Annotated in this window: 52 protein-coding genes and 1 tRNA gene (2 of these 53 running past the window's edge); 24 read left to right on the forward strand and 29 right to left on the reverse strand. The window is 69.0% G+C overall.

Annotated elements, in window-relative coordinates; translation table 11 throughout:
- A protein-coding gene (locus ABZ348_RS12060) for an ATP-dependent DNA ligase (protein ID WP_358931935.1) crosses the window boundary here: on the forward strand, positions 1-154 show its 3' end. Its footprint begins 1412 nt before the window's first position; 154 of the gene's 1566 nt are visible here — the last part of the coding sequence; its start codon lies beyond the left edge, outside the window; it ends in the stop codon at positions 152-154.
- A 122-nt stretch (positions 155-276) separates the two neighbouring features.
- On the opposite strand, the gene ABZ348_RS12065 is transcribed toward ABZ348_RS12060, so the two are convergent.
- Positions 277-1128, reverse strand: a complete 852-nt coding sequence (locus ABZ348_RS12065) for an NAD(P)H-binding protein (protein ID WP_358931937.1) — start codon at positions 1126-1128, stop codon at positions 277-279.
- A gap of 80 nt (positions 1129-1208) precedes the next feature.
- Between ABZ348_RS12065 and ABZ348_RS12070 the strand changes: the two genes are divergently transcribed.
- On the forward strand, positions 1209-2201 hold the full coding sequence (locus ABZ348_RS12070; RefSeq protein ID WP_358931939.1) for an AraC family transcriptional regulator: 993 nt from the start codon (positions 1209-1211) through the stop codon (positions 2199-2201).
- Between the two features lie 96 nt (positions 2202-2297).
- Here the strand turns inward: ABZ348_RS12070 and ABZ348_RS12075 are convergent, their stop codons facing one another.
- From ABZ348_RS12075 to ABZ348_RS12095, 5 genes are all read right to left on the reverse strand, one after another.
- The gene (locus ABZ348_RS12075) at positions 2298-2753 is read right to left on the reverse strand and encodes an RICIN domain-containing protein (RefSeq protein WP_358931941.1); all 456 of its coding nucleotides are present in this window, start codon (positions 2751-2753) and stop codon (positions 2298-2300) included.
- Positions 2754-2879: 126 nt separating this feature from the next.
- Entirely contained in the window at positions 2880-3713 is an 834-nt protein-coding gene (locus ABZ348_RS12080; protein ID WP_358931942.1) for an aldo/keto reductase, read from the reverse strand.
- Positions 3714-3977: 264 nt separating this feature from the next.
- The gene (locus tag ABZ348_RS12085; RefSeq protein WP_358931944.1) at positions 3978-4256 is read right to left on the reverse strand and encodes a hypothetical protein; all 279 of its coding nucleotides are present in this window, start codon (positions 4254-4256) and stop codon (positions 3978-3980) included.
- A 247-nt stretch (positions 4257-4503) separates the two neighbouring features.
- Positions 4504-5223 (reverse strand): phosphotransferase, encoded by a 720-nt coding sequence (locus ABZ348_RS12090; protein WP_358931946.1) that lies wholly within the window; start codon positions 5221-5223, stop codon positions 4504-4506.
- Positions 5224-5355: 132 nt separating this feature from the next.
- Positions 5356-7179, reverse strand: coding sequence for a long-chain fatty acid--CoA ligase (locus tag ABZ348_RS12095; protein WP_358931947.1), 1824 nt, complete (start codon positions 7177-7179; stop codon positions 5356-5358).
- 622 nt (positions 7180-7801) lie between these two features.
- Here ABZ348_RS12095 and ABZ348_RS12100 point away from each other — a divergent pair.
- From ABZ348_RS12100 to ABZ348_RS12135, 8 genes are all read left to right on the forward strand, one after another.
- Positions 7802-10051 (forward strand): hypothetical protein, encoded by a 2250-nt coding sequence (locus ABZ348_RS12100; protein ID WP_358931949.1) that lies wholly within the window; start codon positions 7802-7804, stop codon positions 10049-10051.
- A 1-nt stretch (position 10052) separates the two neighbouring features.
- Positions 10053-11282 carry a hypothetical protein gene (locus ABZ348_RS12105; protein WP_358931951.1) on the forward strand — a complete coding sequence of 410 codons (1230 nt, stop codon included), beginning with the start codon at positions 10053-10055 and terminating at the stop codon, positions 11280-11282.
- Positions 11279-13750: a GTPase-associated protein 1-related protein gene (locus ABZ348_RS12110; protein WP_358931954.1), complete on the forward strand. Its 2472-nt coding sequence runs from the start codon at positions 11279-11281 to the stop codon at positions 13748-13750. Before ABZ348_RS12105 ends, ABZ348_RS12110 begins: the two co-directional genes overlap by 4 nt.
- Entirely contained in the window at positions 13747-15348 is a 1602-nt protein-coding gene (locus ABZ348_RS12115; protein WP_358931956.1) for a hypothetical protein, read from the forward strand. Before ABZ348_RS12110 ends, ABZ348_RS12115 begins: the two co-directional genes overlap by 4 nt.
- 87 nt (positions 15349-15435) lie before the next feature.
- Entirely contained in the window at positions 15436-15570 is a 135-nt protein-coding gene (locus ABZ348_RS12120) for a hypothetical protein (RefSeq protein WP_358931958.1), read from the forward strand.
- Positions 15571-15633: 63 nt separating this feature from the next.
- A complete protein-coding gene (locus ABZ348_RS12125) occupies positions 15634-16302 on the forward strand; it encodes a VWA domain-containing protein (protein WP_358932223.1) in 669 nt (222 codons plus the stop codon).
- Between the two features lie 2 nt (positions 16303-16304).
- A complete protein-coding gene (locus tag ABZ348_RS12130; RefSeq protein WP_358931960.1) occupies positions 16305-17162 on the forward strand; it encodes a PP2C family serine/threonine-protein phosphatase in 858 nt (285 codons plus the stop codon).
- Positions 17162-18499 (forward strand): protein kinase, encoded by a 1338-nt coding sequence (locus ABZ348_RS12135; RefSeq protein WP_358931962.1) that lies wholly within the window; start codon positions 17162-17164, stop codon positions 18497-18499. The genes ABZ348_RS12130 and ABZ348_RS12135 overlap by 1 nt, the downstream gene beginning before the upstream one ends.
- 142 nt (positions 18500-18641) lie before the next feature.
- On the opposite strand, the gene ABZ348_RS12140 is transcribed toward ABZ348_RS12135, so the two are convergent.
- The 4 genes from ABZ348_RS12140 to fdhD form a co-directional block, all read right to left on the reverse strand.
- Complete coding sequence (locus ABZ348_RS12140; RefSeq protein ID WP_358931964.1) at positions 18642-18986, reverse strand: hypothetical protein; 345 nt, start codon at positions 18984-18986, stop codon at positions 18642-18644.
- A 90-nt stretch (positions 18987-19076) separates the two neighbouring features.
- Positions 19077-20588, reverse strand: coding sequence for a hypothetical protein (locus ABZ348_RS12145; RefSeq protein ID WP_358931965.1), 1512 nt, complete (start codon positions 20586-20588; stop codon positions 19077-19079).
- 176 nt (positions 20589-20764) lie between these two features.
- A complete protein-coding gene (locus ABZ348_RS12150; protein ID WP_358931967.1) occupies positions 20765-21121 on the reverse strand; it encodes a hypothetical protein in 357 nt (118 codons plus the stop codon).
- A gap of 339 nt (positions 21122-21460) precedes the next feature.
- Positions 21461-22300, reverse strand: a complete 840-nt coding sequence (fdhD, locus tag ABZ348_RS12155) for a formate dehydrogenase accessory sulfurtransferase FdhD (RefSeq protein WP_358931969.1) — start codon at positions 22298-22300, stop codon at positions 21461-21463.
- A 426-nt stretch (positions 22301-22726) separates the two neighbouring features.
- Here fdhD and ABZ348_RS12160 point away from each other — a divergent pair, with 426 nt between their 5' ends.
- Positions 22727-23701, forward strand: a complete 975-nt coding sequence (locus ABZ348_RS12160; protein ID WP_358931971.1) for a beta-ketoacyl-ACP synthase III — start codon at positions 22727-22729, stop codon at positions 23699-23701.
- 37 nt (positions 23702-23738) lie between these two features.
- Positions 23739-24227, forward strand: a complete 489-nt coding sequence (locus ABZ348_RS12165; RefSeq protein WP_358931973.1) for an NUDIX domain-containing protein — start codon at positions 23739-23741, stop codon at positions 24225-24227.
- Between the two features lie 38 nt (positions 24228-24265).
- Here ABZ348_RS12165 and ABZ348_RS12170 read toward each other — a convergent pair whose 3' ends face one another.
- The gene (locus tag ABZ348_RS12170; RefSeq protein WP_358931975.1) at positions 24266-25615 is read right to left on the reverse strand and encodes a DUF2254 domain-containing protein; all 1350 of its coding nucleotides are present in this window, start codon (positions 25613-25615) and stop codon (positions 24266-24268) included.
- 324 nt (positions 25616-25939) lie between these two features.
- Here ABZ348_RS12170 and ABZ348_RS12175 point away from each other — a divergent pair.
- Positions 25940-26027, forward strand: a tRNA-Leu gene (locus tag ABZ348_RS12175).
- Positions 26028-26177: 150 nt separating this feature from the next.
- Here the strand turns inward: ABZ348_RS12175 and ABZ348_RS12180 are convergent.
- Entirely contained in the window at positions 26178-28148 is a 1971-nt protein-coding gene (locus ABZ348_RS12180) for an amino acid transporter (RefSeq protein WP_358931977.1), read from the reverse strand.
- Positions 28149-28739: 591 nt separating this feature from the next.
- Between ABZ348_RS12180 and kdpF the strand changes: the two genes are divergently transcribed.
- Genes kdpF through ABZ348_RS12200 form a run of 4 tightly spaced genes read left to right on the forward strand, consistent with a single transcriptional unit; the run spans position 28740 to position 33292 of the window.
- Positions 28740-28829, forward strand: a complete 90-nt coding sequence (kdpF, locus tag ABZ348_RS12185; protein WP_329024935.1) for a K(+)-transporting ATPase subunit F — start codon at positions 28740-28742, stop codon at positions 28827-28829.
- A gap of 7 nt (positions 28830-28836) precedes the next feature.
- Entirely contained in the window at positions 28837-30501 is a 1665-nt protein-coding gene (kdpA, locus tag ABZ348_RS12190; protein ID WP_358931978.1) for a potassium-transporting ATPase subunit KdpA, read from the forward strand.
- Positions 30498-32603 (forward strand): potassium-transporting ATPase subunit KdpB, encoded by a 2106-nt coding sequence (gene kdpB / locus ABZ348_RS12195; RefSeq protein WP_358931979.1) that lies wholly within the window; start codon positions 30498-30500, stop codon positions 32601-32603. The genes kdpA and kdpB overlap by 4 nt, the downstream gene beginning before the upstream one ends.
- Before the next feature lie 5 nt (positions 32604-32608).
- The gene (locus ABZ348_RS12200) at positions 32609-33292 is read left to right on the forward strand and encodes a potassium-transporting ATPase subunit C (RefSeq protein WP_358931980.1); all 684 of its coding nucleotides are present in this window, start codon (positions 32609-32611) and stop codon (positions 33290-33292) included.
- A gap of 80 nt (positions 33293-33372) precedes the next feature.
- On the opposite strand, the gene ABZ348_RS12205 is transcribed toward ABZ348_RS12200, so the two are convergent.
- From ABZ348_RS12205 to ABZ348_RS12230, 6 genes are all read right to left on the reverse strand, one after another.
- A complete protein-coding gene (locus ABZ348_RS12205; RefSeq protein WP_358931981.1) occupies positions 33373-34188 on the reverse strand; it encodes an N-formylglutamate amidohydrolase in 816 nt (271 codons plus the stop codon).
- A gap of 83 nt (positions 34189-34271) precedes the next feature.
- A complete protein-coding gene (locus ABZ348_RS12210; protein ID WP_358931982.1) occupies positions 34272-35573 on the reverse strand; it encodes a cation:proton antiporter in 1302 nt (433 codons plus the stop codon).
- A gap of 2 nt (positions 35574-35575) precedes the next feature.
- Positions 35576-36046 (reverse strand): TrkA C-terminal domain-containing protein, encoded by a 471-nt coding sequence (locus ABZ348_RS12215; RefSeq protein ID WP_358931984.1) that lies wholly within the window; start codon positions 36044-36046, stop codon positions 35576-35578.
- 238 nt (positions 36047-36284) lie between these two features.
- Positions 36285-37556 carry an ROK family protein gene (locus tag ABZ348_RS12220; RefSeq protein ID WP_358931985.1) on the reverse strand — a complete coding sequence of 424 codons (1272 nt, stop codon included), beginning with the start codon at positions 37554-37556 and terminating at the stop codon, positions 36285-36287.
- Positions 37556-38086: a toxin-antitoxin system, toxin component gene (locus tag ABZ348_RS12225; protein WP_358932225.1), complete on the reverse strand. Its 531-nt coding sequence runs from the start codon at positions 38084-38086 to the stop codon at positions 37556-37558. The genes ABZ348_RS12220 and ABZ348_RS12225 overlap by 1 nt, the downstream gene beginning before the upstream one ends.
- Before the next feature lie 110 nt (positions 38087-38196).
- Positions 38197-38856 (reverse strand): helix-turn-helix transcriptional regulator, encoded by a 660-nt coding sequence (locus tag ABZ348_RS12230; RefSeq protein ID WP_358931987.1) that lies wholly within the window; start codon positions 38854-38856, stop codon positions 38197-38199.
- Positions 38857-39098: 242 nt separating this feature from the next.
- Between ABZ348_RS12230 and ABZ348_RS12235 the strand changes: the two genes are divergently transcribed.
- The gene (locus ABZ348_RS12235; RefSeq protein ID WP_358931989.1) at positions 39099-40163 is read left to right on the forward strand and encodes a helix-turn-helix domain-containing protein; all 1065 of its coding nucleotides are present in this window, start codon (positions 39099-39101) and stop codon (positions 40161-40163) included.
- Positions 40164-40938: 775 nt separating this feature from the next.
- Here the strand turns inward: ABZ348_RS12235 and ABZ348_RS12240 are convergent.
- The 3 genes from ABZ348_RS12240 to ABZ348_RS12250 form a co-directional block, all read right to left on the reverse strand.
- Positions 40939-41232 carry a hypothetical protein gene (locus ABZ348_RS12240; protein WP_358931991.1) on the reverse strand — a complete coding sequence of 98 codons (294 nt, stop codon included), beginning with the start codon at positions 41230-41232 and terminating at the stop codon, positions 40939-40941.
- A gap of 209 nt (positions 41233-41441) precedes the next feature.
- Positions 41442-41861 (reverse strand): hypothetical protein, encoded by a 420-nt coding sequence (locus tag ABZ348_RS12245; RefSeq protein ID WP_358932227.1) that lies wholly within the window; start codon positions 41859-41861, stop codon positions 41442-41444.
- A gap of 5 nt (positions 41862-41866) precedes the next feature.
- A complete protein-coding gene (locus ABZ348_RS12250; RefSeq protein ID WP_358931993.1) occupies positions 41867-42358 on the reverse strand; it encodes an ATP-binding protein in 492 nt (163 codons plus the stop codon).
- A 127-nt stretch (positions 42359-42485) separates the two neighbouring features.
- Between ABZ348_RS12250 and ABZ348_RS12255 the strand changes: the two genes are divergently transcribed.
- The 3 genes from ABZ348_RS12255 to ABZ348_RS12265 all read left to right on the forward strand — a co-directional run bounded on the left by ABZ348_RS12255 (position 42486) and on the right by ABZ348_RS12265 (position 44303).
- Positions 42486-43346 (forward strand): helix-turn-helix transcriptional regulator, encoded by an 861-nt coding sequence (locus ABZ348_RS12255; RefSeq protein ID WP_358931995.1) that lies wholly within the window; start codon positions 42486-42488, stop codon positions 43344-43346.
- Positions 43347-43583 carry a DUF397 domain-containing protein gene (locus ABZ348_RS12260; RefSeq protein WP_329024957.1) on the forward strand — a complete coding sequence of 79 codons (237 nt, stop codon included), beginning with the start codon at positions 43347-43349 and terminating at the stop codon, positions 43581-43583.
- A gap of 285 nt (positions 43584-43868) precedes the next feature.
- Positions 43869-44303: a YchJ family protein gene (locus ABZ348_RS12265; protein WP_358931997.1), complete on the forward strand. Its 435-nt coding sequence runs from the start codon at positions 43869-43871 to the stop codon at positions 44301-44303.
- Here ABZ348_RS12265 and ABZ348_RS12270 read toward each other — a convergent pair.
- The 3 genes from ABZ348_RS12270 to ABZ348_RS12280 form a co-directional block, all read right to left on the reverse strand.
- Positions 44293-46362, reverse strand: a complete 2070-nt coding sequence (locus ABZ348_RS12270) for an MDR family MFS transporter (RefSeq protein ID WP_358931999.1) — start codon at positions 46360-46362, stop codon at positions 44293-44295. The genes ABZ348_RS12265 and ABZ348_RS12270 overlap by 11 nt on opposite strands.
- Positions 46363-46492: 130 nt before the next feature.
- Complete coding sequence (locus ABZ348_RS12275; protein WP_358932001.1) at positions 46493-46753, reverse strand: hypothetical protein; 261 nt, start codon at positions 46751-46753, stop codon at positions 46493-46495.
- A 581-nt stretch (positions 46754-47334) separates the two neighbouring features.
- The gene (locus tag ABZ348_RS12280; protein ID WP_358932003.1) at positions 47335-48405 is read right to left on the reverse strand and encodes an ATP-dependent DNA ligase; all 1071 of its coding nucleotides are present in this window, start codon (positions 48403-48405) and stop codon (positions 47335-47337) included.
- Positions 48406-48457: 52 nt separating this feature from the next.
- Here ABZ348_RS12280 and ligD point away from each other — a divergent pair, with 52 nt between their 5' ends.
- The 3 genes from ligD (at position 48458) to ABZ348_RS12295 (ending at position 50851) form a co-directional block, all read left to right on the forward strand.
- On the forward strand, positions 48458-49471 hold the full coding sequence (ligD, locus tag ABZ348_RS12285; RefSeq protein ID WP_358932005.1) for a non-homologous end-joining DNA ligase: 1014 nt from the start codon (positions 48458-48460) through the stop codon (positions 49469-49471).
- Positions 49472-49729: 258 nt separating this feature from the next.
- Positions 49730-50521, forward strand: coding sequence for a VOC family protein (locus tag ABZ348_RS12290; protein ID WP_358932007.1), 792 nt, complete (start codon positions 49730-49732; stop codon positions 50519-50521).
- Between the two features lie 72 nt (positions 50522-50593).
- Positions 50594-50851, forward strand: a complete 258-nt coding sequence (locus ABZ348_RS12295) for a WhiB family transcriptional regulator (RefSeq protein WP_358932009.1) — start codon at positions 50594-50596, stop codon at positions 50849-50851.
- A gap of 279 nt (positions 50852-51130) precedes the next feature.
- Here ABZ348_RS12295 and ABZ348_RS12300 read toward each other — a convergent pair whose 3' ends face one another.
- The 5 genes from ABZ348_RS12300 to ABZ348_RS12320 all read right to left on the reverse strand — a co-directional run.
- Complete coding sequence (locus ABZ348_RS12300) at positions 51131-52693, reverse strand: N,N-dimethylformamidase beta subunit family domain-containing protein (RefSeq protein WP_358932011.1); 1563 nt, start codon at positions 52691-52693, stop codon at positions 51131-51133.
- A 324-nt stretch (positions 52694-53017) separates the two neighbouring features.
- Positions 53018-53992 (reverse strand): acyl-ACP desaturase, encoded by a 975-nt coding sequence (locus tag ABZ348_RS12305; RefSeq protein ID WP_358932013.1) that lies wholly within the window; start codon positions 53990-53992, stop codon positions 53018-53020.
- Positions 53993-54130: 138 nt separating this feature from the next.
- Positions 54131-54907, reverse strand: coding sequence for a dimethylargininase (ddaH, locus tag ABZ348_RS12310; protein WP_358932015.1), 777 nt, complete (start codon positions 54905-54907; stop codon positions 54131-54133).
- A gap of 271 nt (positions 54908-55178) precedes the next feature.
- Positions 55179-57440, reverse strand: a complete 2262-nt coding sequence (locus tag ABZ348_RS12315; RefSeq protein WP_358932017.1) for an excinuclease ABC subunit UvrA — start codon at positions 57438-57440, stop codon at positions 55179-55181.
- 109 nt (positions 57441-57549) lie between these two features.
- On the reverse strand, positions 57550-57671 hold the 3' portion of the coding sequence (locus ABZ348_RS12320; RefSeq protein ID WP_358932019.1) for an ATP-binding cassette domain-containing protein. The gene runs 1525 nt beyond the window's last position; 122 of the gene's 1647 nt are visible here — the last part of the coding sequence; its start codon lies off the right edge, out of view; its stop codon occupies positions 57550-57552.

The following is a 57671-nucleotide window of genomic DNA, read 5'->3' on the forward strand; positions in this document are numbered from 1 at the left end:
GGTGCAGCGCTCCACGCGCTATCCGGCCGGGGTCACGCTGCGGTTCGCCCGGGTGCTGCGACACCGTCCCGACAAGTCCGCCGACGAGGCGGACACCGTGGAGCGGGTGCTCGAAGCCGGTCCGACGATCGCACCTCCGGGAGCCGACATCTGACGCCAGCGCGGCGCCGCCGTCCCCCGACGACCCCGCCCCACGCCCCGTTGGAACGGGCGCCCCCGCCGAGTGGAGCCGCTGCGGTCCCGAAGGCTCCGATCAGCGGCCCCGACCCGACCGGATCACTCCTTCCAGGCGCCCTCCACCACTGCGTCCCGGGCGAAGTCCACGAAGTCCTTCGCCTCACGACCCAGCACCTCGCGCACGGTGTCGGTGGTCGATGCGTTGTGGCCGTCCATCAGCATGGTGCACAGCGCCGCCAGCCATATGGCGTCCGGCTCCGGGAAGCCCACCTGTTGCAGCAACGCCGAGAACTCGGCCTGCGACACCGGCAGGTACTGGACCTCGCGGCCGAGCGCGGCCCCCAACTCCGTGGCCGCCTGCCCGAAGGTGAGCAGTCGCGGTCCGGTGACCTCGTACGTCCTGCCCTCGTGACCGTCCTCGGTCAGTGTGGCGACCACGATGTCGGCGAGGTCGTCCACATCGATGAACGGCTCGGGCGTCTGTGCACCGGGAAAGGCGATCGCCCCCTGGGCCACACTGTCCGCCAACACGCCCTCGGAGAAGTTCTGGGCGAAGAACGCCGCTCGCACCACCGTCAACGGCAGCCCCGACTCGCGCAGTGCGTCCTCCGCCACCACCGCATCCTGCTCGCCGCGGCCCGAGAGCAGCACCAGCCGCCGTACCCCGCCCGCCGCTGCCACCTGCCCGAACTCCCTCATCGCCGCGGTCGCCCCCGGCGCCGCGAGATCCGGGTAGAACGCCACGTACACCGAGTCCACCCCTGAAACCGCCGGGGCCCAGGTCGCCGGGGACTCCCAGTCGAAGACGACCTCGCCCGCGGTGTTGCCAGGGGTGCGCGAGCCCGCCCGCACCGGGATCCCCCGGGTGCGCAGACGTTCCGCCACCCGACGGCCCGTCTTGCCCGTCGCCGCCGTCACCAACACCGTTTTCTGCTCTGCATTCGCTGTCATGACACCAGGTTCGACCACCAAACGTGGACGATCCATGCTCCAGAGGCTCAATCCCATACGTCTACGTCTAGGCTGCTCTCATGGATGCACTTGCCGGACTGTTGGACGGGCCGCGTGCCCGTGAAGCCTTTCTGCTCCGCATGGTGGTGACGCCGCCCTGGTCCGTACGGGTCGAGGACGAAGCTCCCCTCTCCTTGATGTGTCTGACCGAGGGATCCGCCTGGATCGTCCCCGAGGGCGGGGACCCGGTCCGGCTCCGCCCGGGTGATCTGGCCATTGCGCGCGGCCCGGCCCCCTACACCATCGCGGACCACCCCGACACCCCGCCCCAGGTGTTGGCCGGCCCCGGCGGGACCTGCCACACCCTGCGGGGGGAGCCGCTCGATCAGGCCATGCGCATGGGCGTACGGACCTGGGGCAACGACCCCAACGGCACCACTGTCCTGCACATCGGTACCTATCAGGTGCAGAGTGAAGTCAGCGGCAGACTGCTCGACGCCCTGCCCCCACTGGTCCACATTCCCGCCGGCACCTGGACGTGCCCGCTGCTGCCCTTCCTCGCCGAAGAGATGGAGCGGGAGGAGCCGGGGCAGAGCGTGATGCTCGACCGGACGTTGGACCTGTTGCTGGTCGCCGCCCTGCGCTCCTGGTTCGCTCGGCCCGAAGCCCATGCCCCCGCGTGGTACCGCGCCCTCGGTGATCCCGTCGTGGGACGGGCCCTGCGGCTGATGCAGGACGCTCCCGCCCATCCCTGGACGGTGGCGTCCCTCGCCGAGGCCTGCGGGGTCTCCCGGGCCCAACTCGCCCGGCGGTTCAACGAGCTCGCCGGCGAACCGCCGATGACCCACCTCACGCGCTGGCGCATCGACCTCGCAGCCGATCTGCTGCGCACCACGGACGTCACGATCGACACCGTGGCCCGCAAGGTCGGCTACAGCGGCTCGTTCGCACTGAGCGCCGCCTTCAAGCGCGTCCGCGGGGTCAGCCCGCAGGAACACCGGACGGGAACCGCACCTCCGCGACGGCAACGCCCCTCGGTCTCGCGTCGACCCGAGGTGATGGCGGCACCGTGAGGCATCGACCGCGATCGTGCGGCCACGTGGACCGGTGGGTCACACTGCCGGCACGGCAGGGCCCGTTCCACCGCGGGAACGGAACCGGTGGGTGATTCAGTGGCAGGGCTCAAGTCGCCACTGTTGGCCGGGGGAGTCACTGTCCTCCCACTGCTGCACCCGGGCGCCTTCCTCCCGGCTGCCGTCGGCGACCTCCAACAGGAGCCCACTGACGAAACTGACGATGGATACGGTGCCCGGGGCGTCGAGCCGGTGCTCAACGATCCATTCCTGGGCGCCGAAGTTGTTGGGGCGCCATTGTTGGATGCGGGCGCCGTTCTCGGTGGACGCATCGGCCACGTCGAGCCGCTTGCCACTGGCGACGCTCACGAAGTGATAGAGACCGCCGCCGTTCGGTACGGGGTCGATCTGCCACTGCTGGGCCGTGGAACCGTTCTCGGTGCCCTGCTGCACCACGGCACCACTGCCCTTCACTCCGCCGTACACCTCCAGGAGCAGCCCACTGCCGGTATTGCGCACCAGATACCGGCCGGCGGTCAGGGCCCCGTTCACGTCATGCACTCCTCGCTCGATCCCACGACTCACCACACCCGCATCGAACAATTGTACGAGAAATGGGGGCGGGGTTGCGACCCGTGACCGCGTGGACGCGGGTCGCCGAGGTGAATGCCGTACGTCTCAGGCGACGTCGAACGTCGCCGGGTCCGGGCCCAGCCGCCTGTCCTCGTTGAGCGCCCGCAGCGCCGCCAGATCGTCCGCGTCGAGTTCGAATCCGAACACATCGAGGTTCTCCCGGATGCGGGAGGGCGTCACCGACTTGGGGATCACCACATGGCCCAACTGAAGGTGCCAGCGCAGCACCACCTGGGCCGGGGTGCGGTCGTGCTTGTGCGCCACGGCCACGACCGTCGGGACCTCCAGCAGGCCCTTGCCCTGGCCCAGCGGCGACCACGCCTCGGTCGCGATCCCGTGCTTGGCGTGGAACTCGCGGGCCGCGTCCTGCTGGAGGTGGGGGTGCAACTCGATCTGGTTGACGGCCGGCACCACGGAGGTCTTGTCGAGCAGCCGCTCCAGGTGCTCCGGCAGGAAGTTCGACACGCCGATCGCCTTGACCCTGCCGTCCGACAGGATCTTCTCGAAGGCTCGGTAGGTGTCCTCGGCGGTGTTCCGCGCAGGCAGGGGCCAGTGGATCAGATACAGATCGACGTAGTCCAGACCCAGCCGGTCCAAGGACGCGTCGAACGCGCGCAGGGTGGAGTCGTAGCCCTGGTCGCTGTTCCACAGCTTGGTGGTGATGAAGAGTTCCTCGCGGGGCAGTCCGGAGGCTGCGACGGCCCGGCCCGTACCGGTTTCGTTCTTGTAGACGGCCGCCGTGTCGATGCTGCGGTATCCGGCCTCCAGCGCCGTGGCAACCGTCCGCTCCGCCTCGTCGTCCGGCACCTGCCAGACTCCGAAGCCGAGCTGGGGCATCGCGACACCGTTGTTGAGGGTGATGGAGGGGACCTGGCTCACGAGGGGGGAATCCTTACGTCGTCGATGGGTGCTCACCCATTCTCACCCGAAGAACGATCATTTCCGGGAGGTCATTCCCCCGGACCCGCCCCCTTCGGCCAAGGGGCGGCATCGCGTCCGCCTGACCTCGTGCCCACGGAGGTTCGAGCGTTCCAGCCGTACGGGGCGCCGACGGGCTTCGTACCGTCAGAGCGCGGCCCGCGGCGCCCCGCCCTTGGTGCCGCGCCTTCCGTACCGCGTCTTTGGTTGGGGCCGAGCCTCGGTTCAGGGCGCGTGCGGTGCCCGCTCCACGGTGAGGGTGACCTCGAAGCACGGCTCGTCGCTCACGGTCCCCGTCGTCGGCGTCAGCCCGAAGCTGACCTCCAGGCCGGAGATCTGCCAGCCGTCCTCTTCCGGTGTCTGCTCCAACGACCGCTGGGCGATCCGTGAAGCCTGGACGATGACCTTCTCCACCTCCGCCGAGCGCTCGCCCGGTGCAGGGGCGGGCCTCGTACCGTCGACGGTCCGGCCGCGTGCCACGGTCTCGACCTTGACCTCGGTCATCCGGTGACTTCCCCCGTCAAGCCTGGTCTCCTGTGCGTCGTACTGGGCCGACGTGCCCGGACGGGCGGCACGCAGGGTACGCCCGTCGGTCCTGCTGCGAGGGGCGCAGCCCAGCCTAGCCATGCGGTCCACCGGGCGTGGATGCTTCCGGACACAAGATCCAAGGAGACGTCGGAGGTTGCCGGTACCCACCGGCTCTGTGGAGCGGGCAGGGCACGCCAGGCAGACGGGACCTCGACGACACGACCTATTCCCGGAGGTCGGTCTCCAACTCGCGCACCAGTGCCACGGCGTCGTCGAGGACCCGTACCTCCAGGGCGTCCATGTTCGGGTCGGCCGCCCTGCGCTCACGGGCCTCGGCCAGGCAGGCCGCATGGGCCCCGCCCAGTTGGATCGAGGTGTCGTGCCGCTGGAGCAGGGAGACGAGTACGGCCCGACCGTGGGCCGCCTCGGTGGTGGCACCCACGGCGATCTGCGCCAGGATCAGCGCCGTCATGGCCCAGTCGAGCGCGGGGTGCCCCTCCTCGGTGTTGCGCCAGTCGATCACCATCGGCCCGTTCGGGGTGAGCATCACATTGTCCGGATGCAGATCCAGGTGCAGCACCCGGTGTTCGGGGTCGCTGGAGACGCGGGCGGGAATCGCATGCAGGCGGCGCAGGAGATCGGCGAGCATGGCGCCCGTCTGGTCGGCGGAGACGGCGGCCTGCCGCATCGCCTTCCGCAGGGTCGGTCCGGTCAGCCGCTGGAGGACCAGTTCGCCGCGGGTGGGGTGCGAGGCCCCGCAGGCGTCGGGACCTTCGGACCGCCGCACGCCGGGCACCGGGTAGCCGTGCTCGGCGACGTGCTCCATGACGAGTGCTTCGCCGGAAGCGTCGCCCCCGTCCCGGTAACGACGCAAAACCCATCGGTCGTCGATCGCGAACACATCCGCTGAACGGCCGAACCCGACCAGTTCCCCCAAGCTCATGACGAGAACATTAGTTCAACGGATGGGCCGTCAGTCAGCGCATCCCCCAAGAGGGTCGGGCCCGACTTCCCCGCCGTCGGTGCGGTGTCGGAGCGGACCGCGCCGCCACCTCAGCGGTGGAGCTCTGCCGTGTCAACGGTAGAGCGCCGCCACCTCCGCGGTGTACGCCTCCTCGATCGCCTTGCGCTTGAGCTTGAGCGAGGGTGTGAGCAACCCCTGCTCCTCGCTGAAGGGTTGGGCCAGTATCCGGAAGGTCCGGATCGCCTCCGCCTGCGACACCAGGGTGTTGGCGGCGACGACTGCCCTGCGGATCTCCCGCTCCAACTCCGGGTCCCGCACCAGTTCGGCCGGGCCCAGGGGGCTGCGGCGTTGCATCCCCAACCAGTGCTCCACGGCCTCCGGGTCCAAGGTCACCAGTGCCGCGATGTACGGACGGTCGTTGCCGACGAGGAGGCACTGGGCCACCAGCGGATGGCTCCGCACCCGTTCCTCCAGCACCACCGGCGACACGCTCTTGCCGCTGGAGGTCACCAGGACCTCCTTCTTCCGCCCGGTGATGGTCAGATAGCCGTCGTCGTCGAGCGAGCCGAGGTCGCCCGTCGCCAACCAGCCGTCGCGCAGCACGGAATCGGTGGCCTTGCGGTCGTTGAGGTAGCCGGCGAAGACATGGGGGCCGTGGAGCCACACCTCGCCGTCCGTGGCGATGTGGACGGTGGTGCCCGGGACCGGTTGCCCCACCGTGCCGTAGCGGGGGCGCTCCGGCGGGTTCGCCGTGGCTGCCGCCGTGCACTCGGTGAGCCCGTAGCCCTCGTAGACCCGTACGCCCGCACCGGCGAAGAAGAGTCCCAGCCGTCGCTCCATGGCGGAACCTCCGGACATGGCGTAGCGGATCCGGCCGCCCATCACCTCGCGCAGCCGGGTGTACACGGCCCTGTCGAAGAACTGGTGTTGCATCCGCAGGGCGGCGGACGGTCCCGGGCCGAGTCCGAAGGCACGGTGTTCCACGGCCTCGGCGTAGCGCACCGCCACGTCGACGGCCCGTTCGAACGGGGCGATCCGCCCTTCGGTCTCCGCCCTGCGCCGCGCGGTCTGGAAGATCTTCTCGAAGACGTACGGCACGGCCAGGAGGAACGTCGGCCGAAAGGCACGCAGGTCCGGGAGCAACTCGGCTTCGTGTAGGGCTGGTTGGTGGCCGAACCGCACACCGCTACGGATCGCGGCGACTTCGATCATCCGACCGAAGACGTGGGCCAGGGGCAGAAAGAGGAGGGTGGCCGGCGAACTGCCCTGGCGGGCGTGGAACAGCGGTGCCCAGCGGGTGGCAAGGGTGTCCGCCTCGAACATCAGATTGGCATGGGTGATGACACAGCCGCGGGGTCTGCCGGTGGTGCCCGACGTGTAGATCACGGTGGCTGTGGAGTCGGGGGTCACCGCACGTCGGTGCCGGTGCACCACCTCGTCGTCGATGTGGGCGCCCGCCGCGACCAGTCGGCCGACCACGCCGGCGTCGAGTTGCCACAACCGCTTCAGCATCGGCAGCCGTCCGATGACCGAACCGACGGTCATCGCATGGTCCTCGTGCTCGACCAGACACGCCGAGACCTCGGCGTGGTGGAGTATCCACAGAACCTGTTCGGGCGACGAGGTGGGGTAGACGGGGACCGACTGGGCCCCGACCGTCCAGATCGCGAAGTCGAACAGGGTCCACTCGTACCGGGTGCGGGACATCAGTGCCACGCGATCGCCGAAGCGCACGCCCTGGGAGATGAGCCCCTTGGCCAGTGCGAGCACTTCGTCGCGGAACTGACCGGAACTGACGTCACGCCAGATACCGTCCGTGTCCTTGCGGCCCAGTGCGATGCGGCCGGGATCGTCCCGAGCACGGTCGAAAACGGCATCGGCCACTCCACCGACCAGGGGCGATGTGTCCAATGGCGGGACAGTGAACTCGCGCAAGGGCCTGCTCCTTGTGGTGCTCCGCACAGCGCCGCGACGGTACCTCACCTTCCGGTCGGGTTGGACGCTGCTGCGGATTCGTGCGCAAAATCCATCAGTGCAGGTCAGAGCCGAAGAAACGATCACATGCGGATGATCGGGTGGGTAATTCTGACCCTTCAGTAAGGGGAGGTATCCGAAAACTCCACAGAATCTGTACCGCGCCGTGACCGCGACTTTGCTGATCCGTGGAGGCCGCTTTACGAACTTTGACGGAGAACGCGGTGGACGCGAGCCCACAACGGGCCGTCAGATACGCCCGCTTCCTCGCGCCCGATGTCCTGCACCGGTAGCAGTCGTGTCGCACCCTTCCCGTACGTCCCGGTCAACTCCACAGCAACACAAGCCCTGAACCTCCTGCCTCGTACCAGGGCACAACATGCGCAACCCGCCAACAACGCTGCGCCCCGGCTCCGCGGGCAAACCCGGAGCGCGTCGCTCCACGGCCTGGTGCACTTCCGTTCCCCGACCACGGCTCCGTCGACGGCTGAAACCATCCGTGAATGCTTGGACAAACGGCTACCGCCGTTGATCGCGATCTGGTGAGATAAGTGCACGGATCGTGACGTGGGGGACGGGACTGATGCCGCAGCACTTCGGGCACCTGCTGGGCTTGCCCGCAGCCGTCCCACCGCTGCCCGCAGCCCCCCTCGTCCCCCGGGCCGACGAACTCTTCGCCCATCAGAGCCGGCTGAAACTCCGTCATGCAGCGGACGCACTCTTTCCCGACACGCCCGTCAATTCCCGGCGCTTCCGCGTCCTCGACGGCCTCCACCGGTCCGAACGGGGTCGGCACTGGCGCGCCGTGAACCGACGCACCCTCACCGAGACCAAGGACATCTGGCTCGCACTGCCCGGCATCGACCGGTCCGCGGTCACCGCACTGTTCACCCGCTATGACCAGGCACTGGCCGCGGATCCCATGGCGCTGCGACGCATCGTCCTCTACGAGTTGACCGCCCTCATTCAGCAACACCCCCGGGGCTGCGCTCCGGAAGCGGCCCGCGAGTTCGGAGTCGACCCGGACGAGTGCGAGGCCCTCGCGTTCGCCGTCCGCCGGCGTCCGCGACTCACCCCGGAAGGGCGTGCCGCAGCCGAAGGCATCGTCGATGCCTGGCAGGGCGGACGGTTGCGCCGAGCCGGCGCCCACGCGACCCGAATCGGCGACACCGGTGGCGACCAGCGGCTGGACGCGCTCGTGCGGAAGATCACCCAACGCAGGGCCGCCGTCCTCGCCTCCCTCGCCGAGGCCGACCGGCTGGAGCGCGCCGGGCAACGTGCGGAGGCCGGAGCGCTGAGGGTGCGCGCCGCCCGCACCGCCGTCGACGAGAACGCCCCCCTCGCCGCGTTGTTACGCACCCCGCACGACGGTCCGCGGATCACGACGCGGATCCGCCCCGACGCCATCGACCTGGAGTGGTCGGGCGACACCGCAGGCCCCTACCGCCTGGTGCGCGCCAGTTCACGGCGCTGGACCGTACTGGCCCCGGCACTGGACGCGACCGCGTTCACCGACACCAGCGCACCCCTCGGCGAACGGGTCCACTACGCCGTACTGCCGCTCGAAGGCCCGCAGGACCCCCGCATCCGGGAACTTCCCCTGCACAGCGCACCCGTGGTCTTCGCCCCGGACATCGGCGAGCCGCGCACCACCGACGCCCGCGCCCGCATCACCGCCGCTTGGGAGCCGCCGCCCGGCGCCGACGGCGTCAGCGTGACGCGTGACCCCGGAGGACATGAGGTGACCGCCGCGCTCGACGGGTTCACCGACACCGACCTCGCCCCCGGCGACTACCGCTACACGATCCGCTGCCGCTACCGCACGGCGACCGGCGACGAGGGACTGTCGACCGGTACCACCCTCTCGGCGACCGTCCACCCCTGGCCGGAGCCCATCACCTCGCTCGACATCAGGCCGGCAGGGGACACCGGCGCCGTCCATGCGGTCTGGAGCGGCGGGTGGGGGAGCGAGCTCCTGCTGCTGAACCTGCCGTCCCACGCCCCCGCCGAAGGGTCCGACCTCCTTCTCGACGAACTGCCGGCGTACCGCACCGTCGCCTCGGTCAGGTCCGCCCGCGGCAGCACCGAACTCCGCCCGCCCCGCGGCACCCGCACCCGGCTGACGGCCGTGAGCGTTGTCGACGGCAGGGCGCGCATCGGCCCCTCGATCCAACTGGAGCTGCCCGCTCCCGTCGAACGGCTGACCGTACGGCGCGAAGCACCGGACCAGGCCCATCTCGCCTTCGACTGGCCGGGGGACGCCGCCCGGGTGCAGGTCAGCTGGGAACAGTACGGGGACCACCACCAGCAGACCATCACGAAGTCGGCCTATCTGACCCGGGGCGGGCTCCGACTGGAGGTCGGCACCGCGGCGGTCCGCTTCCGCGCCGAAGCCGTCGTGCTCGCCGACGCCGACGTGGTGATCCCCGCGGGTGCCGGCGCCACCGTGGAACTCCCTCCCTATCGCGCCATCTCCTACGACCTGGTCAAACCAGCGTGGCGCGCCGGCAGCCGACGCCGGGTAGTCCTCCGCGCCGAGTACCCCAACCGGACCGATCCGACCGAAGGCGACCTACCCGAATTCGTGCTGGTCGCGCGCTCCGGGGGGACGAAGAAGCTGCCCCCGCCCCGCCCCCGCAACCCCGAAGACGGCGTCACCGTGCTGCGGCTCAGCGGAGCGGAGATCGGCGACGGCGACCCCGTACAGCGGGAGATCGACCTCGCCACCACGGGCGAGAGCGCCCCGTACACCCTCCGCGCGTTCCTCCTGGGGCCGCACGCGGACTGCACACGATTGAAAGAACCCCCGCACGAACGCTTGGTGGTGCGCTGACGTGACAACGGTCATCTGTCCCTACTGCTTCGCCCGAGGGGCGGCCTCCCGACTCCGCTACCGCTGTCTGATGACACGGACGGGCGTGCGCGGCGGACGGCAGCCCTGCACTCCCCAACGGGACGACACCTGGGCGGAGTTCAAGGGCAATGCGATCGGCCCGCAGGCCCGGATGCGAGGTCCCGTCTTCGACAGCCGGCGTGCCCTCGGACCCGTTCGCAGCAGGGCCGCCTGTCCCGACTGCGGAGTCCTCACCCCCGTACGGGTGTGCACGTCGTGTCACAGCGACCTGCCGAGCGACTACTGCGACCAGGACAGTCGGATCATCGCCCTGGTGGGAGCCAAGGCCACCGGCAAGTCCACCTACGTCGCCGTCCTCGTCAACGAACTGCGCCACCGCGTCGGCCGGGTCTACCAAGGGGCTCTCGCCGCCATGGGCAGCGACACCCAACGGCGGGACAAGGAGATGTCCGCCGATCTCTACGACCGACTGCACCTGCCCGGGGCGACCCGTCCCGCAGCACTCGGCTTCAACGACCCCCTGCTCTACCGGCTCAGCCTGCCCAGCACCTCACGGTTCGGCGACGGCAGCAGACACACCGCCCTCGTCTTCTTCGACGCCGCCGGAGAGGACCTCGGGGACGCCGAGGCCATGGACCGCTACACCGAGTACCTCGCCGCCGCCGACGGCATCATCCTGCTCGTCGACCCGCTGCAACTCCCGTCCGTACGACAGGAACTACCGCCAGGCGAAGGGCCACCCCTCCCGCCGATCGAAACGTCCCCCCAGCAGATAGCCGCCGACATCGCCGGCCAGTTGCGCGGACACGGCAGACGGGGCACCCGGGGCAAGGTGAACACACCGCTCGCCGTCGCCGTCACCAAGACGGACATGCTCCGGCCGCTCCTCCAATCGCAGTCGCCCCTGCTCCACAACGCCCGCCACGACGGAGGCGTCTTCGACGACACGGGAAGGGTCGCCGTGCACGAGGAGGTGCGTTCCCTCCTCGACGATTGGGACGGCGGCGAACTGCACCGCAGGCTCGACCGCGACTTCGCGGACGTCTCCTACTTCGGGCTCTCCTCGCTCGGTGCCCCGCCGCCCGCCACCGCGCCCGCGGACGTCCCCACCTCCGGCCCCCAGCCCGTCCGCGTCGAAGACCCCCTGCTGTGGCTGCTCGCCCGGCGCGGGCTGCTCACCGTGCGCAAGTCCAAGGGAGGCGGCGCATGAACCGACCCGGCATCCTGCCCCAACTGCACTACACATCGGCCGCACCCGGCCCCGACGGCTCCGGCTTTCGCTTCACCGCAGTGAGCGACTCCGTGCCCGCCAATCTGCTCCGCGAGATCGAACAGCTCGTCGGCTACGAACCGCCGCCCGATGCCCCCAGTCGACCCACCGCCGGCGAACTGGCCGCATTCCCGACGGCGTTCACCCACAGCACCCTGTCCGACGGCAGTCGACTGCTGTGCCACAGCGTCTACACCGGGGCCGACTACAGCGGTCGCTACGGAAACTTCCACGCCCACGCGGTGTGGCTCCCAAGCGGTGCCCCCGTCCCCGGCGGTCGGCTCCCCGTGGAACTGTGGCACTCGCCGTCCTGGACCGCGGCCACCCCCGCGAGCGGTCGCCCCGATCCGCTGCCCGAACTGCTGCCGGGGCGCCACCTCGACCGCACGAGCCTCACCGAGTTCGCCGTGTCCCGCGCCGACCGACTGGCCGCCTTCCTCGCCGACGTACGCACCCTGCTCACCGCCCCAGACGCGCCTCAACTCATCATGGCCGAACCCGAACCGCACGACGTCATGCAGTGGGTCGCCCTGGCCAGCGCGGTGCTCCCACGGGAACTGGTGACCACCCTCACCTTCACCTCGTACACCCGTCGTCCCCTCCAAGCCACCCAGCAGATCATCGGCATCCGCCCGGAACCCGGTTCCGGGCAGCCGATCGGCAGCGACCACCGCTACCGGGTGTACGACGCCTCCTCCCCACGGACACAGCCCGCCGGCGACGACCGCTGGGCCGCGGTCGCCGCGCGCATCTGGCGGGCCGGACTGCCCCAACTCTTCGCGACCGCTGCGGCGCTGCCCGTCGAACGCACCGACGACGGCCCCTTCGACCACGCACGACTCGCGGCGGTCGCCGCCGCCGAATGCGTGGCGCTGGACTCCACGAGCCGCGCAGCCGCCGCCCGTTGGGCCCATCGCCACGGCCAGGGGGAGGACGCCGACTTCTGGGGCCCGCTGCTGGTCACCATCGCCGAAGGAGGCGGCGGCGACCAGCAGCGGTCCGCCGCCGAATGGCTCGCCCTCGCCCCCCTCTCCGCCCGACTCGCCCGCATCGCGGGGCACTCCGCCGCGGACGCACTCCGGGACGACCTCCGCAGCGCCCTGACCGACCTCAGGGAGACCCCGCTCGACGTGGTGCTCGCACTCCTCGAACTCGCCGACGCCCTCTCCGTCCCGACCGCCGACGCCCTCCCGGTGCTCGCCGAGCGGGCCACGACCACCCTCCTCGCCCACCGCGGACCCGATGCGCACACCGCACCGCCACGGGCCACCGGCACCCCCACGGGCCGCGAGGACGACACGGGCCACCCGGCCCGGCAGGAAGCCATCGACCGGGGCGACGACCCGGCCGTCGTCACCGCAGCCCTCGGCCGCCATCCCGCCGTCCGCGCAGCCGTACTCGGCGCCCTGGACCGGGCGGCCGAAACCGGCGACCCGACCGCACTGGCCGCGGTCGTCCGGGGCGCGCTGCCCGACGCCGACCTCAGCACCACCCCCCATCTCCGCATGGGCGCCATGCACTGGCAGGACGGCGACGACCCCGTCCGCGTCTTCCACACCCTGATCAACGAAGCCGGACCCGAGCACCGGGGCCACCCCGCGATCCTGCGCACCGCACACCGGCTGGTCTGGAACAACCGCACCCTCACCACCACCCACGCCCGGTTCCTGGTCAACGAACTCCCGCCCGACCGGCTCGAACCCTCCGGAATCGAAGCCCACGCCACCCTCGCCGCGCTCACCGCACCGGCCGACGACATCGACGCACCACAACTCGCCGCTGACCTCCTCTACTACGCCGTCCGCCCCATCGAGCCCCGCACCCGAAGCGCACTCTCCCTCCTCGCCCTCGCCGGCCGGATCGTCGACGACACCGCAACGCCCGGGTTCACCGAGCAGGCCGTCCTCCTCTGCCGCACGGCACACCCCCTGGAGGAGGCCATCGCCCACCGGGTCGGCACCGCCATCGCCGAGCGGCTCCTCTCCAGCCGGCCGCACCCCGGGGAGCTCGAACAACTCGCCCGCTCCGAGCAGCCCGCGCTCCTCGCCGCCTACCAGGCAGTGGCGGCCGGTGACACCATCCGTGACCGGTTGCGCGTCTCCCCCTCCTACCTCGCCTCCTGCTACATCCACTGGTCCAGTGGACGCAGCCTCAACCCCGCCTGGGAGACCACCCGAACCGCCCTGCTGTCCGACGTCCTACGGCCGATCGTCCGGAAGCTGCCCCCTGAGACCATCGCCCAGATCGCGAGCGAACTGGAACGGCCCGGAGGCCGCTGGGCCGCCGACTTCCGTGACTGGAGCCGACCGGGCCGCATCGCCCGCATCGGCGGTCGGCTCCTGGGTCGCAAGGCCGTCGACCCGTCCGGGCCCGGCCCCGTCCCACCCGGTGAGGAGCGTCGCCGATGAACTCCTGGATCCTCTACCCCGCACTGATCGCGGGCGGGTACAGCGCCCTCGTCGCCGTCTGCACCGTCCTGTACACCCTGCCGGTGGCCAGCATCAGGACCATCGGTGCCGTCGGACGACGCATCGGGCCCCTCACGAGCGGTGCACACGACCCCCGTGCCGTGCCCGCCGGCACCGCCGACCCCGCACACCCCTCCTACTGGACGCGCCAACTCCGGCTGGACGCCGTCAGCTGGGTCAAGGCCGTCGGCACGACCCTTCGACAGTTGTTGATCAGCCGCTGGCTCGGCACCAACGCCCGCAACCTGCTGAGCGGAAGGCGCCCCTCCACCCCCATCGGTCAGCGCCCGGGCCGCCCGCCCGAAGGCATCGTCGTCGCCACCGTGCTGTTCCTCACGGGCCCCGGCTACGGTCTGGGAGCCCTCGTCGGAACCTCGGCCGCCTGCGTACTCCTGCTGCTGATCGCCCTGGTCTTCGGGCTCCTGCTCGGCCTGGTGTGCGCAGCCCTCGCCGCCGCCGCACTCACCCTGCGCGCACTGGACCGGACGAGCCAATGGGGTCGGCGCATCCGGCTGAAGTGCCCCTACCCCGGGTGCTACCAACCCATCGACCTCCCCGTCTACCACTGCCCCAACTGCCCCGCCGTCCACCGACGACTGCGGGCCGGACGCCTCGGCGTCTTCCGTCGCGTCTGCGGCTGCGGGCAGCGGTTGCGCACGAGCCTGCTCCTCGGTCGACACACCATCGCCGCCTCCTGCCCCCACTGCAACCTGGCCCTGCCCCGGTTGCTGGGGACGACCCGGATCGTCCACGTCCCCATCGTGGGCGGCACCTCGTCCGGCAAGACCATGCTGATGACGGCAATGTTCGCCGGACTGCGCTCCTGGTCGGACCGCGGACAGCTCTCCGTCACCTACGCCACCGACGAGGACCGCAGCGAACTGCGCCGCCTCAAGGGGCAGTTGGACCAGGACGGCTGGGTGCACCGCACCGCGACCCAGCAGCCCCGGGCGATGATGCTCCAGATCACCCGTGGCCGCACCCGACGACTGCTCTACCTGTACGACCCGATGGGGGAGACCTTCCAGGACTCGGTCATCGTGCGCGAACAGCAGTACCTCGCCCACGCCGACGGAGTCGTGCTCGTCGCCGATGTGCTCGCCGAACCGGAGGTGCGCCGCGAACTCGGCGGGGCCGACGCGCAGAAGGCCGTCAACGCCCGCCCGTCACCCGAAGGCCCCAAGGACACCTACGACCGACTCGCCGGCGAGTTCACCGCCCTGTCCGGTCGACGCGCCAAGACGCCCGTCGCCACCGTCGTCACCAAGCGCGACGTCCTCGATCAACTGACGTCGTTGCCCACCCCGGGAGCCAGGATCGACGACTGGCTCGGCGCCATCGGACTGGGCGACCTCGTACAGAGCCTCGGCCATGACTTCGGCGCCACCCGCTACTGGGCCGTCAGCGCCCACGCGGCCACCGGAGCGGGCGCGCTCGACGGCGAGAGCCGACGCGCCGCCGAACCCGTCCTCTGGCTCCTCTCCCGCACCGGGCTCCCCGTGAAGCCCCTACTCACCAGCGAAGCAGCAAAACGATGACGCGATCCCAGCACGAAGTGAAGGAAGGCCCTAGGGTCGTACTGGCCCTAGGGTCCATACCGACAGCCGAACTCGGGGGAGTCGAGCGTGAGTTACCTACCCGATCACACGGCGCGCGCCAGACGGGTCGTACTCGGCCTCTTCATCACGGCCACCGCCCTGGTGACAACAGGCGTTCTGTTGACCGTAGGACTGCTGCTGAACCGGGTGTTGCCCCGATGAGGCGAACCCGCACCACGGCAGCGAACAGGAGGACACGGAGTGAGTGACATTCCCGGCGGCCCGATGGAGAACCGTCCGGTCCATTTCATCTGGATTCTCGACGTCTCGTACTCGATGATGGGCGAGAAGATCGGACAGCTCAACTACGCCATCCGCGAAGCCATTCCGGAGATGCAGTCCGTCGCGCACGACAACCCCGCCGCACAACTGCTCCTTCGGGTACTGACGTTCTCCTCCACGGCCCAATGGCACATCGCCACCCCGACCCCCGTGGAGAGCTTCACCTGGCAGGACGTCCAGGTCGACGGCGGCACCAACCTCGGGGACGCGCTCTACGCCGTCGCCCGTGAACTCGAAACACCGCCCATGCCCCAGCGAGCCCTCAAACCCGTGCTCGCCCTCGTCTCCGACGGACAGCCCCTCGACGAGTGGCGCGACGGGCTGCGCGCCATCGACGCCACCCCCTGGGGTAAGAAGGCCGTACGGGTCGCGATCGGCATCGGCGCCGACGCCGACCGCAGCGTCCTCCAGGAGTTCCTCGCCAACCCCGAACTCCAGGTCCTCGACGCCAACAGCCCCAAACAACTCGCCGCCGCCATCCGCTGGGCGTCCACGGCCGCCGTCAAAGCCGCGTCACAGCCCGTGGCGGGAGCCGCCCCCGGGGTCAAACAACTCGCCCCGGCCTACGCACCCCCCGCGCTGGACGACGACGATGACGACGATGTGTGGTGAGCGTGCCGCACCCCGATGAACCAGTACGTCCCTGGGCCCTGCGGCACGAAAGTGTCCAAGGCCCAGCGAAGGCGCTCAACCAGGACTGGTGCGACGCCCAGTACACCCCCGACGGAGCCCTGGTGATGGCCGTCGCCGACGGCCACGGCTCCGCCGCCCATCCCCTCAGCCACCTCGGCGCGCGCTACGCCGTCGACGTCTTCACCCTCTGCGCCACCCAGTTCGCCGCCCGCGCCCGAGGTACCGGGGAGGGCGCCGGTCCCGGGCTGCGCAGGCTCTGGGCGGACGCCCACGACCGCATGCCCCGGGAACTGGTGCGCACCTGGCAGGACTGGGTCGGGGACCGACACACCCCGGTCGAGGGCGAAGCTCCGCGCACCGGGCCCGCACTGTTGCGCGCCTACGGCACCACGCTCATCGGTGCGGTCCTCACCGAAGGGCTCTTCGTCGCCTGGCAGCTCGGCGACGGCGACCTGATGGTGGTCCACCCCGACGGCACCGTCGCCGCGCCCCTGACACCGCAGCAGGTCGAACTGGGTGACGAGACGGAGTCGATGTGCAGCAGACAGGCATGGGACCTCGTACGGGTGCACTGGGCACCCATCAGTGACCCCGCACGTCGCCCACGCCTGGTGACCCTCTCCACCGACGGCCTCTCCAACAGCTTCGCCGCCCGCAGCGGGTTCGTCCGCTTCGTACGGGAGCTCGACCAGCGCATCGAGCACGAGGGGCTGGCCGCGGTAGGCGAGGCACTGCCCGGGTGGCTCGCTCGGGCCGGAAGTTACTCGGGCGACGACACCACCGCGATCGTCGCCTCGTTGCAGCGGTCCGCCCCTGCACGCAAGGAAACGGAGGACTGATGTCCGGGATGCTCGACAGCGGAGCCCAGCTCACCACGGACACCGGGGAGGAGGTGTCCGTCGCCGACATGCTGGGAGCGGGCGGTCAGGGCGAGGTCTACCGGGTCAAGACCCGCTCCGGGGACAAGGCCCTCAAGTGGTACTACCCGGCGTGCGCCACCCCCGAGCAGCGAACCATCGTCGAAGGGCTCGTCGGCCGTGACTTCGAGGACGACCGGTTCCTCTGGCCGCACACCGTCGTCACCGGCGGCAAGCACGGCGGGTTCGGCTACCTCATGGACATCCGACCCGACCGGTTCAAGGGACTGCCGGCCCTCTTCCGACGCCAGCTCAGGACCAGCCCACTGGCCCTGATCACCGCCGGACTCCACATGGTCGAGGCGTACCAGGCACTGCACTCCCGTGGCATCGCCTACCGGGACATCTCCTGGGGCAACATCTTCTTCGACCCCGACAACGGCGACGTCCTCGTCTGCGACAACGACAACGCCGTGAGCGAGGGCGACAGCACCGGCATCTCGGGAACCATGGAGTTCATGGCACCCGAGCTGGTGCGCGGCGACACGGGAGCGGTTCCCGGCACCCAGACGGACCTCCACTCCCTGTCCGTACTGCTCTTCATGCTGCTGATGAACCACCATCCGCTCAAGGGGCGCGCCGAACTGGAGATCCGCTGTCTCGACGAGGCCGCGGAGAAGCGGCTCTACGGCAAGCGCCCCATGTTCATCTTCGACCCGGTCGACGACGACAACCGCCCCGACCCCGTCGAACACGGCACCGTACTCGCGACCTGGGCGGCTGCGCCGCCCGTCCTCCAGAAACTCTTCACCCAGAATTTCACCGAGGGGCTCAAGGACGGCATGCGCAGGGTGCGCGAGACCCAGTGGCGGCACGCCCTGAGCGAGGTCCGCGACACCATCGTGGTCTGCGCCGGCTGCGGGCGGCAGAACATGACGGAACCACGGTCGTCGACCCCCGGCATTTGCTGGTCCTGCAACCGCGTCCTGATGTTGCCGCCGCGCCTGGTCGTCACCACACTGCGCCCGAAGGTCGAACGCAACCTGCGACTGCGCCGTGCGGCCCGGGTGTACGACCACCATCTGCACGCCGAGCCGACGCGTCACCGCTATGACGAGGACTCCCTGGTTGCGGAGTTGGTCGAGCACCCCCAGAAGCCCGGTAAGTACGGACTCACCAACCGATCGCAGGAGAGTTGGACGACCCGGAGGTCGGACGGCACCAGCCAACAGGTGGCGCCGGGGCAGAGCGTGCCCCTACGGGCCGGTCTGGAGATCCAGCTCGGGACCTCGGCCAAGGCCGTGGTCAGCGCGGACTGAGCGCCTTCCGGTGCCGGTCCACGGTGATCCGGCACCGGGTTAGCGCCCTGAGCGCTCAGTGGTGGGGGCCTCACCGTGGCCCCGCGTCAAACGGTGCCGGCCGGAACCCTCCGGCCGACACCGCCACACCACGCACCGACCGCTACAGGCCGACCGCACCACCCAGTGCCTGTGCGAGCGCCAGCGCTGCTCCGCCCGCCCCGGCCCCGGCCTGGATCGCGTCCAACCAGCGGCGCACCCGCCCCTGGTCGACCGCCCGGCCCTCCTGCTGTGCGCTGACGATCTCCCCCTGCAACGCCTCGGCCTCGCCGACCAGTCCGGACCGCTCCGCCCGCAGCTGTTCCACCAACTCGCCCGCGAGCCGAACGGCCTCCGCGGGGGAGGCGCCGTGGTTGATCTGCACCCGGCCCTGACCGGCGACATTCACTCCGTGGTCACCGAACTGGTTCTGTCCGCCGCTGACGCTGCCGATGTTGTACGTGTTCATCTGTTCTCCCCGAGGTGATCCGAAAGATTGCCCAGGTCGCCCAGGTCGTCTGGGTCGTCTGCGCCGCCCAGGCCGTCTCGTCCGGGCCGTCTAGGTCGTCGTTGCGCCGCCCGCCGGAGACGCCGGAGCCTGGCCCGCTGGTTGTCCTGTACCGCTGCCCTGCTGGGCGTTGTTGGTTCCGTAGTTGCCGAACTGGTTCTGTCCGCCCTGCACACTGCCGATGTTGTACGTCTGGTTGTTGATCACCTTCTGGGCGCGGACGAAGTCGCTGGTGTCGATGTTGTGATTCTTCAGGAACTTCTCCGTCGCCACCAACACGCCCTGCTGGAGCCGTTGCAACACGTCCAGGGCGTCCATCCGCTCGTCGAAGTCCATCTCGTCCACCGGCCGCGCGGCCCGTTCCCGCAGACTGTCCGTCGCCCCGTAGTCGTACACGACGTGGTGTTTGGAGATCTCCCGGCGGATCTTGCGCAACCGCTTGCTCCGCTGGGACCGCGCGGACGCCCGGCGTTGGATGCGACCCCCGGACCTGAAGAGCATCCAACGCAGGCTCTTGGTGGTCGCCTTCACCAACTCCCACCACTCCTCGAAACCACCGAGGGGAATGTAGGCCACGTGGTCGAACCTGAGTTGTACGGGCGGCAACACATAGGCCGCCACCTGCCAGGAGAGCCGATCCAGCGTGCGGCGGGCCCGCAGGTGCATGGAGACCACGAACTTCCCGCCGGAGCCCACCACTTCGAGGCTCAGATAGGTCCGCATCCCGCCGCCCTCCTGGAGCACGCCGGACTGGACCAACCGTTCGTCGATCCTCGGCAGCGGACGCCCGAGCGGATCCGGCAGCAGATCGGCGCCCAACGCCCTGACGTGCAACCCCCGCACATACAGCCGATTGCGCGCCCGCAGCCCGCTCAGACCCGCTATGCCGCCCATCTCACGGGCCATGAAGGCATGGAGGTCGACGGTGTCGAAAGGGACGATGGTGAGCTTCCCGCCCCCGGGAGCGTCCTCTGGGCGACCCACGTCGATGCTCGGCCACACGTCCTCTTTGATCCGCACCCCGCTGCCGACGAAGGGATTGTCCGCCTCGGCCTCCGCGTCGTACGGGACGACATTGGCCCTGCGCAGGGCCCGCAGCCGATCCTCGACCTCCGGGTCGACGGCGGGCGCGAGGTCCTGGGGCCGGTCCTTTCCGCGATAGGCGTCCCGGGCCGCACGCCAGGCCAGGTGAAGTGCGTGGTGCACCAGCACCGCGGCGGTCAGCAGGGCGAGGCCGGCACCCGCCGCCAGTACGGCGGCGGTCTGCGGGGAGTCGTTCGACACGGCGACCAGCGCACCGATCACCGTCCCGATCAGTGCCACGAGCACGAACAACAGCCGGGCATCCCGCCGTCGTCTGCGCTGCTGGGCGGCGCTCGCATGGCGCACCAGGGCGACGAGATTGATCCCGAGGGGTAACCCGATCGCCTTCAACCGGTCCGCGGTGAACTCGTCCAGCACCTCCTGGGCGAAGCCTTCGTCGAGATGGGTGTGAGCACACAGTTGCCGTGTGACGGCGTCCTCGCGGTACTGCGGCAGAGTTGGCAGGGCGCGTGGCGTCATGGGTCCCCCTCCGGATGATGCCGTTCTCAGCCTAGACACCGGCCCGCTCGCTGTCCGCTGATCACGCGTGGCGGGGCATGTCCCCCCAGTGAGCATGACTGCACCGACGGCCCTCGCACCAGGTCCTCAACCGATGTCGGTCGACGGAAGCCCCCGGAGCGGCCACCGGGCTCCGGTCAGCGAGTCAGGTCGACACAGGGGCGGCTGTCGCCCGTGCCGTCCCACACCACGGTGAACCCCGCCCGGCGGAAGGCCGCGACCACCTGTGCCCCCGCGCGTTCCATCTGCGGTGCGCTGCCCTCGGGCGCTCCCCAGAAGGCCAGGTGCAACTGTCCCGAGGCCCGGGCCCGCCGGGTGTCCTTGCGGGTGGTGAAGCAGAACCCCACCAGGGCGTCGAGGTCCCCACCGCGGGAGTGGAAGTCATCCCGACAGTCGGAGAACCCGTCGGACTGGGTGGTCCCCGTACTCGCCAGCGCGACGAACCCGGCCGCGTTCAACTCGGCGAACACCGCGGCGACGCGCTTCTTCGCCATCCGCCAATCCGACCGCGACCACTCGCCCCCCGGCCCGTCAGACACCGACCGACTGCCCGCCGCTATCCCGTCCCCGGCTTTCCCGTCCGCGGTCCGGGCCCCGGTCGACCTACCCGCCCCGCCCCCAGCGGCGACGTCGGCGCCCGCATCCAGACCGGATCCCAACGCGGCGCCATCGTCCCGACGTGCGGCAGCGAACATGTCCAAGACTCCTCCAGGGCAACGAAGGGGAACCCAATGGGCTGCCCCTGCCCGGACCCTATGCCACGTCTCGATCCAGGGCGTTTCCGCCCGTGAGCCGTGCTGCTCCGACGACAGACACGATACTCTGACGCACCGTCAGACCTCGTTGTCGAAGGCGATGCGACCTTCCCCCGCATAGACGTTCATCGAGCTGCCGCGCAGGAACCCCACGAGCGTCAACCCGGACTCGGTCGCCAGGTCGACGGCGAGTGACGAGGGCGCCGAGACCGCGGCGAGCACGGGGATCCCCGCCATCACCGCCTTCTGCGCCAACTCGAACGAGGCGCGCCCCGACACCAACAGGACCGCCCGCGTCAGGGGCAGCCCGCCCTGCTGCACCGCCCGGCCGATCAGCTTGTCCACGGCGTTGTGACGACCCACGTCCTCACGCAGGTCCAGCAGCTCGCCCGCCTCCGAGAACAGTCCCGCGGCGTGCAGCCCCCCGGTCCGGTCGAAGACCTGCTGCGCCGCCCGCAAACGGTCGGGGAGTGCGGACAGCAGCGCGGGCGCGAGACGGACCGGGGGAGTGTCGGCGATGGGGAAGCGCGTGGACGTCCGGACGGCGTCGAGGCTCGCCTTTCCGCACAGACCGCACGACGACGTGGTGTACACATGCCGTTCCAGACTGATGTCCGGAACGGTGACGCCGGGTGCCAGCCGCACATCTACCACGTTGTACGTATTCACACCGTCCGCAGTCGCCCCTGCGCAGTAGGTGATGGACCGCAATTCGTCCGCGGTGCCGATCACTCCCTCGCTCACGAGGAATCCCGTCGCGAGGGCGAAGTCATCACCGGGGGTGCGCATGGTGATCGCCAGCGGTTTGCCGTTGAGCCGTATCTCCAGCGGCTCCTCGGCGACCAGGGTGTCGGGGCGGGTGGACACCACGCCGTCCCGGATGCGGAGGGTGCGGCGGCGCTCGGTGGCCCGTCCCATGCGGCTCCCTTTCCATCCATAGATCTGTGGTGTCCGAGGTCGTGACGCGGTTCGACGTCAACGCGGCCAGCTCCGGCGGTGCGGCCGGGTGCCCCGGTACGTCCCATTCTCCCGTACCGCCAGGCCGGCCCGTCGGCGCCCCGGCAGGGACGGAGGCGGGGCGTCGTCCGGCCCCTGTTCCCCTTCGAAGGAGCGGCGATCGCGAGCATGATCACAGGAGACGCAGGTCACGTCCGCCCCACGGACGTCGATTGCTTTGCCACACTCGGAGAGCTGCCGACCACCACCGAACACTCCTGCCCGCTTCGCAACCCTTCCGGAAGCTCCAAATTCAGGGGGCCTAATCCTGTTGGATCACCTGCCCTCGTACCGGTTGGTAGCAGCCAAGACTTGGTTCTTCCACTGCCCGCATGGAGGGGATCGCAGATGACCGGTTCACGTATCACCGCCCTAGGGCACTACCAGCCCGCCACCGTACTCACGAACGAGGACATTGCCGCCCTGGTCGACACCAGCGACGAGTGGATCCGTACGAGGGTCGGAATCGAGACCCGCCACCGGGCGGCGGACGACGAACCGGTCGACGAGTTGGCCGCGCACGCCGGCGCCAAGGCGATCGCCTCCGCCGGCCTCACCCCGCAGGACATCGGGCTCGTCCTCGTGGCCACGTCCACGGCGATCGACCGCTCCCCGAACATGGCGGCCCGGGTGGCGGCGCGGCTGGGCATGGAATCGCCGGCCGTGATGGACCTGAACGTGGTCTGCGCCGGCTTCACCCACGCCCTGGCCACCGCTGACCACGCGGTACGGGCCGGAGCCGCCGAGCGCGTCCTGGTGATCGGCGCCGACAAGATGACCGCGATCACCGATTGGAGCGATCGCACCACCTGCGTCCTCGTCGGGGACGGCGCGGGCGCGGCGATCGTCGAGGCGGACCCCCTCGGGGTCGACGACCAGAACGGCGATGGCGGACACCGCCCGGGCATCGGGCCGGTGCTGTGGGGCTCGGTTCCCTCGATGGGCCACGCGGTGCGCATCGAAGGGTCGCCGCCGCGGTTCGCCCAGGAGGGGCAGACCGTCTACCGCTGGGCCACCACCCAGCTGCCGCCGATCGCCCGCAAGGTCTGCGAGCGCGCCGGGGTGCTGCCCGAGGAACTGGCCGCGGTCGTGCTGCACCAGGCGAACCTCAGAATCATCGAGCCCCTCGCGCAGAAGATCGGCGCGGTCAACGCGGTGATCGCCCGGGACGTCGTCGAGTCGGGCAACACGTCCGCCGCGTCCATCCCGATGGCCCTGGCCAAACTGGTGGAGCGCGGGGAGATTTCCACGGGCGACCCGGTCCTGCTGTTCGGGTTCGGCGGGAACCTCTCGTACGCGGGTCAGGTCATCCGCTGCCCTTGACCGGGAAGTGCCCCTCCGGTCCGGCAGACTGGACACCATGGCGACCAAGAGAAGCGCGGGACTCCTGCTGTTCCGCACCCCCGATCGGAACGGAGCCCTCTCAGCGGAGGTTCTGATCGGGCACATGGGGGGACCCTTCTGGCACGGTCGGGAGGACCGGGCGTGGTCGGCGCCCAAGGGGGAGTACACGTCCGACGAGGAGCCCATGGCTGCCGCGCGTCGGGAGTTCGAGGAGGAGTTGGGGTTCGCCCCGCCGGACGGTGAGTGGCTGCCGCTCGGCGAATCCCGACAGCCCCACGGAAAGATCGTCACCCTGTGGGCGATGGAGGCCGATCTCGATCCGACGCCCTTCGCCCCGGGCACCTTCACCATGGAGTGGCCGCCGCACTCGGGCCGGCTCGCGGAGTTTCCCGAGATCGACCGGGTCGAGTGGACCGGGGTGGATGCGGCCCGCACCCGGCTCGTACCGGGCCAGTTGGTGTTTCTCGATCGACTCGAAGAACTGCTGGTGTCACGCCGGGGCTGACCGCCAGCCCGTGGCGGGGGAGCGTGGCACCATCGCGGTCAACCGATTCCCTGACGGTCGGCCAGCAACGCGAACTCCCGGTCCGCGGCCTCGGGTACGGCATCGACCACCGACTGCACCAGCAGCGCTCGGTGCCGCAGCAGGGGCACGCGCCGGTCCTCGATCGCCATCCGCGCGTCCCGCCCCCAAGTCGAGGCCGAGTCCTCGGCCAACAACAGCAACAGATCGTCGACGGCGGCCATCAGCCGTCGGGTGACCTGCGGAGCGTTCGTCGACGCCACCCGGATCTCCGAGAGTCCCAGATCCACGAGGTCCGTCCAGTTCGGTACGTCCTGTTCGAGCCGGACCGCGCCCTGCCCGTCACGGTGGTGCAGGGCGCCGAGCGGCGCACGGGCCAGCGCGGAGAGCAACTGCACGATCCGGTCCACGCACTGCACGGCCGTCGTCGGGTCGTGCACGGCCGGCGAGAGGGCCCGTAGGGCGATGTCCGAGAGCTGTCGCAGCCCCAGTCCGAGATCCTGGTGGAACGTGCGCTCGGTGCCGACGTGCACGGCGAACGAGGGGATCCGAAGCCGGGTGTTCGCCTCCCCATGGACGGCGAGCATGGGAGTGCCGGGTACGACGAAGTCCCCGATCCGGGGGATCAGCCGCAGCACGACCCCCTGCCGTCGGGCCCTTCTGACCAGCCAGGCCACGTTCACGTCGCGGAGCACCCCCGCCCGCCCTCGATAGGGGATGCGAAAGGACTCGGGCGGCAGTTCCACCGGCGTCCCCTCACCGGTCGGTTGGCGTGCCAGGGCACGCATCGCCTCCCGGGTGATCCGGTCCACGACCGGTCCCACCTGCATCAACCGCAGGGTCGACGACACATAGGCGATGAACAGCAACAGGCTCAGCCCCACGAGCGCCATGGTCAGCAGACTCTGCACCACCGGCACCGAGCTGACCCGACGCGGATTGATGTCACTGTCGTACGAGGTCAGCACCAGGAGGGAGAAGAGAAAGGTGGCCAGGAAGACCGTCAGGGTGAGTTTGCTGATCCGGCTGCGTACGAAGATCCGCACCACCCGGGGGGTCAACTGTCCGCTGGCCATCTGCACGGCGACGAGCGAGATGCTGAAGACGACACCGATGAAGGTCATCATGGCCGAGCTGATCGTCGTCACGATCGTCTTGGCGTCCTCGGTGATCGACACCAGCGAGCGGACCTCGTCGTAGGACTGCTCCTCCTTCAACGCCGTGATGAGCGCGGTGTCGATCGCGGATGCCCCCGCCCACAGGAGCACCGCGCAGAGCAGCCCCACGGTGGGCGCGAACCACAGGGTGTCCCTCAGATGCTCACGCAGCGGCGAGAGCGGGCGGGGCCGTCGATAGCTGCGAACCGTCACGCAGTGAAGGTAGCGTCACTCAAGGTGTCTTGACGGGTGCGGACGGTGGTGTCGTGGCGGTGCTCAAGCACGGACGGGAGCCCATCTGCTGCGACCGGCGGGGCCGAAGGGGAGATGAGTGAGCGACCGACCGGAGCCGCGGACGTTCTGCGCACCCGATTCGTCCTCGATCCGCCCTGTTTCGATCCCGATCCGCCGCGGCTGACCGCGGGGTGAAGTGGATCACCGCTCTGACCAGGGGCCAAAGCGAAAAGGCGAGACGAGCGGGGTTAAACCCCTGGTATTGTTGTCCTTGTCGCCGCGGGAGACCGCGGTGGTCACCTGGTCCGGGTGGCGGAATGGCAGACGCGCTAGCTTGAGGTGCTAGTGCCCTTTATCGGGCGTGGGGGTTCAAGTCCCCCCTCGGACACCAATAGAACACTCGAAGCGGGTTCCGCTTCATGGAACTCCCCGTGCGATTCGTTCGCACCGGGAGTTCTTCGTTTGTCCGGGTGCTTCTCCTGTCGGAGGTCTCGGAGCAGGGAATCAAACGGGTCCCTCGTTCGTTCGAGCGGGTCGCGCCTCAGCCGACGTGCACGTGCGGGCGGCGTTCCGGGTCCGGTTCCGCGCGGCGCAGCACCTCCCGGGTCACGGGGGCCGTCTCGCCGTCCCCGAAGACCAGGAACCGCAACAGGTGTCCGAAAGGGGCGCCTTCGGTCCAGGTGAAGTATGCGTGGGGAACGTTGCCCGTGAGGTCCCGCATCCGCAGGAGCACTGCCGCGATCGCATTGGGGACCGTGGCCGCCTCCACCCGGAGTCTGCGCACTCCGTGCTTCTCCTGGCCGCGCACCAGCAGATCGGCGGTGAAGTCCGACGAGTCCTTCACGAACACCTCAAGGAAGAGCACCGGGCGTCCGTCGGGGATGTGGGTTTCCTGTCGCTGTCGGTACTCCTTCAACCGGTACTGGGCCGAGGTGTGTTCCGACGGTTGGTTCGCGATGATCCGCAGCGGCCCGGCGGCGGCTGCCTCCTCGATGAAGTGCGTCGCCGTCGGGTCGAAGTCGACCTCAGCCGAGCGCAGTTCGAACGCCCGGTGCACCCGGGACGCGAAGGACGTGAGCACGATGGTGACGATGAACAGTGCCGCGATCTTGATGCCGTCGGGACGTTCGATGACATTGGCGACCAGGGTGTACGCGAAGACCACCGTGATAACGGCGAATCCGGTGGCTGCCCTTCGGCGTCCGGCGCGTCGGACCGCCACGGTCGAGGCGAAGGCCGCGGACAGCATCAGGACGAGGACGCCCGTGGCGTACGCACCGCTCTGCTTGTCGACGTTCGCGTCGAAGTACCAGGTGATGACGGTGGCGATCGCGACGAACACCAGCACCAGGGGGCGTACGGCACGTGTCCATTCGGGAGCCATGCCATAGCGGGGGAGGAACCTCGGTACGAGGTTGAGGAGCCCGGCGAGCGCCGAGGCACCGGCGAACCAGAGGATGCAGATGGTGGAGACGTCATAGACGGTACCGAAGACCTCCCCGAGGTAGAGGTGGGCCAGATAGGCGAGGGCCCGGCCGTTGGCGGGGCCGCCGGCCTTGAAGTCGTCCTGGGGGATCAGCAGCGTCGTCGCCAGGCTGGAGAGCAGCAGAAAGACGCTCATGATCAGGGCTGCGGTGGTGAGCAGCTTGCGGGTGTCCCTGATCCGGCCCACCGGATGTTCGTAGGTGTCCCGGGGGCCTCCTTTGATCTGCGGCATCACCGCCACACCGGTCTCGAATCCGGACATGCCGAGGGCGAGCTTCGGGAAGACGAGCAGCGCCACCCCGATCATGACGAAGGGGGAGGAGTGCTCGGCGGTCATCGCGTCCCACCAGTCGGGGACGACTCGGGGTTCGCTGGCCACCTGCCAGGCGGAGGCCACCAGCACCACCACGTTGAGCGTCAGATAGAGCGCCACGAGCACGACCGCCACACCGATGGCCTCCCGGAACCCCTTGAGGAAGACCGCGCCGAGGAGGCCGATCAGGACGAGGGTGATCCACAGGTTCCCGCCGTGGAGCCACTCGGGCGCGTAGGGGTTCTCCACCACGTGGGCGGAGGCGTCGGCGGCCGAGAGGGTGATGGTGATGACGAAGTCGGTGGCGGCGAACCCCAGCAGGACCAGGACGAACAGCTTCCCGGCCCACCAGGGCAGCAGCCGCTCCAGCATGGCGATCGATCCTTCGCCGTGCGGTGACTCCTTGGCGACCCTGCGGTAGACGGGTAGGGCCCCGAGCAGGGTCAGGGCCAGCAGCCCGAGGGTGGCCAGGGGGGAGAGGAGCCCGGCGGCGAGTGCGGCGATGCCGGGTTGGTAGCCGAGGGTGGAGAAGTAGTCCACACCGGTCAGGCACATCACGCGCCACCAGCGGTGGCCCCGGTGAGCCGCGGCGGGCGCCCGGTGGGGGCCGGGGTGTTGGGCCGGTTGTTCGCTCAGTCCTTGGAGCAACCACGCCCGGCAGCGGGCGGCCAGTTCGGCGCGCGGGGGCGCACCGTCGGGCCGGGTGCCGCTCATCGTGGCCCTCCCGCGGGGTGTGGGCCCGGCCGCTCGACGGGTGGGGCGGTGTGCATCCGGGACGGCCGCCGTCCGTGTGTTGCCCGCGCGGGCGGTCGGCGCTCCTCCGGCTGCCCGCCGGCGTCACCGTCCACCCGTGGTCAACCCCCTCGTACCGCGGTCTTCTCCGCCGGCCGCCGGTCTTGGCGGCGGCCGTTGGGAGACGGGTCGTCGTCACGTACGCCATCCAGAACGGCAAATTACTGGAAATCATGACAAAAGTCAGCGACCCGCCGTTGAGCGTCCGTCGCCCGCCCGGTGGTGTCGCCCGGATCGATCGCGTCGGCATCCATCGCGCCAGCGGGTTCGATCACCGCCTCCCCCGTGCCGCCCGAGCGCCGGGCGAGGTCGCCGTACAGGTTCCGTCAAGAGCGGGTGCCCGGCCGTATGGGACGTATCAACGAAACCGGCGAGGTGGCTGAAAAGGGGTTTCCTCGAATCGTCCGATCCCGTCCCACATAGGGAGCTCACGATGGCCGATGTGGCCTTCGTCCTCGTCACGATCGCGGTCTTCGCGCTGGTGGCCGTCGTTGCCAAGGGGGTGGCGAAGCTGTGACTGCCGAGAACGTCGTCGGTGTGATCGTGGCGGTCGCCCTGCTGGGCTATCTCGTCCTCGCCCTTCTGTACCCGGAGAGGTTCTAGCCCGGATATGAGTCCTGTACTTGCCGGTGTGCTCCAGTTGCTGGCGCTCATAGCGGCCTTGGCCTTGGTGTACCGCCCGTTGGGCGACTACATGGCCCGTGTGTACGCGTCAAAGAGGCACTACCGCCCCGAGAAGTGGATCTACCGGGCCATCGGCGCCAACCCCGACACACAGATGCGCTGGCCCGCCTATCTCCGTGGTGTGCTCGCGTTCTCCGCGGTGAGCGTGCTCTTCCTCTATCTGCTCCAGCGGCTCCAGGGTGTGCTTCCGGGGTCGCTCGGCTTCCAGTCGATCGACCCCGACCAGGCGTTCAACACCGCCGCGTCGTTCGTCGCCAACACCAACTGGCAGTCGTACTACGGCGAGCAGGCCATGGGGCATGTGGTGCAGACCGGCGGGTTGGCGGTGCAGAACTTCCTGTCCGCCGCGGTCGGCATGGCGGTGGCCGTTGCGTTGGTACGGGGATTCGCCCGGTCGCGCACGGGTGAGCTGGGCAACTTCTGGACGGACCTGGTCCGCGGTACGGTCCGCATCCTGCTGCCGATCTCGGTGATCGCAGCGGTCGTCCTCGTCGCCCTCGGTGCGATCCAGAACTTCGCCGGCATCCACGAGGTCGGCCAGTTCCAGGGGGGAACGCAACAGTGGAACGGTGGCGCGGTCGCCTCGCAGGAGGCCATCAAGGAACTGGGCACCAACGGCGGCGGCTACTTCAACGCCAACTCCGCCCACCCCTTCGAGAACCCCAACCCCGTCTCCAACCTCCTGGAGATCTTCCTCATCCTGCTGATCCCGTTCGCCCTCACCCGGACCTTCGGGCAGTTGGTGGGCAACGTCCGCCAGGGATACGCGATCCTCGGCACGATGGCCGTGATCTGGATCGGCTTCAGCGCCCTGATGATGTGGACGGAGTTCTCCCACAACGGTCCCGCCCTGGACATCGCAGGCGGTGCGATGGAGGGCAAGGAGACCCGGTTCGGCATCGCGGGCTCCTCCCTGTTCGCCGTGGCGACGACCCTCACGTCCACAGGTGCGGTCAACAGCTTCCACTCCTCGTACACCGGGCTCGGCGGCGGTATCACCATGCTCGGGATGCAACTCGGCGAGATCGCACCGGGAGGCGTGGGATCGGGACTGTACGGAATGTTGATCATGGCGATCATCGCGGTCTTCCTCGCCGGGCTGATGGTCGGCCGCACCCCGGAGTACCTGGGGAAGAAACTCGGCACCCGTGAGATCAAGCTCGCGGCCTGCTACATCCTGATCACCCCGACCCTGGTGCTCGGCTTCACCGCAGCCGCTCTGGCGCTGCCCACGCCGGGCAACTCCATGACCAACTCCGGCGCCCACGGCTTCTCCGAGATCCTCTACGCCTACACCTCGGGCGCCAACAACAACGGATCCGCCTTCGCCGGACTGAACGCCGACACCCAGTGGTTCAACACCACCATCGGGCTCGCGATGCTCCTCGGCCGCTTCCTGCCGATCCTGTTCGTCCTCGCGCTGGCCGGCTCTCTGGCCGAGCAGCGGCCCGTCCCCGCCACGGTGGGCACCCTGCGCACCGAGAAGCCCCTGTTCTCCGGGCTCCTGGTCGGCACGATCCTCATCATCACCGGACTGACCTACTTCCCGGCCCTGGCGCTGGGTCCGCTCGCTGAAGGGCTCGCGTCATGAGCACGATGACACCCACCCGGGCACCCCGCCCGCACGACCCCGACGAACCCGCACCGACACAGGGTCGGGTCGCCGGTGGTCTGTTCGACCCCAGGCAACTGATCGCCTCGTTCCCGGACGCAGTGCGGAAACTCGACCCGCGGGTGATGGTCAAGTCCCCCGTGATGTTCGTCGTCCTGGTCGGCTCGGTCCTCACCACCGCCCTCGCCATCACCGACCCGGGTGACTGGTTCGGTTGGGCGATCACCGCCTGGCTCTGGCTGACCACCCTCTTCGCCAACCTCGCCGAGGCGGTCGCCGAAGGCCGCGGCAAGGCCCAGGCGGACACCCTGCGCCAAGCCAAGACCGACACGGTGGCCCGCAGGCTCTCCGGCACGGTCGAGGAGCGGGTCCCCGGCACCGAACTGCGCATCGACGACCTCGTGGTCTGCGAAGCGGGGGATGTCATTCCGGGAGACGGGGACGTCGTGGAAGGCGTCGCATCCGTCGACGAGTCCGCGATCACCGGCGAATCCGCGCCGGTCATTCGGGAGTCGGGCGGTGACCGCAGCGCGGTCACCGGCGGTACGAAGGTGCTGTCCGACCGGATCGTCGTGAAGATCACCACCAAGCCGGGGGAGACCTTCATCGACCGGATGATCGCCCTCGTCGAAGGGGCCGCCCGACAGAAGACGCCCAATGAGATAGCCCTCAACATCCTCCTCGCCTCGCTGACCGTCGTCTTCCTCCTCGCCGTGGTCACCCTCAAACCGTTCGCCAACTACGCGGGAGCCGACGAACAGACCTCGCTGATCGTTCTCACCGCCCTGCTGGTCTGTCTGATCCCCACCACCATCGGGGCCCTCCTGTCCGCCATCGGCATCGCCGGCATGGACCGACTGGTCCAACGCAACGTGCTGGCCATGTCCGGACGCGCCGTCGAAGCGGCCGGTGATGTCTCCACCCTCCTCCTCGACAAGACGGGCACCATCACCCTCGGCAATCGACAGGCCGCCGAGTTCATCCCCGTCGAAGGGGTGACCGCAGCCGCCCTCGCGGATGCCGCCCAACTCTCCTCCCTCGCCGACGAGACGCCCGAAGGCCGATCCATCGTCGTCCTCGCCAAGGAGGCCCACGGACTGCGCGAACGCCACCCGGGCGAACTGACCGGCACCGAATGGGTCACCTTCACCGCGCAGACCCGCATGTCCGGCGTCAACACCGACGGCCGCCGCATCCGCAAGGGAGCCACCGGTTCCATCGTCGCCTGGGTCCGGGAGCAGGGAGGCGACGTCTCCCCCGACGCCGACCGCATCACCGACACCATCGCCGAAGCGGGCGGCACACCGCTCCTGGTCGCGGTGGCCGACGCCGAAGGGGCCCGTGTCCTCGGCGTCATCCACCTCAAGGACGTCGTCAAGGAAGGGATGCGGGAGCGCTTCGACGAACTGCGCCGGATGGGCATCCGCACCGTCATGATCACCGGCGACAACCCGCTCACCGCCCGAGCCATCGCCAAGGAGGCCGGCGTCGACGACTACCTCGCCGAAGCCACCCCCGAAGACAAGATGGCGCTCATCAAACGCGAACAAGCGGGCGGCAAGCTCGTCGCCATGACCGGCGACGGCACCAACGACGCACCCGCGCTCGCCCAAGCAGACGTCGGCGTCGCCATGAACACCGGCACCTCGGCCGCCAAAGAGGCCGGCAACATGGTCGACCTCGACTCCAACCCCACCAAACTCATCGAGATCGTCGAGATCGGCAAACAACTCCTCATCACCCGCGGCGCGCTCACCACGTTCTCCATCGCCAACGACGTGGCCAAGTACTTCGCGATCATTCCCGCCATGTTCGCCGTCGTCTATCCCGGCCTCGACAAACTCAACGTCATGCGGCTCGCATCGCCCGAGTCGGCGATCCTGTCCGCCGTCATCTTCAACGCGCTCATCATCATCGCCCTGGTACCGCTCGCCCTCAAGGGCGTCCGCTACCGACCCGCGAGCGCAGACCGGATGCTCCGCCGCAACCTCACCGTCTACGGACTCGGCGGCCTGATCGCACCCTTCATCGGGATCAAGATCATCGACCTGCTCATCTCCCTCATCCCCGGCATCAGGTGACGACCATGAACGCCTCCGTCCGCAACACCGGACGCCTCATCACAGCCGCGCTGCGCACCCTCGTGGTGCTGACGGTGGTCTGCGGCGTCCTCTACCCCCTCGTCGTCACCGGCACCGCTCAGGCACTCTTCGCCGACCGGGCCAACGGCTCCGAACTCAAGGCCGACGGCAAGGTGGTCGGATCGTCCCTGATCGGACAGACCTACCACCTCCCCAAGAAGGACCCCGACGACCCGGACGAGGCGGCCCGGCCCGATCTGCGCTGGTTCCAACCGCGCCCCTCCAACGGACTCGGCAGCAACAGCGTCAACACCCAGTACTCGTTGATCCTCTCCGGCGCCACCAACCGCGCCGCGGACAACACCGACCTCATCCAATGGGTCAAGGACGCCAAGGAGGCCGTGATCCAGGACAACGCGACCGCGGACCGCCGGATCAGCCCCTCCGACGTACCCGCCGACGCCGTCACCTCGTCCGGCTCCGGACTGGACCCGCACATCTCGCCCGAGTACGCACGACTCCAAGTCCACCGGGTCGCCGAACGCAACCAACTGCCCGTCGACGGGGTGGAACGCCTGGTGGCCGACCACACCCAGGGGCGCGTCCTCGGCTTCATCGGGGAACCGCGCGTCAACGTCCTCCGACTCAACACCGAACTGAAGGAACTGATCTCCCGACAGGCCCGTTGACCGACCTTGCGACGACGGCCGGCACCCGAATCGGGACCGGCCGTCGTCCGTGTCGCCCGTGCCGGCACGGCACGGCAGGTTCACACCCCGGAGTGAGGCTCCTTCACCGTCCGGTCGACGAGATCCGCCAGGGCGGCGGCCAACACCTCCAGCCCCGGCCCCGCAGGCCCGCCCGGCTCCTCCAGATAGAGGTCCCGACGGATCTCCACCATCAGCGCACCGACCCGGGCGTCCTCGCCGTAGAACTCCAGCGGCACATAGGTGCCGGCGAAGGGGGTGTTCACCTCGGTACCACCGCAGTGGGCGAACGCCTCCCGCGCACCGGCGAGGAGCCCAGGAGGGGTGTGGAACCCGTCCGTGCCCAGACAGACCGGCGGCCGCGGCCCGTCGCCGTGCAGTTCGTACGGCAATCGCCGCGAGGGGTACGAGTGCACGTCGATCACCACGGCCCGACCGGTGGCGGCCAACCGGTCCGCCACCGCGGCCGACATCGAGCGCGCGTACGGGTGGAAGTACCGCGCGACCAGCGGTTGTGGATCCACCGCCTCCCGCAGTGGTTCACCGTGGGTGGTGCGGGTGTAGACCGCGCCCATGCCGACGGCCGACATCTCCTCGCGCTCGTCGGGAAACCGTTCGGGATCGACGACCAGCCGTGAGAGCCCGTTGACGAACCGCCACGGCCTGACCCCCGCGCGATCGGCCGCCACAGCCGCCAACTGCGCCGTGTGGGAGTCGGTGATGTGGTCGAGTTCCCGCTCCAGCGCTTGATCGTCGAGCACGATGCCCGCGCGCACCGCGGCCGGAATCGTCCGTGAGGAGTGCGGTACGTGCAGGATCACGGGGGACTCCGGCGCACCGGGCAGCAGCGTGAAGGAGTCGGAGTGCTCCAGCGCCATGACATTGCTCCATTCCGGGCCCGTGCCCGATGAGGTGGACGAAACCGCCGGTCGGATCCGTTTCCGACCGGCGGGGAACGCCACTACCGTGGATCGCTCGCGATCACACCGTTCTTCTCGGGCCCGGGTACGTGCCCGCCCTCGGCCGGTACGTCGGCTCCCGTGGCCTCGGGCGGCAGGGCAACCCCCCGCTCAGGGACGTCGTGGCACTCGGGCAACGGTTCCTTGCGCTTCCGGCCCCGTTGCACCCGTGCCACCAGCGGCTCGGTCCAGCGGGCCGCCAACGGCCCCAGGACGACCAGGATCAGGACGTACGCCGTGGCGATCGGGCCGATCCTGGGTTCGGTGGCGACGGCCAGACCGGCGATCACGATGGAGAACTCACCGCGGGCCACCAGCGCGCCCCCGGCCCGCAGTCGACCGCGTGCGCCGATCCCGACCCGCCCGGCCGCGTACCAGCCCGTGAGGATCTTGGTGACGGCGGTGATCACGGCCAGCAGCAGTGCGGGCAACAACACCGGAGGAATCGCCGTCGGGTCCGTGGAGAGGCCGAAGAAGACGAAGAACACCGCCGCGAACAGGTCGCGCAACGGGGTGAGCAGCTTGCGAGCGCCCTCGGCGACCTCGCCCGACAGCGCGATCCCGACGAGGAAGGCACCCACCGCGGCCGAGACCTGGAGTTCCTGGGCGATCCCCGCCACCAGCAGCGTCAGACCGAGGACCACCAGGAGCAGCATCTCGGGATTGTCGGACGAGACCGCACGGCTGATCAGCCGTCCATGGCGCAGTGCCAGATAGAGCACGATGCCCACGGCACCGAGCGCGATCAGCAGGGTGATGCTGCCGCCGGCGAGACCGACGCCCGCGAGCAGGGCGGTCAGCAGGGGGAGGTAGACCGCCATCGCGAGGTCTTCCATCACCAGGATGCCGAGGATCACCGGGGTCTCCCGGTTGCCCAGGCGCCCCAGGTCGGTCAGCACCTTGGCGATCACACCGGAGGAGGAGATCCAGGTGACACCGGCGAGGGCGACCGCTGCCACCGGACCCCAGCCGAGGAGCAGCGCGGCTGCCGCGCCGGGCAGTGCGTTGAGCACGAAGTCCACGGCACCCGACGGGTACTGGGTCTTCAGACTGCCGACCAGTTCGGAGGCGGAGTACTCCAGGCCGAGCAGGAGCAGCAGCAGGATGACGCCGATCTCCGCGCCCACGGCGACGAAGTCCTCGCTTGCGCTCAGCGGCAGCAGTCCGCCCGTGCCGAACGCCAGACCCACCAGCAGATAGAGCGGGATGGGGGAGAGTCCGATGCGTCCCGCGAAGCGGCCTATCAGCCCCAGGCCGAGGATGATCGCACCCAGCTCGATCAGCAGTTCGGTGGTGTGGTGCACGCTCAGCCTCCGGCGATGATCTCGACGAGGGCGTCGACGCCCTCACGGGTGCCGACCGCCACCAGGGTGTCACCGAGGGCGAACCTGAAGTCCGGGCCGGGCGACGGGTGCGCACTCGTACGGCGGAGTACGGCCACGATCGAGGCCCCCGTACGGCTCCGGGCCTCGGTGTCGCCGAGTTGGCGCCCCAGATAGGGGGAGCGGGAGCTGACGGGGATGTGCTCGGTGACCAGATCGATTCCGTCGGTGCGCACGGCATCGATCGGTGCCGGGTCGATGAGGTGCGCCAGCGCGGTGGCCTCGGCGGAGGAGAGGGGCACCTCCAACTGGCAGGCATCCGGGTCGTCCGACGCGTAGAACCCGAGGAACCGCCGGCCGTCGTGGTGGACGACGACCGAGATGTGTCGCCCCGCATCGGTGGTGAAGTCGTACTGCGTTCCGACTCCCGGCAGTGAGGTACGACGGGTGCCCATGCTCGCCTCCCAAGGCGTGGGTCGTCCTCTCACCGCAGATGGGTGAGCGGTAACTGGAATGAGGTGTACCGGACAGTCTACGGAAATCGGCCAGCCGGTTGGGAAGGGGTTCTCGTGAAGGGAGAATCGGCGCCGGATCCGTCGTCGGTACGGGCGAACTGCTGATGCCGGGGCTCGTCTGACGACCGCTCGGCGAGAGCGTCGGTGTTCGGCACCGCTGGGCTCGTCGAAGGCCCCGTCAGCCCGCCGCTGCCCGTTGTGCGTACGACAGCGGATCCGCGAGCACGTCCCGGACCACCAACGCTGCCGCACCCCGGGCCGCGTCCGCGGCGGGGGAGGAGGAACGCAATCGGGCACCCGTCCGCGGCCACAGCCCCGAAACGACGTGGGCGGAGAGTTCGATCGAAGCCCCCGGGATCAACCAGGGCGCCAGCGGGCCGTAGATGCCGCCGAGGACGACGGCCGCCGGATCGAAGAGGTTCACCGCGCCGGACAGCACCCGGCCCAGCATCAGCCCCGCCTGGTTGAGGGCCGCAAGAGCCCTGCCGTCGCCGGTGCGCGCCCGGCGCTCCAGTTCGGCCAGCGCGGCGGCACCGCTCGACCGGTCGATATGGGCTGCCCGCAGCATGGCCGACTGCCCCGCGAACTGCTCCAGACATCCCCGTGCCCCGCACCGGCACTCGGGACCGTCCTTCGCGACCATCACATGTCCGAGTTCCCCGGCGAAGCCGTGGGCCCCCCGGAGGAGTTCGCCTTCGAGGACCAGCGCGCCTCCCACGCCGATCTCACCCGTCAGATAGAGGAAGGTGCGGACCCGGCCGAGGTTGCCGAACCAGAGCTCCGCCAGTGCTGCCAGATTGGCCTGGTTCTCCGAGCGCACGGGCAACGCCGGCAGTTCCGGGCGCAGCCCGGCCAGCGCCTGCGCGAAGGGTTCCTCGGCCACCACCTGGCTCCAGCCCAGATTGGGCGCCTGCCAGACCGTGCCGGACGAGACCAGCCCGGGGAGGGCGAGGGTGGCTCCGACCGGCCGTAAGTCCTGTTCCGCCGCGCAGTCGAGGGCACGCGCCGTGATCGCCGCCGCCCGGCAGAGCACTTGTGCCGGGGGAGCCCCGCGGTTGTCGAGGTGTTCCACCAGCCGGACCCGGTCCGTGCCCGCCAGATCGACCACGCAGACGGAGACGTAGTCGACGTTGATCTCCGCGCCGATGCCGGCGACTCCGGTCCGCGCCACCTTCAGCACGGTGCCGGGACGCCCTGCCAGACCGCTGAACGTCTTGCCCGACTCGGAGAGGAAGCCGCTGTCCAGAAGTTGTTCCACCAGGGAGGAGATCGCGGCGCGGGTCAGGCCCACCCGGGCGGCGACACCCGCCCGGGTGATCTCACCGGCATCGCGGACCGCACGGAGCACCAGGCTGAGATTGATGCGTCGCACGGTGTCCCGGCCGGCCTTCGGCTCCAGCGGGTCCCGACCGAGCTGATCGGTCGGTCGCACGCGTGCGCGCGGGTCCATCAGCCCTGTGGCCCGCGGTATCCCAGGGATGCTTCGATCCTGCCGGCGAGCCCTTCGCGCCGTCTGGGGCCGCGGCTGGTGGATCCGGCCAACCAGGAGCGGCACTTGCTGCCGAGCAGGAGGCCGAAACTCTCTGCGTCGTTCTCCTCGGACTGGTCGAAGCGCGTCCGGGCGGCGACCTTGAGAACGGTGGCCTGGAGGTCCGCCTCGTCGGACAGCAGACGGGCTGCGACGGCGGCGCCTTCGACGTGGTGGGTGCAGTGACCGGCCTTCATGTGCCACAGCTCGTGCCCGAGGATGACGAGTTGGTGGTCGGGAGCGGTCCGCTCCTCGATCACGATCAGGTCCTGGTCGGTCATGTCCAGCCAGAGGCCGCTGGCCGTACCGGGCGGAAAGGTCGCCATCCGGTACCGCACGGGTCTGCCCCGGCGCTTGCTCATCTGGCCGCACAGGGCCGCGTAGAGATCGGCGGGCTCGGCCGGGGCGGGTAGATCGATTCCGGCTACCAGCTCGCCGCAGAGCCGACGCATTTCTTTGCCAATGCTCACCGTTCTCCTCTCCCCCTCCGCGCCTGTACCCATGCGTGCGGCACTAACCCTGCCCTGACATCAGTCCTCTTCTGAAGTCATGTTTCCGTCAGTCATGCGTCCGTCGGCTTCGATGAATCGGCCGGTTCTGTCGGTTTTACGCTTTCGAGCAGCATGTCGAGCCACTCGGTGACCTTGTCGCGGTGCTTGTCCGTGGGCAGTTGGGCGGCTCGCCAGGCGATGCCCCGCACCCCGTGGTCCTGGAGCAGCCGCTCCAGCGGGTCGCCCTCGCCGGCGTAGTCCTGGAGCAGCCGCTGTTCGGTGCGTTGCAGCGCGCCGTTGAGCGCGTCCGCGTCGTCGGCGGTCAGAAAGCCCGCATGGACCTTGAAGAACCGCTGGATCGCGTCGCAGTGCTCCATGGTCGGCCGACGGTCCCCGTTGATCAGCGCACCCGCCTGCTGGCGGGACATGCCGGCCCCGTCCGCGATCTCCTGCTGCGTGTAGCGGCGCCCGTTGGGTTTGAGTCGTGTGCGGCGCAGCAGGTCGAACCGCTGGAGGAAGCGCGCTTGAAGATCGGGCCGACCCGCGGGTCTGCCCTCCAGGAGCGCGCCGACCACCTCGGTGGGGACTCCCGATGCCTCGGAGAGCTTGTGTACGTCGAAGACCTCGCCGTGGCTCAGTCCTACTCTGCCTGCGAGTTCGGCGACGCGGGCGACCGACGCCGCCAGGGGGCCTGCGGTTGCCGGGCCCGGAACCAAGAAGCCGTCTGTCACCAGTAGGTCTCCTAGATCACGCGAGATGGCTCCGCACACAGTTGGCTGCCCGGAGATTAACCGTTTCCCGGACCGTCAGCCAGGTATTGCCACAGCTGTGGCGCGATCTCGGCGTTCAGCGACGTGGAATGCCACGATAGTTGACATCGTCGCTCCTGCGGTAGCAGGATCACCAGGCGGGGTGAAGATCAAAAGGCGCTACCGCGGCGGTACTTCGGGAAGCGGGAAGGGTGGCGTTCTCGATGACACATGAGGCGGGTATTGACCGTCCGGGTGTCCACGGACGTCGAGGGTGCGCGGCTGCGGGCCGCGGGACCCTCCGGTCGAGGAGGCTCACCGACATACTGCGGGGACGTCGGGAAGAGCTGGGGTTGAGCGAGGCGGAGGTCGCTGCGCGGCTCGACATCAGTGCTGGTGCGTACGGCAATTGGGAGCGTGCGGCCTCGGAGGAGTGGACCGACGACAAGCTGTACGCCCTGGTGAAGGCATTGGAGATGACGGACCAGCAGGGCGGCTGGTTGTTCCGGCTCGCGGTGGACCGCGAGCCGCCCAGGGCGCTCGGGGGAGTGAAGGTCAGGGCCACGTCGCCCCTGGGGCCCGCGCGGCCCTCGGGGCCCGCGTTCCCCTCCGGCCCCTTGCGTACCTATGTGCCGCTGCCCGCGCCCGTGCGGCCAGCGGAACTGCCGTCCGCGGAGGACGAGCCGGGTCTCCAGGACCCCGGGATCAGGGCCTATCTGCGGGACTACGCGGCGATGATGGACTCCGTGCCCCTGCCGTCCGTCCTCTTCGACCAGCGCTGGGACGTGGCGCACGTGAACCCGGCGTTCCAGATCCTGTTCCGGGGCATGGGGGAGCACCCCACCGCGATGCCCGATCAGAACTTCTTGCGGTTCGTCCTGTTCCATCCCGATGCCGGCGCGGTGCTGGGTGATCGGGAGACGAGCTGGTGCCTTCCGCTCCTCGCCCAACTCGAAACGGCTCTGGAGCGTTACGAGAACGACGGAGTGCTTCAGGCCATTCGCAGTGACATCGCCAACGACCCGATCATGGACGCGGCCTACCGCTGTGGACTGCCCCACTGGATGAGGGCCACGGGAGCCGCAGCCGTACACCACGACGGGGCTGTACGGCCGCTGCACCACCCGGACCCCGAGTGGGGGCACGCCGAGTGCCGGATCGTGGACGAGACCCCAGCGACACTTCAGGACCGGGGATACACCCGGATGACGCTGGTGCTGCGCGAGCGGCCGTCCACATCCGGCACCCGGCGGGGCAAAGCCCATCTGCGTGCCGTCTCGGGCGGCTGAAGGATCGGGAAGCGCCTTGCGGCCCTCCACGGGCGTTGACGTGCCCCGGAGCGCGGCGGGGAAGCCCGCACGCCGCTGAGCGGGTCCCAGCGGATCGGTGCCGCGAGCCGTAACCGTGCGCCGGCGTTCCCCGGTGAACTCCCATCGCCCACTCCTGCGAGCGGCCTTGGGGGCCTTCGTAGGGCACGCCGGACCCGTGGGGCCGCCTCTTGAGGGTGAGCCACCCATCGTCGCCCGGAGGTTCAAGAGGTCCTTCTGAGCGCTCGGGCCCACGACCGGACGCACGGTATCGACGAGCAACTCCACGGCCGCACACCGGTGTTCCTCGAAGCCGTCGACCGCGGCCCGGCGAGACGCCACCACCGAAAACCCCGTCCGTCGAAGGAGTGACCACCGGGCAAGCGCATGTTCTTCGGACTCTGCGGCCACCGATTCGATGCGAGCAACTTGGTACGACGTCCTTGCGGCAGCACCGGGCCGGACACGGTCGCGTCCGTCCCACACCGCTGTCCGGCCTTGTATGCGTGGTGGCGACCGACGTGCCCTCCCCAGGACACATCGGCCGCCACCACCTCGGGCCGGGCCGGCCTCCCCCCAGGAGGCCGGCCCCTTGAGCAGGTGCTCCCCCGCCTTCCCCCGCGCGGAAGCCTGCTCTACCCTTCCCCCATTTCCCCCGTGGTCCGGGTGGTCCGGGATGGTCCGACGTCTTCACCGTGTACTGCTGTCGTGCACCGCCCGTGACCGCGCTGCGGCCCTTCCCCCGGGCTGCTCGTCCTCACCGCAGGGACGCGATCGCCCACTCGGCGGCGAGGCAGACGGCCACTCCGGTGCCCAGCACCACGGTGGCAACGCGCGTACGCCCCTGTTTGCTCAGGACCAGGGCACTCCCCGAGAGGATCAGGGCGATGCCGTAGAAGCCCATGGTGAGGACCGAGTGGGTGCTCCCGAGGCGAAGGGCCAGCATCAGTCCGACCGCGAGCATGATGGCCGCGGAGAGCGCTATGCGGACGTGGCGTGCCTGACGCGGGGTGAGCCCCTGCCGTTCTGGGTCCGTGTTGGCTTCCGACATGCTCGGAAGACTATCCGTCTCGTCTGGGGCCCGAGCGTCGGGTACTGCGGTTGCGGTGATCACCACGTGCTGGGCCCTCCTCCTCTGACTCCTCGAACTCGCGCGTTCCGTTCGGCCGTCGAGCAGCACCGACCGTAGTCGCCCCCGCGCACCACGTTCGCCATCGCACCTCGTTTCGCTGCTCGCACCGACTGTCCTCTCTGTATGCCCTATCGGAAGGAACGGCCTCGACCGCGTCCGCCGAGATCCACCCTCCAGAGTGGTGCCGTACCGGTCAGTTGGCAGGCCGCAAGGTAAAGCGGAATCGGCGGTGTGTAGGGGCTTTGGTCATCGGGCCAACGGATCAGCCGGGGTTCGGCTGCCGGTACGAAGGCGCCTGGGGCGTAGTGGGAGGGTAATGGCCAGGTCAACTCCTGGTCGGAGCCCGTTGGGACGATCCACCACCACCAGTCCGCATCGGCGAAGACGCAGCCGTTGCGGGGGAGTCGCCTCAGCAACCGGAATCCGAAGCGGGCGGGTACGCCCACCGCGTCGCAGCCGAGTGTGGCCACGACCGTGGGGGGCAAAGCGAGCCGGGTCAGCCCCGAGACCTCCGTACGCCGACTGCTCCAGCTCAGCCGGGTGGTCAACTGCTTCAACAAGATCGCTCCGTCCGTTGCGGGAAGTCCGCGCCGTACGGGACATCCGTATGGAGCAGTTCCGCCCAGACGATTCGACCACTGCCCTGTTGGGTGGCGTGCGCTCCCCATGCACTGGATACGGCCTCCACCAGGAGCAGGCCGCGTCCTCGCTCCTCGGCGGCCTGGGTGTGGCAGACCCGAGGGCCGCTGGGCGCGCAGCCCTGGTCCCGAACGCTGATGCGCAGCCGTTCGACACCGTTGAGCAACTCGCAGCAGATCCGATGGCTTCCGCTGTGGACAACGGCGTTGGTGACCAGTTCGGAGACCACCAGCATGGCTGTGTCATGGACGTCGCCGCCTATGCCCCAGCAGTCCAAACGATCGCGAGCGAGCTTTCGGGCCGTGGAGACACACTCGACGCGCGCCGGCAGCTCGAAGCCGTACCGATGGTGGTCGGCCCCGGAGCACGGGTCCAGGAGTGGGGCGTGGAGCGCGTCACGATTCACCTGACCACTGTTGCGCTGGAATGGACAGCTTGGCAAGACCCACTCTGAAAATTTCAGAGTGGGCATATTCATCGATGCGAGCGCGTGGCAGACTGCTGCCAACAACAGCACGTGGGGAGGTCTCGAAGTGAGTGAACCGCGGTCCGCCCCCACGGTGGGGCAGGTCGTACTCGGCAAGCGCTTGCAGGATCTGCGCGAGCGCGCCGGGCTGAGGCGCGAGGAAGCCGCCAAGGTCCTTCGGGTTGCCGCGGGCACGATTCGCCGCATGGAGACCGCCGAGGTCGCGCTGAAGATCCCCTACGTCCAGCTGCTTCTGGGCGCCTACGGCATCAGCGACCACGAGGCCCGCGGGTTCATCGAACTCGCCGAGGAAGCGAACAAGCCCGGCTGGTGGCAGCGCTTCCACGATGTTCTGCCCGGCTGGTTCAGCATGTACGTCAGCCTGGAGGGCGCGGCCAGCCTCATCCGCGCCTACGAGCCGCACTTCGTACCCGGACTGCTCCAGACCGAGGAGTACGCTCGGGCGATCATGCTCAGCGGTGCCGTCGGCCAGACGGACCCCGATGACATAGAGCGCCATGTGGCGCTGCGCATGGAACGTCAGGCCCTGCTGACGCAGTCCAATGCCCCCAGACTCTGGGTGATCATGGATGAGACGGTCTTCCGCAGACCCGTGGGCAGTCCCGCGGTGATGAGGGGTCAGATCGATCAGATCCTCGAAGGCGCTGAACTGCCCCATGTGACGCTACAGATCGCGGAGTTCTCCTCCGGGCACCACCCCGGAACCTATGGGCCGTTCGTGCTGTTCCGTTTCGCCGTCCCCGAACTCCCGGACATGGTCTACAGCGAGTATCTGACGGGTGCGGTCTATCTCGACGCCCGCCCCGAGGTCGCCTCGCACCTGGAGGTTTTGGACCGCATGGCGGCTCAGGCAGCGCCTGCACAACGCACGAAGGAGATCCTCCGGGCTCTCCGCAAGGAGCTGTGAATGGACCACATATACAACGGAATGCCGGCCACCGAGTTGGGTGAGGTGGGCTGGCACAAGCCGTGGAGCGGTGGCAACGGCGGCAACTGCTTCGAGACCATGAAGCTCGCCGACGGCCGGGTGGCCGTGCGCCAGTCCGCCGATCCCGGCGGCCCCGCACTGATCTACACGCCGAGTGAGATCGCCGCGTTCATCCAGGGAGCCAAGGCCGGACAGGCCGACTTCCTGCTCACCTGACCGTTCGATCGGCGGGGCACGACCTCCGCTCGTCGCCGAGCCCGCCGCCTTCGTGTGCCCGAAGGGCCGGCTCATGTCAAGCACCGGGAAACCGGCGTGCGGGCGCCATGACCCGCACGCCGATCACCTCCACCACCCGTGGTTCCCACGGGGTCACCCACGGCCACCTCGCCGTCCCGGCTGCTGACCCCTGACCCGGGTGAACGGACGTACTTCATCGCGGCGGAATCCCAGCCCCCGGCCCTCCCCGTCACGGACGCCGACCCAACGCGGGAGAATGGACCCATGGCCCGACGCAATTCCCGCCACCAAGGCGACACCGCTCCCGCACTCACCCCGGCCTCCCCCTGCCCCTGTGGGCTCCCCGCCGCGTACGAGCAGTGCTGCGGGCGCTTTCACACTGGGGAAGCCGCGGCACCCACCGCCGAACTCCTGATGCGCTCGCGCTACGCGGCCTTCGTCGCTCAGGACACGGCGTATCTGCTGCGCACCTGGCACCCCACCACCCGCCCGGTGCAACTGGAACTCGACTCCGGTATGCGGTGGACGGGTCTGGAGATCCTGGAAGCCGTCGACGGCAGTCCGTTCCACTCCAGGGGTTCGGTGACCTTCCGGGCCCGTTACCGCCACCACGGCAATCGTGGTGCGCTGCACGAGTGCAGCAGGTTCGAGCGGGTGGGCGGCGCCTGGACGTACGTGGACGGCACCTTCATCGACTGACCGCGGCCTTCTCCGCCGGCCGGGGCAGCCCCTCCGCGAGGTCCTCCACCAGCAGCCGCTTGGCGATCGCGTCGACCGCGACCCGCAGTTGGGGCCCGGCGGGGCGCCCGATGTCCCTCTCCAACTGGTCCTCCAACCACCTCTGCCACGCCCGGGTGATCGCGGCGGCTTCCCGCTCTCCGTCCCCGGTGAGGCCGTAGTAGTCGCCCTGGCGCGCGACGAACCCCTCGGCCACCATGCGATCGAAGACCGGGGCCAGCACCTCGGGAGGCAGGCGATGCCGTGCTGCGATCAGTGCCGTCGTCGCATGGCCCACCAGCCGGGTCATCATCTCGACCTGCATCACCGCCCAGGCACCCGCGATGTCGAGACGGCTCGCCGACCCCTCCACCAGCAGCCGAGCGGTGTCGGGCCCTGCCCGCGAAACGATGGTGGCCACCGCGCCCTCCAGCAGCTTGGCCGAATCGCCCGAGGTCGGGGACGAGAAGCTGTCGCCCAGGTCGATCGATGCCTCACGAGCGGTGTCGCGCAGGGGTACTTCCTTGAGGAAGAGGGCCACCAGCACCCCCAGCGCAGCCACCGGCACCGTCCAGAGGAACACCGTGTGCAGGGCGTCCGCGTACGCCTGCACGATCGGCTCCTGCTGTTGGGGCGCCAGTTGCCGCACTCCCTCGGGGCTGCGCGCCAGCCTGGCGACCGCAGCGGCGTCCGCACCACCGGCGCCGATCGCCTCGCCCACTCCCCGGGTCAGATGGGGAACGAGCGAGTTGGTGTAGATCGTTCCGAACACCGCGGCCCCGAAGGAGCTGCCGAGCGTCCGGAAGAAGGTGACCCCGGAGGTGGCCGTGCCCAGGTCCGCGTACTCCACCGTGTTCTGCACCGCGATCGTCAGCACCTGCATCGACAGACCGATGCCGGTACCGAGGACGAACATGTACAGCGATTCCAGCCAGGTCGACGTGCCCGGCCCCATCAGCGACAGCAGATAGAGTCCGACACCCATGACCATGGAACCGACGATCGGGAAGAGCCGGTAGCGGCCGGTCCTGCTGACGACGACGCCGCTGAACACCGAGGCGATCAGCAGCCCCGCCACCATGGGCAGGGTGCGCACCCCCGACATGGTCGCCGAGTCGCCGTCCACGTACTGGAGGTAGGTCGGTAGGAACGTCATCGCGCCGAGCATGGCGAAGCCCACGATGAAGCTGAGGACCGAGCACACGGAGAAGACGGGGTTGCGGAAGAGCCGCATCGGCAGCATCGGTTCGGCGGCCCGCTGTTCCACCAGGCAGAAGAGGGCGAGCGCCAGGGCACCGCCGGCGAACAGGCCGATGATGACCGGTGAGCCCCAGCCGTACTCGTTGCCGCCCCAACTCGTCGCCAGGATCAGGGCGCTGGCACCGACGGCGACCAGGGCGATGCCGAGGTAGTCGATGATCGGGCGGCTCGCGGAACGCACGGTGGGGATCGTCCGCGCCGCGGCGATGACGACGGCGATCGCGAGCGGAACATTGACGTAGAACGCCCAACGCCAGCTCCACTGGTCGGTGAACCATCCGCCGAGTAGCGGCCCGATCACCGTGGCGACACCGAAGACCGCACCGATCGCGCCCTGGTACTTCCCGCGTTCCCGCAGGGGTACCACGTCCGCGATCAGTGCCATGGAGGTGACCATCAGCCCGCCCGCGCCGATGCCCTGCATACCCCGCCACACGATGAGCAGGGTCATGTTGCCGGCGAGACCGCAGAGGAACGAACCGGTGATGAAGATGACCGCCGACACCTGGAAGACCAGCTTCCGGCCGAAGAGGTCACCGAACTTGCCGACCAGTACGGTGGCGACCGTCTCCGCGAGCAGATAGGACGTGACGACCCACGACATGTGGTCGCCGCCACCCAGGTCCGCCACGATCGTCGGCAAAGCGGTGCCCACGATCGTCTGGTCCAAGGCTGCCAGCAACATCCCGAGCATGATCGTGCCGAAGACGATGTTGCGCTGTCGCACGTCGAGTACGGGCGGTGCCACGGCTGGTGCGGAGGCACCGATGGTCTCGGTCATCCTCGCAGCTTCACACCGTCGCAGGTCAGCCGCATGTGGTGAGGACCGCCCGGGGCACGGGCCGGGGCGTGGGCGGTGTGTTTTCGGGCGCTGGTGTGACGACCGACGACCGATGGCCTATGACTGTCGGTCAGCCGTAGGCGCGGTTGGGACGGATCATCAACAGGGGGTGATGGGCCGCGAGGACCTTGTTGGCGCGGGCCACCACCGACAGCAGGTGTTCCCGATCGGCACGGTCGTCGGCGCAGAGGGGACCGCGGAACCGATGCACCTCGCGGGCGGCGCTGTCCGCCTCGATCTCGGCCTCCAGCACATGGGCCGGCATACAGGATCCGATCAGGGCGGCCACGCGGTCGGGGATCGGTACGGGGATGAGGGGCGAGGGAGTCACGTTCCAGTCCTTTGTCTGCTCGGGCGCCGGTGCTCCGGCGGTCCCGCCCTCCGCACGTCACGGACGGAAGTCCGCATCCGTCGGCAGGGATGTCTCGGTGGGGCAACCGCCATTGGCCGTCCCATGGTTTTCTGTTCACACCTGGGCGGGCTGACCGGCCCTGTGGCTCCGGCTTTCCGCCCGCCGCACCGCGGACGGCAACCGGTCAGGGATGCGCAAGGCTCTCGGGGGATGAGACAGCGGCCACCTCGCACGCCGCGTCCCCGTCGACGTGGTTGCGACCGACGGTGTCGTACCACGACACCCACCGCACGGCTCACCCGGCCTCTGCCTCCGGCAGCACCGACGGCATACCTTACGCGAACGGGGACCACTCACCCGAATCCATGACGCGGAATGTGCTCGGCAATTGGCGTCAAGTCGACTGTACGCAGGTGATGTTGGTCCACTCGGCTAGTCCGCGCCCAACTGGGCGGGCCCGGGCGGGTGCTGTTCGCAAGGGGTACGGCGCTGCTGTGGGAGGACACTTGGCGGGGCGCTCGGCGCCGTCGCGCGACCGACTCACCGGGAGGGCGGGGCCCTCAAGGTGAAGGAAGCGTCAGCACCTCGGTCAGGTCGTAGCGCACGGGCTCCTCCAACTGCGCGTACGTACAGTCCTCGGGGACCCGGTCCGGGCGCCAGCGGCGGAACTGGGCCGTATGCCGGAATCGATCGCCTTCCATGTGGTCGTACGCCACTTCCAACACCCGCTCGGGACGCAGTGCGATCCACGACAGGTCCTTCCGCCCCGTCCATCGGCTCTGCGCCCCCGGCAATCTGGCTCCCTCGTGGGCGCTCTCCCGCGCCCAGTCCGCCCAGGGATGTCCGTCCACCGGATCCATCAGGAGGGGAGCCAGCTCCTCCATCAGTTCGGCTCGGCGCTTCATGGAGAACGCGGCGCAGACGCCGACGTGTTGGAGCGCACCGGAGCCGTCGTAGAGGCCGAGGAGCAGTGATCCGACGATCGGGCCGCTCTTGTGGAGTCGGTATCCGGCCACGACCGCATCCGCCGTCCGTTCGTGTTTGATCTTGAACATCAGTCGGGCGTCCGGACGGTACGGCAGGTCCAGCGGTTTGGCGACCACGCCGTCGAGGCCCGCTCCCTCGTATGTCTCGAACCACTCCTGTGCGAGGTCCCGGTCGGTGGTGGCCGGGGCGAGGTGGATGGGCGGCCGTGCCCCGGCGAGCGCTGCTTCCAGCCGGGTGCGCCTGGCCGCGAGGGGGACTTCCAAGAGGGAATCGTCGTCGATGGCCAGCAGATCGAAGGCGATGAAGCTGGCGGGGTCGCGCTCGGCGAGCATCCGCACCCGGGACTCGGCGGGGTGGATGCGTTCGGTCAGCCGGTCGAAGTCGAGTCGTTCCCCGTGGACGATCACGATCTCCCCGTCGACCACGCAGCGAGGGGGGAGGGCGTCCAGGAGTGTGGCCACCAGTTCGGGGAAGTAGCGCGTGAGCGGCTTTCCGGTACGGGAGCCGATGACCAGTTCGTCGCCGTCCCGGTGGACGATGGCCCGGAAGCCGTCCCATTTGGCCTCGTACTGCATCCCGGGCGGGATCTTCCGCACGGACTTGGCGAGCATGGGTTTGACGGGAGGCATGACCGGAAGATCCATGGATTGATTGTCCGGTATGCGAGTGATGTCGGCTCGCTCTACGCTGATCCACATGGCTGGAGCGGTGGAATTGGAAGTGGGAGAGCGGACCGTGCGCGTCTCCAATCCCGACAAGATCTACTTTCCCGAACCCGGATACACCAAGCTCGACATGGTCCGCTACTACCTCGCCGTCGGCGACGGCATCACCCGTGCCCTGCGCGACCGCCCCACCACCTTGGAGCGCTACCCCGACGGAGTGACCGGGGAATCGTTCTTCCAAAAGCGTGCGCCCAAGTACCTTCCGGAGTGGATTCCCACCGCGCACATCACCTTCCCGAGCGGAAGATCGGCCGACGAGATGTGCCCGACCGAGCCGGCGGCAGTCCTCTGGGCGGCCAATCTGGGCGCGGTCACCTTCCATCCGTGGCCCGTGCGCCGAACGGACACCGACCACCCCGACGAACTGCGCATCGATCTCGATCCACAGCCAGGAACCGACTACGCGGATGCCGTACGGGCAGCCCATGAACTACGGGCCGTTCTGGAGGACGTCGGGCTACGCGGTTGGCCCAAGACGTCCGGTGGCCGCGGTCTCCACGTCTTCGTACCGATCGAGCCTCGCTGGACCTTCACACAGGTCAGACGGGCCGCCATCGCCTGCGGTCGCCAGCTGGAGGGCCGGTTGCCCGACCGGGTGACGATCAAATGGTGGAAGGAGGAGCGCGGCGAACGCATCTTCGTCGACTACAACCAGACCGCCCGCGACCGCACGATCGCCTCCGCCTACTCCGTGCGCCCCCGACCGCACGCACCCGTCTCTGCGCCGCTGCGCTGGGAGGAGATCGACGACGCGGTCCCCCAGGACTTCGACATCATGACGATGCCCACCCGCTACGCCGAGCTCGGCGACGTCCACGCGGACATGGACGACCAGCGCTTCAGCCTGGAACCCCTGCTGGAGCTCGCCCGCCGCGACGAGGCGGACCACGGCCTCGGTGACCTTCCGTATCCACCGGAGTACCCGAAGATGCCCGGTGAACCGAAACGGGTCCAACCCAGCCGGGCCCGCGACACCTCGGGCTAGGGCATCTCCTTCGAATCGGATCCTGTCGGGTGTGCGCGACCTGATCCCAGCTGGTCTCACCCGATCTGACCCTAGGCTCGGAGATAGGCCCTGGGTGGCCCACCGCGCGGCACGTCGTCCGCCGAGCAGCCCGGGCCGTACGCCCTACGGATGCGGGACCGCACCATCCGGAGCAGACTCGAAGGAGCGACCACGGGGGGGGGCTGGTCCGCACCACGCTTCAGGCCCGTCCGCACCACGCTTCAGAGGAGCACACCCATGCTCACCACGCGTTTTGTCACAGGCTCCCCGAACTGGCTCGACCTGGGAACCCCCGACATCGAAGCGGCGAAGACGTTCTATGGCAGGCTCTTCGGCTGGACCTTCGCCTCGGCAGGCCCCGACGCGGGCGGCTACGGAATGTTCCAGGTGGACGGCAAGACCGCGGCCGGCGGGATGATGGTGCCCCCGGAACAGGGCCCACCCGGCTGGAACGTCTACTTCCAGTCCCCGGACGCCAATGCGACGGCCGACGCCGTCCGGCAGGGTGGCGGCACGGTGGCGTTCGAGCCGATGGACGTGCTCGACCGGGGCCGCATGGCCGTCTTCGCTGACCCTTCGGGCGTCGCCTTCTCGGTCTGGCAACCGGGCAGGACCAAGGGTCTCGATGTGGTCGACAGCGTGGGCAGCCTGGTCTGGTTGGAACTGTATGCCGAGGACCAGGACGCATCCCTCGCCTTCTACCAGGCACTCTTCGGATGGGGCACGTCGATCATGCCGTTCCCCGACGGCTCGGCCTCATATGTGATGCCCTACCCCGCGGGCACCGATGCCGAGGCGATGTTCGCAGGCATCGTCCCCCTGGCCTCGGACCCCACGGAGACGGACGGCCCGCACTGGCTGCCGTACTTCCAGGTCGAAAACTGCGACGCAACGGTTGGGCAGGCCGACCAGTCGGGCGGTACCGTTCGCATGGCTCCCGTGGACATGGAAGGCGTCGGCCGCTTCGCCAAACTGAGCGACCCCTTCGGAGCGAAGTTCGCCGTGATGCAGCCGGAACCGGCCGCCTAGCGCGACGGTCCGCCCCCACCCGTTGATGACGCGTTGATCGGTTGTTTATCGGACTGGGGCAGCGTGGCCCCCATGCCGACGCCGATCAACACCCTCACCGACGCCCTCTCGTGGCAGGAGAGCGCACTGTGCGCACAGACGGGCCCCGACTTCTTCTTTCCCGCCCCCGGCTCCTCGACCCGGGAAGCCAAGCAACTGTGCCGAGCGTGCTCGGGGCGAGTCGAGTGTCTGGAGTACGCGCTCACCCACGATGAGAAGTTCGGTGTGTGGGGCGGGTTGTCGGAGAAGGAACGACACCGTCTGAAGCAGGGCCAGAGCAGCCAGGGGTAAAGCAGCCAGGGGACAGCGCACCCATCGACCGTGCACCCGAGACCAGGGGTGCACTGCTCGGTGGGGAGCGACTCCGACGGGGCGATCCCACGGGTCTCTTCCGGTCCTTCATCGCTGCCCACGGGGGAACGGGGGCAGCCGGGGTGGGCGGTGCCGAGCGCACCGCCCACCCCGTTGGCATGCATGGCCGCGATCGGTGCACTCACTCCGTGGTGGATCCTGCTCTTCTCGCCGTCCGGCCCACTCGTTCCGTCGAGTTCCCACCGCGGGCATCCGGCACTACTGCTTCTCGCGCACCATCCGAGCCACCAGATTCGCCGTGGCCTTCTGGACCGTCTCGTTCAGATGTGCCGGGGCGGTCAGCGCCAACGGCCAGTGGAAGGTGCCGGCGACGAACACCAGAGCGCCATTGCGGTACTCGGTGATGGCCGTGTGTTGAATCGTGGGCGCGACCACCGGGCGTGGATCGTGGTAGGGGGATTCGGCGAGCAGGGTCAGCCGGGACCCGATGGGGGTCGGGGCTGTCGGATCGAGTCGATCCGCTTCGACGCCCACCAGATCGGGCAACTCGTCCCCGTCGCGCACACCGGTACCGGCCCAGAGCCAATGGCCGCTCTCCTTCACGACCAGGGGCACGGGCTTGGACACGATTCCGTTGAACTGGATGCCCAACAGATTCTGCTCGGCCCTTCGCTGGCCGGACTCGACCTCCCGCCAGCGCGAGGTGCGCCCCGCACGGTCGGGCGCTGGATCGGTCTTCGACTTGTAGCACGCCATCGTCCGTGCGCGCCGTCCGCCCGGCGAGGATTCCAATCGAATGTGGAAGTAGACGTTGTTGGACGTGAGGAAGGCGAGATGGGTGCCGGCGGACAAGGATTTCCGTGCCGAATCCAACATGCCGGCCGACCAGTACTCGTCATGCCCCGGAAAGAACACCGCGCGGTACTTGGCGGGGTTCACGGTTCCTTCATGCAGGTCCACACTGCTGGCATAGGTCACATCGAGGCCGGAGCGTTCCGCCCAGTCGATGAAGCTGGTGTCGAGGTGGAACCAACTGGGAATCCCCGCCCCCGAATAGGGGCGGTCGAAGGAGACCTCGTACGCCCTGGTATCGGCGCCGCCGATCGCCCCGCCCGCCCGATAGCCCCGGTAGAGGTTCTTTCCGGTGCGACCGTCCTTGGGCCACATGTTGTACGCCTGATAGGTGGTGAAAGGCAGCACCACCAGGAGGTCGGACGCCCTATTCGCTTCCCGTACGACGAAGGGGGTGGCGGACCGGAATCCGTCATCGGCGGTGAACACGGCCTGGTAGAGACCGGACATCCAGTCGAAGGGAATGCGCAGGCTCCAAGAAGCCGGCCACTCGCAGGCGATGCTGCCGGTATCCGGATCCGCCCGTGGTTTTCTGTGGTGCTTGACCTGGAGAATCGGGCTGGTCAGCCGTAGTCGAGCACCTTTGCCCCCGTAGTGGCCCAGCCGAAAGATCGATATCCGAAAGGTTCGACTCGTGCGTGCCGACACATGGAAATCGATGACGTCACCATGACCGAGCGATGTCGTGGACGCATATCCCTGGATCTGACGCGCGCGGTCACTGGAGGTGCGCGGGGCCCGCGGATCGCTGAGCCATCGTGCGGATCCGGGGTGCCCGTTCTCCTCGTGAATCGAACGGGACGGAAGGGCGACCGGGGGGTCGAAAGGGGTTTCGTCCGATGGCCCTGGGGTTGAGGGCCTCGCCGCGCCGGTCAGATCCTCACGATGGGCGAAAGCGACGGCCGTCGTACTGATGCCCGCCAGACCCAAGAATTTCAGCATTGCACGACGTCGTGGAGTCACTGTCATACCTACCTCCAGAATTCCTCTGTGAGGTAGGTGCGGCGGCGAGTGCACCGCGTTGCAGCACCGGATCAATCACCGGGGGAAGAGCGTGCTCGCTTCCCGGGAGGACCGCGATCAGGGGCCCGAACGGAGCAGGGCACCGTTTCACCGCGGGATCGATGCACGGAACGCGGCCGACGCTCGGTGCGGTGGGTTGTCGGGGCGCGGAGTTCTTCGAGGGGCGGCAGGGGCCGGGCGCGGGCTCGTTCGTCAGCCGGTTGCCCCCGGCGCCCCTGCGGTTCGATCCGCGGGCCGCGGCAAGGGGCGGCCCATCCGTGTGCCGGAGACTCAGCCGGCCGCCCGTGCGGCCATCCGTGCCTTGCGCGCTGCGAGCTTCTCGTCGAACTTGCGGGCCTCGGCGTCGAGTGCACCCAAGTAGAGCCCGAGTTCGTCCTGTGCCTGCTGTCCGCTCGGGCCGAGGTCCTGGATCTCCATGACCTTCAGGAAGCGCAGCACCGGCGCGAGCACGTCGTCGTGGTGGATGCGCATGTTGTAGATCTCGCCGATCGCCATCTGTGCGGCGGCCCGCTCGAAGCCGGGCATCCCGTGTCCCGGCATCCGGAAGTTGACCACGACGTCGCGGACCGCCTCCATGGTCAGGTCCGGGGCGAGTTCAAAGGCAGCGCCCAGCAGATTGCGGTAGAAGACCATGTGCAGGTTCTCGTCCGTCGCGATGCGGGCGAGCATCCGGTCACAGACGGGGTCGCCTGACTGGTGGCCCGTGTTGCGGTGGGAGACGCGGGTCGCCAGTTCCTGGAAGGCCACGTACGCCACGGAGTGCAGCATCGAGTGCCGGTTGTCGGACTCGAAGCCCTCCGCCATGTGCGACATCCGGAACTCTTCCAGCTTGTCCGGGTCCACGGCGCGCGAGGTGAGCAGGTAGTCGCGCATCACGATGCCGTGGCGACCTTCTTCCGCCGTCCAGCGGTGTACCCAGGTGCCCCAGGCGCCGTCACGGCCGAAGAGCGAGGCGATCTCGTGGTGGTAGCTGGGGAGGTTGTCCTCGGTCAGCAGATTCACCACGAGGGCGATACGGCCTATGTCGGTGACCTTGGACTGCGCCGGCTCCCAGGCTTCGCCGTCCTCGAAGAAGCCCGGAAAGTTTCGGCCGTCGCCGAACGGGACGTACTCGTGCGGCATCCAGTCCTTGGCGACTTTGAGATGGCGGTTCAGCTCTTTCTCCACGACCTCCTCCAACGCGTACAGCAGTCGGGCGTCAGTCCACGCTTCCGAGCTGCCGAGGTGGGGAGAGGTGATCGTCACGGGTGCTCCTGGGGACGGGAGAGTTACCTACGGATTCGTAGGTTACGAGACCGTAGGTTAAGGGCGCGATAAGCACACGTCCAAGCCCGTCCCCCGCGACGTCGACTACACAAGGTGATATAGGCTGGTCAGCCCAGGTCAGTTCGCGAGATCGCGCAACCTGACAGAGAGGCATGTGACGCAGCCTTCGAGCTTTTCGAACTCGCTGATGTCGACCGGAACCGGCTGGTAGCCAAGATCTGCGAGCAGCTCCGCGGTCTTCGGCGCACTCGCCGACATCAGGAGTCGGCCGCCGCCAAGCAGGACGACCTGAGCGCCGGTCTCCTCCGGCACCGGTAGATGGCGGGGGAAGACGGACGGGACGTCGACGAGTGGCGTGTAGCCGATCACCGTGTCGTCCGGTAGTGCAGTCACGGCCGATTTCAGATGAAGCACCCGACTCACCGGGACGGGCACGACGCGTGCGCCGAGCGGTTCGAAGACCGCCCGCAACTGTTGGACGCCCGCCGCGTTGGTCCGCCCTCCCCGTCCCACGTAGAGCGTGTCACCGATCTTGAGCACATCCCCGCCGTCGAGGGTGCCCGGCTCCCAGATCCAGTTCACCGAGCAGCCGAGCCGGGCCAGGGTCTGCTCGACGGTGGCCGTCTCCGCCCGGCGGGATTTCGCACCCGGACGGGTGATGAGCGCGACATTGCGGAACATCACCACCGTGTCTTCGACGAAGACGCCGTCCGGGAGTTCGTCGATCGCTTCCGTCTCGACGGTCTCCCAGCCGTTCTCACGCAGCGCCTCGGCGTACATCTCCCACTGTAAGAGGGCGAGGTCGGCGTCGACGGAACTCCGTTCGACATGGGTGACCAGCCCTTCCGCGAGGCGCGGGCTCGGTCGACGGATCAGGGCTTTCCTGCTGGGCACGGGTGCGACTCCTGGGAACGGCGGGGCTCGGTCGCGGCCCATCATGGCCCGCCCTGCAGAAGCGGGTAACCCCCGTCCAGATCACCCCCGTGCCCCTCCGCGTGTCGAGCGTGTGGCGGTCGCCCCGCACGACGGCCGGCCCGCCCGGTGCCGTTCCGAAGCCGTCAGGAGGAGCGGTCACCCCTTCGCCCCGACGGGGAGGGGCGACCCGGGCGGTGACCGCGGCGGCGTCGACCCGGCACGGGGGAGCCCGTCCCCGGCGTGAAAGCGTTCACTCCAGCCCCAGGTCACGGCGGAGGTACTCGGCGGTGAATGACTTCCGGTCGCAGAGGAGTTCGCGCGGAGTCCCGGCGAAGACCACGGTTCCGCCGTGCTTGCCGCCCTCCGGCCCCAGATCGATGATCCAGTCCGCCTGCTTGACCACGTCCATATGGTGCTCGACGCAGATCACCGAGTTGCCCGCGTCCACGAGTCGATCCAGCAAAGAGACCAGCGCAGCCACGTCGGCCTTATGGAGTCCGGTGGTCGGCTCGTCCAGCACGTACACACTTCCCGTACGGTGAAGTTGAGTGGCGAGCTTGAGACGCTGCCGCTCTCCGCCCGACAGCGAGCTCAGCGGCTGTCCCAGCGTCAGATAGGTCAGTCCCACGTCGTTCAGCGTGCGCAACGTGCGCAGGAGCGCCGGGTCGTCGAAGAAGTCGATGCCCTGGGCCGCGGTCATCTCCAGTACGTCGACGATGGAGGCGCCCCGCACCCGGTGTCGGGTCACGGCGGAGTGGAAGCGGCGGCCCTCGCAGTCGGGGCAGGTCGTGGTCACCGGGTCCATGAAGGCGAGGTCGGTGTGGATGACGCCGCGCCCTGCGCACGTGCCGCACGCACCGTCGGAGTTGAAGCTGAAGAGCCCCGGAGCAACGCCGTTCGCCCGGGCGAAGACCCTGCGGATCGTGTCCATGATCCCGAGGAACGAGGCGGGCGTGGAGCGGGATGAGGCCGTGATCGCACCCTGGTCGATCACCACGGCTTCCGGATGGGCCGCGGTGAAGACCTCGGACACCAAGGTCGACTTGCCCGAGCCGGCGACACCCGTCACCGCCGTCAGCACCCCGGTCGGGAAGCGCACGTCGACGTCCTGGAGGTTGTGCAGGGCGGCTCCGGTGAGCGGCAGCCAACCCGTGGGCGTGCGCGACGACTCCTTGAGCTCCAGCCGGTGGCGCAGGGCGCGGCCCGTGTGCGTGTCCGCGGCGCGGAGCCCCGCCACGGACCCCTCGTAGACCACGCGCCCGCCGTGCCGACCGGCTCCGGGGCCCATGTCGACGACGTGGTCGGCGATGGTGATCACATCCGGGTCGTGTTCGACCACCAGTACCGTGTTGCCCCGATCGCGCAGCCGGAGCAGCAGTTCGTTCAGCCGGCCCACATCGCGGGGGTGGAGGCCCACGCTCGGCTCGTCGAAGACGAACGTCAGCCCCGTGAGCGAACTGCCCAGATGGCGGATCATCTTGAGGCGCTGCCCTTCCCCGCCGGAGAGCGTGGTGGTTTCCCGGTCGAGCGAGAGATAGCCCAAGCCGATGCCCACCAGACGCTCCAACCTCTCCCGGGCGGCTGCTGCCACGGCGGACACCACCGGATCGTCGATCCGGCCCAGGACCCCCACCAGATCGGCGACCTCCATCGCCGCCCAGTCCGCGATGGTGAGACCGTCGATGCGGCTGGCGAGCGCGGCCTCGTTGAGCCGGGCACCGCCGCACTTCCCACATCGGCTCTGCATCAAGAAGCGGGCCGCCGCCTCCCGTCGCTTGGTGGACAGACTCGCCGTGTCCCGTTTGAGGAAGAGCCTGGTGAACCGGCCGACGATGCCTTCGAAACGCATCTGGACCGAGCCCGAGTCCAGTTGCACCTGTACGGGGGAGTCCATCCCGTGGAGCAGGAGTTCACGCTCGTCCTCGGTGTACTCGCCGAGGGGTTTGTCGGGGTCGAAATGGCCGGACTCGGCATAGAGCTTCCATTCCCAACTGCCCACGGTCAGACCGGGCAGGAGCAGCGCTCCGCCGCGCAGCGATGCCGACCAGTCGATCGCGCGGTCGAGATCCAGGCCCACCGTGCGACCCACTCCGTCGCACTCCGTGCACATACCGGACGGGTCGTTGAAGGAGTACGCGGTCGCCGGCCCCGCGCTCGGTGTGCCGTGGCGGGAGAACAGGACGCGCAGCACCGAGAAGATGTCGGTCATCGTGCCCACGGTGGAGCGCACATTGCCGCCGATGGGCTTCTGGTCGACGACGATCGCCACCGAGAGCTCGTCGATGGCGTCGGCCTGTGGGCGCTCGTACTTCGGCAGCCGGTTTCTGAGGAACGAGGTGAAGGTCTCGTTCAGCTGTCGTTGTGATTCGACGGCGATGGTGTCGAAGACGAGGGAGGACTTCCCTGATCCCGAGACTCCGGTGAAGACCGTGATCTGGTTCTTGGGCAGGGTGAGGGAGACGTCCTGGAGGTTGTTCTCACGAGCGCCGGTGATGACGATGTTCTCGGACATGCCGCTGACGCTAGCCAGGAACCCAGACACCTTCTGTCTGGATTCCTGACCCTTGTGGGAACGCGTGACCAGGTCCGCGCCATGACCCGCGCCTCTGCGGAGCAGCCGGCTAACGGGGTGCTTCCAACCGCCCTTCACGCACGTCATCCACCGTGATGTCGTGCAGCCCGCCGTCCAGCAGCAGCCAACGGGTGACTCCGATCGACTCCAGGAACGGCACATCGTGACTGG

This window comes from Streptomyces sp. NPDC005963 (genome assembly GCF_040638655.1).
Taxonomy (GTDB): Bacteria; Actinomycetota; Actinomycetes; order Streptomycetales; family Streptomycetaceae; genus Streptomyces.

Excerpts from the sequence above, each read along its gene's own strand:
- ABZ348_RS12065 (WP_358931937.1), bottom strand. The coding sequence starts at position 1,128 with ATGACAGCGAATGCAGAGCAGAAAACGGTGTTGGTGACGGCGGCGACG.
- ABZ348_RS12070 (WP_358931939.1), top strand. The coding sequence starts at position 1,209 with ATGGATGCACTTGCCGGACTGTTGGACGGGCCGCGTGCCCGTGAAGCC.
- ABZ348_RS12085 (WP_358931944.1), bottom strand. The coding sequence starts at position 4,256 with ATGACCGAGGTCAAGGTCGAGACCGTGGCACGCGGCCGGACCGTCGAC.
- ABZ348_RS12090 (WP_358931946.1), bottom strand. The coding sequence starts at position 5,223 with ATGAGCTTGGGGGAACTGGTCGGGTTCGGCCGTTCAGCGGATGTGTTC.
- ABZ348_RS12100 (WP_358931949.1), top strand. The coding sequence starts at position 7,802 with ATGCCGCAGCACTTCGGGCACCTGCTGGGCTTGCCCGCAGCCGTCCCA.
- ABZ348_RS12110 (WP_358931954.1), top strand. The coding sequence starts at position 11,279 with ATGAACCGACCCGGCATCCTGCCCCAACTGCACTACACATCGGCCGCA.
- ABZ348_RS12115 (WP_358931956.1), top strand. The coding sequence starts at position 13,747 with ATGAACTCCTGGATCCTCTACCCCGCACTGATCGCGGGCGGGTACAGC.
- ABZ348_RS12125 (WP_358932223.1), top strand. The coding sequence starts at position 15,634 with ATGGAGAACCGTCCGGTCCATTTCATCTGGATTCTCGACGTCTCGTAC.
- ABZ348_RS12135 (WP_358931962.1), top strand. The coding sequence starts at position 17,162 with ATGTCCGGGATGCTCGACAGCGGAGCCCAGCTCACCACGGACACCGGG.
- ABZ348_RS12140 (WP_358931964.1), bottom strand. The coding sequence starts at position 18,986 with ATGAACACGTACAACATCGGCAGCGTCAGCGGCGGACAGAACCAGTTC.
- ABZ348_RS12145 (WP_358931965.1), bottom strand. The coding sequence starts at position 20,588 with ATGACGCCACGCGCCCTGCCAACTCTGCCGCAGTACCGCGAGGACGCC.
- ABZ348_RS12150 (WP_358931967.1), bottom strand. The coding sequence starts at position 21,121 with ATGGCGAAGAAGCGCGTCGCCGCGGTGTTCGCCGAGTTGAACGCGGCC.
- fdhD (WP_358931969.1), bottom strand. The coding sequence starts at position 22,300 with ATGGGACGGGCCACCGAGCGCCGCCGCACCCTCCGCATCCGGGACGGC.
- ABZ348_RS12160 (WP_358931971.1), top strand. The coding sequence starts at position 22,727 with ATGACCGGTTCACGTATCACCGCCCTAGGGCACTACCAGCCCGCCACC.
- ABZ348_RS12165 (WP_358931973.1), top strand. The coding sequence starts at position 23,739 with ATGGCGACCAAGAGAAGCGCGGGACTCCTGCTGTTCCGCACCCCCGAT.
- ABZ348_RS12180 (WP_358931977.1), bottom strand. The coding sequence starts at position 28,148 with ATGAGCGGCACCCGGCCCGACGGTGCGCCCCCGCGCGCCGAACTGGCC.
- kdpA (WP_358931978.1), top strand. The coding sequence starts at position 28,837 with ATGAGTCCTGTACTTGCCGGTGTGCTCCAGTTGCTGGCGCTCATAGCG.
- kdpB (WP_358931979.1), top strand. The coding sequence starts at position 30,498 with ATGAGCACGATGACACCCACCCGGGCACCCCGCCCGCACGACCCCGAC.
- ABZ348_RS12200 (WP_358931980.1), top strand. The coding sequence starts at position 32,609 with ATGAACGCCTCCGTCCGCAACACCGGACGCCTCATCACAGCCGCGCTG.
- ABZ348_RS12205 (WP_358931981.1), bottom strand. The coding sequence starts at position 34,188 with ATGGCGCTGGAGCACTCCGACTCCTTCACGCTGCTGCCCGGTGCGCCG.
- ABZ348_RS12215 (WP_358931984.1), bottom strand. The coding sequence starts at position 36,046 with ATGGGCACCCGTCGTACCTCACTGCCGGGAGTCGGAACGCAGTACGAC.
- ABZ348_RS12220 (WP_358931985.1), bottom strand. The coding sequence starts at position 37,556 with ATGGACCCGCGCGCACGCGTGCGACCGACCGATCAGCTCGGTCGGGAC.
- ABZ348_RS12225 (WP_358932225.1), bottom strand. The coding sequence starts at position 38,086 with ATGCGTCGGCTCTGCGGCGAGCTGGTAGCCGGAATCGATCTACCCGCC.
- ABZ348_RS12235 (WP_358931989.1), top strand. The coding sequence starts at position 39,099 with ATGACACATGAGGCGGGTATTGACCGTCCGGGTGTCCACGGACGTCGA.
- ABZ348_RS12240 (WP_358931991.1), bottom strand. The coding sequence starts at position 41,232 with ATGTCGGAAGCCAACACGGACCCAGAACGGCAGGGGCTCACCCCGCGT.
- ABZ348_RS12260 (WP_329024957.1), top strand. The coding sequence starts at position 43,347 with ATGGACCACATATACAACGGAATGCCGGCCACCGAGTTGGGTGAGGTG.
- ABZ348_RS12265 (WP_358931997.1), top strand. The coding sequence starts at position 43,869 with ATGGCCCGACGCAATTCCCGCCACCAAGGCGACACCGCTCCCGCACTC.
- ABZ348_RS12270 (WP_358931999.1), bottom strand. The coding sequence starts at position 46,362 with ATGACCGAGACCATCGGTGCCTCCGCACCAGCCGTGGCACCGCCCGTA.
- ABZ348_RS12280 (WP_358932003.1), bottom strand. The coding sequence starts at position 48,405 with ATGGATCTTCCGGTCATGCCTCCCGTCAAACCCATGCTCGCCAAGTCC.
- ligD (WP_358932005.1), top strand. The coding sequence starts at position 48,458 with ATGGCTGGAGCGGTGGAATTGGAAGTGGGAGAGCGGACCGTGCGCGTC.
- ABZ348_RS12290 (WP_358932007.1), top strand. The coding sequence starts at position 49,730 with ATGCTCACCACGCGTTTTGTCACAGGCTCCCCGAACTGGCTCGACCTG.
- ABZ348_RS12295 (WP_358932009.1), top strand. The coding sequence starts at position 50,594 with ATGCCGACGCCGATCAACACCCTCACCGACGCCCTCTCGTGGCAGGAG.
- ABZ348_RS12300 (WP_358932011.1), bottom strand. The coding sequence starts at position 52,693 with ATGACAGTGACTCCACGACGTCGTGCAATGCTGAAATTCTTGGGTCTG.
- ABZ348_RS12315 (WP_358932017.1), bottom strand. The coding sequence starts at position 57,440 with ATGTCCGAGAACATCGTCATCACCGGCGCTCGTGAGAACAACCTCCAG.